This window comes from Apibacter sp. wkB309, assembly GCF_002964915.1.
Classification (GTDB): Bacteria; Bacteroidota; Bacteroidia; order Flavobacteriales; family Weeksellaceae; genus Apibacter.
On the sequence record NZ_PSZL01000005.1, the window covers coordinates 1 to 57,671 of the forward strand.

54 protein-coding genes (1 of these 54 running past the window's edge) are annotated in these 57,671 nt (G+C 30.1%); 17 read left to right on the forward strand and 37 right to left on the reverse strand.

The window, feature by feature from the left end; all coding sequences use genetic code 11:
* Positions 1 to 1,814: T9SS type B sorting domain-containing protein (locus C4S75_RS04285; RefSeq protein ID WP_146105559.1), on the forward strand; the 1,814-nt coding region annotated here is incomplete at its 5' end.
* 108 nt (positions 1,815 to 1,922) lie between these two features.
* Here C4S75_RS04285 and C4S75_RS04290 read toward each other — a convergent pair.
* The 14 genes from C4S75_RS04290 to mraZ are packed head-to-tail and all read right to left on the reverse strand — an operon-like array spanning position 1,923 to position 17,658.
* On the reverse strand, positions 1,923 to 2,369 hold the full coding sequence (locus tag C4S75_RS04290) for a GatB/YqeY domain-containing protein (protein WP_105297092.1): 447 nt from the start codon (positions 2,367 to 2,369) through the stop codon (positions 1,923 to 1,925).
* A 22-nt stretch (positions 2,370 to 2,391) separates the two neighbouring features.
* On the reverse strand, positions 2,392 to 4,218 hold the full coding sequence (ftsZ, locus tag C4S75_RS04295; RefSeq protein WP_105297093.1) for a cell division protein FtsZ: 1,827 nt from the start codon (positions 4,216 to 4,218) through the stop codon (positions 2,392 to 2,394).
* A 14-nt stretch (positions 4,219 to 4,232) separates the two neighbouring features.
* The gene (gene ftsA / locus C4S75_RS04300) at positions 4,233 to 5,612 is read right to left on the reverse strand and encodes a cell division protein FtsA (protein WP_105297094.1); all 1,380 of its coding nucleotides are present in this window, start codon (positions 5,610 to 5,612) and stop codon (positions 4,233 to 4,235) included.
* Positions 5,613 to 5,614: 2 nt separating this feature from the next.
* The gene (locus C4S75_RS04305; RefSeq protein ID WP_146105560.1) at positions 5,615 to 6,283 is read right to left on the reverse strand and encodes a cell division protein FtsQ/DivIB; all 669 of its coding nucleotides are present in this window, start codon (positions 6,281 to 6,283) and stop codon (positions 5,615 to 5,617) included.
* A gap of 43 nt (positions 6,284 to 6,326) precedes the next feature.
* Entirely contained in the window at positions 6,327 to 7,688 is a 1,362-nt protein-coding gene (gene murC, locus C4S75_RS04310; protein ID WP_105297096.1) for a UDP-N-acetylmuramate--L-alanine ligase, read from the reverse strand.
* A gap of 3 nt (positions 7,689 to 7,691) precedes the next feature.
* Positions 7,692 to 8,792 (reverse strand): undecaprenyldiphospho-muramoylpentapeptide beta-N-acetylglucosaminyltransferase, encoded by a 1,101-nt coding sequence (murG, locus tag C4S75_RS04315; RefSeq protein ID WP_105297097.1) that lies wholly within the window; start codon positions 8,790 to 8,792, stop codon positions 7,692 to 7,694.
* Entirely contained in the window at positions 8,779 to 9,969 is a 1,191-nt protein-coding gene (locus C4S75_RS04320) for an FtsW/RodA/SpoVE family cell cycle protein (RefSeq protein ID WP_105297098.1), read from the reverse strand. Before C4S75_RS04320 ends, murG begins: the two co-directional genes overlap by 14 nt.
* A 3-nt stretch (positions 9,970 to 9,972) precedes the next feature.
* Positions 9,973 to 11,307 (reverse strand): UDP-N-acetylmuramoyl-L-alanine--D-glutamate ligase, encoded by a 1,335-nt coding sequence (gene murD / locus C4S75_RS04325; RefSeq protein WP_105297099.1) that lies wholly within the window; start codon positions 11,305 to 11,307, stop codon positions 9,973 to 9,975.
* A 6-nt stretch (positions 11,308 to 11,313) separates the two neighbouring features.
* Complete coding sequence (mraY, locus tag C4S75_RS04330; protein WP_105297100.1) at positions 11,314 to 12,537, reverse strand: phospho-N-acetylmuramoyl-pentapeptide-transferase; 1,224 nt, start codon at positions 12,535 to 12,537, stop codon at positions 11,314 to 11,316.
* Between the two features lie 4 nt (positions 12,538 to 12,541).
* Positions 12,542 to 13,999, reverse strand: a complete 1,458-nt coding sequence (locus C4S75_RS04335; protein ID WP_105297101.1) for a UDP-N-acetylmuramoyl-L-alanyl-D-glutamate--2,6-diaminopimelate ligase — start codon at positions 13,997 to 13,999, stop codon at positions 12,542 to 12,544.
* Positions 13,996 to 15,960, reverse strand: a complete 1,965-nt coding sequence (locus C4S75_RS04340; protein WP_105297102.1) for a penicillin-binding protein — start codon at positions 15,958 to 15,960, stop codon at positions 13,996 to 13,998. Before C4S75_RS04340 ends, C4S75_RS04335 begins: the two co-directional genes overlap by 4 nt.
* A complete protein-coding gene (locus tag C4S75_RS04345) occupies positions 15,953 to 16,303 on the reverse strand; it encodes an FtsL-like putative cell division protein (protein WP_105297103.1) in 351 nt (116 codons plus the stop codon). Before C4S75_RS04345 ends, C4S75_RS04340 begins: the two co-directional genes overlap by 8 nt.
* Complete coding sequence (rsmH, locus tag C4S75_RS04350) at positions 16,296 to 17,204, reverse strand: 16S rRNA (cytosine(1402)-N(4))-methyltransferase RsmH (protein WP_105297104.1); 909 nt, start codon at positions 17,202 to 17,204, stop codon at positions 16,296 to 16,298. The genes C4S75_RS04345 and rsmH overlap by 8 nt, the downstream gene beginning before the upstream one ends.
* Positions 17,191 to 17,658, reverse strand: coding sequence for a division/cell wall cluster transcriptional repressor MraZ (mraZ, locus tag C4S75_RS04355; protein WP_105297105.1), 468 nt, complete (start codon positions 17,656 to 17,658; stop codon positions 17,191 to 17,193). The genes rsmH and mraZ overlap by 14 nt, the downstream gene beginning before the upstream one ends.
* A gap of 196 nt (positions 17,659 to 17,854) precedes the next feature.
* On the opposite strand from mraZ, the gene C4S75_RS04360 reads away from it, so the two are divergent.
* From C4S75_RS04360 to C4S75_RS04375, 4 genes are all read left to right on the forward strand, one after another.
* Positions 17,855 to 18,619 carry an alpha/beta fold hydrolase gene (locus tag C4S75_RS04360; RefSeq protein WP_105297106.1) on the forward strand — a complete coding sequence of 255 codons (765 nt, stop codon included), beginning with the start codon at positions 17,855 to 17,857 and terminating at the stop codon, positions 18,617 to 18,619.
* An 11-nt stretch (positions 18,620 to 18,630) separates the two neighbouring features.
* A complete protein-coding gene (gene yihA, locus C4S75_RS04365; RefSeq protein ID WP_105297189.1) occupies positions 18,631 to 19,254 on the forward strand; it encodes a ribosome biogenesis GTP-binding protein YihA/YsxC in 624 nt (207 codons plus the stop codon).
* Positions 19,255 to 19,317: 63 nt separating this feature from the next.
* A complete protein-coding gene (gene rlmB / locus C4S75_RS04370) occupies positions 19,318 to 20,061 on the forward strand; it encodes a 23S rRNA (guanosine(2251)-2'-O)-methyltransferase RlmB (protein WP_105297107.1) in 744 nt (247 codons plus the stop codon).
* A gap of 37 nt (positions 20,062 to 20,098) precedes the next feature.
* A complete protein-coding gene (locus tag C4S75_RS04375; RefSeq protein WP_105297108.1) occupies positions 20,099 to 20,380 on the forward strand; it encodes a hypothetical protein in 282 nt (93 codons plus the stop codon).
* On the opposite strand, the gene C4S75_RS04380 is transcribed toward C4S75_RS04375, so the two are convergent.
* The 7 genes from C4S75_RS04380 to C4S75_RS04410 all read right to left on the reverse strand — a co-directional run bounded on the left by C4S75_RS04380 (position 20,367) and on the right by C4S75_RS04410 (position 27,328).
* Complete coding sequence (locus tag C4S75_RS04380) at positions 20,367 to 20,810, reverse strand: exosortase F system-associated protein (RefSeq protein WP_146105561.1); 444 nt, start codon at positions 20,808 to 20,810, stop codon at positions 20,367 to 20,369. The two genes, C4S75_RS04375 and C4S75_RS04380, sit on opposite strands and share 14 nt — an antisense overlap.
* Before the next feature lie 4 nt (positions 20,811 to 20,814).
* On the reverse strand, positions 20,815 to 21,345 hold the full coding sequence (xrtF, locus tag C4S75_RS04385; RefSeq protein WP_105297110.1) for an exosortase family protein XrtF: 531 nt from the start codon (positions 21,343 to 21,345) through the stop codon (positions 20,815 to 20,817).
* Positions 21,346 to 21,653: 308 nt separating this feature from the next.
* A complete protein-coding gene (pnp, locus tag C4S75_RS04390) occupies positions 21,654 to 23,801 on the reverse strand; it encodes a polyribonucleotide nucleotidyltransferase (RefSeq protein ID WP_105297111.1) in 2,148 nt (715 codons plus the stop codon).
* 264 nt (positions 23,802 to 24,065) lie between these two features.
* Positions 24,066 to 24,335 carry a 30S ribosomal protein S15 gene (gene rpsO, locus C4S75_RS04395; protein ID WP_105297112.1) on the reverse strand — a complete coding sequence of 90 codons (270 nt, stop codon included), beginning with the start codon at positions 24,333 to 24,335 and terminating at the stop codon, positions 24,066 to 24,068.
* 136 nt (positions 24,336 to 24,471) lie between these two features.
* Positions 24,472 to 24,930, reverse strand: coding sequence for an META domain-containing protein (locus tag C4S75_RS04400; protein ID WP_105297113.1), 459 nt, complete (start codon positions 24,928 to 24,930; stop codon positions 24,472 to 24,474).
* A 92-nt stretch (positions 24,931 to 25,022) separates the two neighbouring features.
* Positions 25,023 to 25,307, reverse strand: coding sequence for a rhodanese-like domain-containing protein (locus C4S75_RS04405; RefSeq protein WP_105297114.1), 285 nt, complete (start codon positions 25,305 to 25,307; stop codon positions 25,023 to 25,025).
* A 2-nt stretch (positions 25,308 to 25,309) separates the two neighbouring features.
* On the reverse strand, positions 25,310 to 27,328 hold the full coding sequence (locus tag C4S75_RS04410; protein ID WP_105297115.1) for a M13 family metallopeptidase: 2,019 nt from the start codon (positions 27,326 to 27,328) through the stop codon (positions 25,310 to 25,312).
* 156 nt (positions 27,329 to 27,484) lie between these two features.
* Between C4S75_RS04410 and C4S75_RS04415 the strand changes: the two genes are divergently transcribed.
* Both C4S75_RS04415 and C4S75_RS04420 read left to right on the forward strand, forming a co-directional pair.
* Positions 27,485 to 28,177, forward strand: a complete 693-nt coding sequence (locus C4S75_RS04415) for a cell division ATP-binding protein FtsE (RefSeq protein WP_105297116.1) — start codon at positions 27,485 to 27,487, stop codon at positions 28,175 to 28,177.
* A 35-nt stretch (positions 28,178 to 28,212) separates the two neighbouring features.
* Complete coding sequence (locus tag C4S75_RS04420; protein WP_105297117.1) at positions 28,213 to 29,109, forward strand: glycosyltransferase; 897 nt, start codon at positions 28,213 to 28,215, stop codon at positions 29,107 to 29,109.
* Here the strand turns inward: C4S75_RS04420 and C4S75_RS04425 are convergent.
* Positions 29,094 to 30,221: a glycosyltransferase gene (locus C4S75_RS04425; protein ID WP_105297118.1), complete on the reverse strand. Its 1,128-nt coding sequence runs from the start codon at positions 30,219 to 30,221 to the stop codon at positions 29,094 to 29,096. The two genes, C4S75_RS04420 and C4S75_RS04425, sit on opposite strands and share 16 nt — an antisense overlap.
* A 72-nt stretch (positions 30,222 to 30,293) precedes the next feature.
* On the opposite strand from C4S75_RS04425, the gene C4S75_RS04430 reads away from it, so the two are divergent.
* On the forward strand, positions 30,294 to 31,439 hold the full coding sequence (locus tag C4S75_RS04430; protein ID WP_105297119.1) for a glycosyltransferase: 1,146 nt from the start codon (positions 30,294 to 30,296) through the stop codon (positions 31,437 to 31,439).
* A 9-nt stretch (positions 31,440 to 31,448) separates the two neighbouring features.
* A complete protein-coding gene (locus C4S75_RS04435) occupies positions 31,449 to 32,693 on the forward strand; it encodes an oligosaccharide flippase family protein (protein ID WP_105297120.1) in 1,245 nt (414 codons plus the stop codon).
* Here the strand turns inward: C4S75_RS04435 and C4S75_RS04440 are convergent.
* The 5 genes from C4S75_RS04440 to C4S75_RS04460 all read right to left on the reverse strand — a co-directional run bounded on the left by C4S75_RS04440 (position 32,690) and on the right by C4S75_RS04460 (position 36,730).
* Positions 32,690 to 33,379 carry an RluA family pseudouridine synthase gene (locus tag C4S75_RS04440; RefSeq protein WP_105297121.1) on the reverse strand — a complete coding sequence of 230 codons (690 nt, stop codon included), beginning with the start codon at positions 33,377 to 33,379 and terminating at the stop codon, positions 32,690 to 32,692. The genes C4S75_RS04435 and C4S75_RS04440 overlap by 4 nt on opposite strands.
* Before the next feature lie 67 nt (positions 33,380 to 33,446).
* Entirely contained in the window at positions 33,447 to 34,262 is an 816-nt protein-coding gene (gene panB / locus C4S75_RS04445) for a 3-methyl-2-oxobutanoate hydroxymethyltransferase (protein WP_105297122.1), read from the reverse strand.
* A 428-nt stretch (positions 34,263 to 34,690) separates the two neighbouring features.
* A complete protein-coding gene (locus C4S75_RS04450; protein WP_105297123.1) occupies positions 34,691 to 35,512 on the reverse strand; it encodes an undecaprenyl-diphosphate phosphatase in 822 nt (273 codons plus the stop codon).
* The gene (locus tag C4S75_RS04455; protein WP_105297124.1) at positions 35,509 to 35,802 is read right to left on the reverse strand and encodes a DUF3098 domain-containing protein; all 294 of its coding nucleotides are present in this window, start codon (positions 35,800 to 35,802) and stop codon (positions 35,509 to 35,511) included. The genes C4S75_RS04450 and C4S75_RS04455 overlap by 4 nt, the downstream gene beginning before the upstream one ends.
* A gap of 28 nt (positions 35,803 to 35,830) precedes the next feature.
* Positions 35,831 to 36,730 carry an ABC transporter permease gene (locus tag C4S75_RS04460; RefSeq protein WP_105297125.1) on the reverse strand — a complete coding sequence of 300 codons (900 nt, stop codon included), beginning with the start codon at positions 36,728 to 36,730 and terminating at the stop codon, positions 35,831 to 35,833.
* Between the two features lie 88 nt (positions 36,731 to 36,818).
* Between C4S75_RS04460 and rsmA the strand changes: the two genes are divergently transcribed.
* Entirely contained in the window at positions 36,819 to 37,583 is a 765-nt protein-coding gene (gene rsmA / locus C4S75_RS04465) for a 16S rRNA (adenine(1518)-N(6)/adenine(1519)-N(6))-dimethyltransferase RsmA (protein ID WP_105297126.1), read from the forward strand.
* A gap of 75 nt (positions 37,584 to 37,658) precedes the next feature.
* Positions 37,659 to 37,889, forward strand: coding sequence for a YHS domain-containing protein (locus C4S75_RS04470; RefSeq protein WP_185116735.1), 231 nt, complete (start codon positions 37,659 to 37,661; stop codon positions 37,887 to 37,889).
* 92 nt (positions 37,890 to 37,981) lie between these two features.
* On the opposite strand, the gene C4S75_RS04475 is transcribed toward C4S75_RS04470, so the two are convergent.
* Both C4S75_RS04475 and vsr read right to left on the reverse strand, forming a co-directional pair.
* Complete coding sequence (locus C4S75_RS04475) at positions 37,982 to 39,061, reverse strand: HpaII family restriction endonuclease (RefSeq protein WP_105297128.1); 1,080 nt, start codon at positions 39,059 to 39,061, stop codon at positions 37,982 to 37,984.
* Positions 39,055 to 40,737, reverse strand: coding sequence for a DNA mismatch endonuclease Vsr (gene vsr, locus C4S75_RS04480; RefSeq protein ID WP_105297129.1), 1,683 nt, complete (start codon positions 40,735 to 40,737; stop codon positions 39,055 to 39,057). Before vsr ends, C4S75_RS04475 begins: the two co-directional genes overlap by 7 nt.
* 393 nt (positions 40,738 to 41,130) lie before the next feature.
* On the opposite strand from vsr, the gene C4S75_RS04485 reads away from it, so the two are divergent.
* The 3 genes from C4S75_RS04485 (at position 41,131) to C4S75_RS04495 (ending at position 46,640) form a co-directional block, all read left to right on the forward strand.
* Entirely contained in the window at positions 41,131 to 42,468 is a 1,338-nt protein-coding gene (locus C4S75_RS04485; protein WP_105297130.1) for a cytochrome ubiquinol oxidase subunit I, read from the forward strand.
* A 3-nt stretch (positions 42,469 to 42,471) separates the two neighbouring features.
* Positions 42,472 to 43,476 carry a cytochrome d ubiquinol oxidase subunit II gene (locus C4S75_RS04490; RefSeq protein ID WP_105297131.1) on the forward strand — a complete coding sequence of 335 codons (1,005 nt, stop codon included), beginning with the start codon at positions 42,472 to 42,474 and terminating at the stop codon, positions 43,474 to 43,476.
* Positions 43,477 to 43,559: 83 nt separating this feature from the next.
* Positions 43,560 to 46,640 carry an exodeoxyribonuclease V subunit beta gene (locus C4S75_RS04495; protein WP_105297132.1) on the forward strand — a complete coding sequence of 1,027 codons (3,081 nt, stop codon included), beginning with the start codon at positions 43,560 to 43,562 and terminating at the stop codon, positions 46,638 to 46,640.
* 704 nt (positions 46,641 to 47,344) lie between these two features.
* Here C4S75_RS04495 and C4S75_RS04500 read toward each other — a convergent pair.
* Together C4S75_RS04500 and C4S75_RS04510 are read right to left on the reverse strand one after the other, a co-directional pair.
* Complete coding sequence (locus tag C4S75_RS04500; RefSeq protein ID WP_105297133.1) at positions 47,345 to 48,133, reverse strand: M48 family metallopeptidase; 789 nt, start codon at positions 48,131 to 48,133, stop codon at positions 47,345 to 47,347.
* A gap of 1,158 nt (positions 48,134 to 49,291) precedes the next feature.
* Positions 49,292 to 50,110, reverse strand: coding sequence for a hypothetical protein (locus tag C4S75_RS04510; RefSeq protein WP_105297135.1), 819 nt, complete (start codon positions 50,108 to 50,110; stop codon positions 49,292 to 49,294).
* Positions 50,111 to 50,148: 38 nt separating this feature from the next.
* Here C4S75_RS04510 and C4S75_RS04515 point away from each other — a divergent pair, with 38 nt between their 5' ends.
* On the forward strand, positions 50,149 to 50,511 hold the full coding sequence (locus C4S75_RS04515; protein WP_105297136.1) for a YraN family protein: 363 nt from the start codon (positions 50,149 to 50,151) through the stop codon (positions 50,509 to 50,511).
* Here the strand turns inward: C4S75_RS04515 and C4S75_RS04520 are convergent.
* The 6 genes from C4S75_RS04520 to C4S75_RS04545 all read right to left on the reverse strand — a co-directional run bounded on the left by C4S75_RS04520 (position 50,506) and on the right by C4S75_RS04545 (position 56,460).
* Complete coding sequence (locus tag C4S75_RS04520; RefSeq protein ID WP_158254207.1) at positions 50,506 to 51,201, reverse strand: tRNA1(Val) (adenine(37)-N6)-methyltransferase; 696 nt, start codon at positions 51,199 to 51,201, stop codon at positions 50,506 to 50,508. The genes C4S75_RS04515 and C4S75_RS04520 overlap by 6 nt on opposite strands.
* Positions 51,194 to 52,630: a HAMP domain-containing sensor histidine kinase gene (locus tag C4S75_RS04525; protein ID WP_105297138.1), complete on the reverse strand. Its 1,437-nt coding sequence runs from the start codon at positions 52,628 to 52,630 to the stop codon at positions 51,194 to 51,196. The genes C4S75_RS04520 and C4S75_RS04525 overlap by 8 nt, the downstream gene beginning before the upstream one ends.
* Before the next feature lie 28 nt (positions 52,631 to 52,658).
* Positions 52,659 to 54,041 carry a hypothetical protein gene (locus C4S75_RS04530; RefSeq protein ID WP_105297139.1) on the reverse strand — a complete coding sequence of 461 codons (1,383 nt, stop codon included), beginning with the start codon at positions 54,039 to 54,041 and terminating at the stop codon, positions 52,659 to 52,661.
* Between the two features lie 21 nt (positions 54,042 to 54,062).
* Complete coding sequence (locus tag C4S75_RS04535) at positions 54,063 to 55,214, reverse strand: ATP-binding cassette domain-containing protein (RefSeq protein ID WP_105297140.1); 1,152 nt, start codon at positions 55,212 to 55,214, stop codon at positions 54,063 to 54,065.
* A gap of 342 nt (positions 55,215 to 55,556) precedes the next feature.
* Complete coding sequence (locus tag C4S75_RS04540) at positions 55,557 to 55,976, reverse strand: SH3 domain-containing protein (protein ID WP_105297141.1); 420 nt, start codon at positions 55,974 to 55,976, stop codon at positions 55,557 to 55,559.
* Positions 55,977 to 55,980: 4 nt separating this feature from the next.
* The gene (locus C4S75_RS04545) at positions 55,981 to 56,460 is read right to left on the reverse strand and encodes a BON domain-containing protein (protein WP_105297142.1); all 480 of its coding nucleotides are present in this window, start codon (positions 56,458 to 56,460) and stop codon (positions 55,981 to 55,983) included.
* Positions 56,461 to 56,678: 218 nt separating this feature from the next.
* On the opposite strand from C4S75_RS04545, the gene C4S75_RS04550 reads away from it, so the two are divergent.
* Positions 56,679 to 57,578, forward strand: a complete 900-nt coding sequence (locus C4S75_RS04550) for a LysR family transcriptional regulator (protein ID WP_105297143.1) — start codon at positions 56,679 to 56,681, stop codon at positions 57,576 to 57,578.
* 53 nt (positions 57,579 to 57,631) lie between these two features.
* Positions 57,632 to 57,671: the 5' portion of a YeiH family protein gene (locus C4S75_RS04555; RefSeq protein WP_105297144.1), read on the forward strand. It continues 947 nt past the right edge of the window; the window shows 40 of its 987 coding nt (coding positions 1-40); the start codon lies at positions 57,632 to 57,634; the stop codon falls past the right edge of the window.

Genomic DNA, 57,671 nt, shown 5'->3' on the forward strand with positions numbered 1-57,671 from the left:
ATCTGACCGAACCTGAAATAAGTAACTATACCAATAGAGAACTATATAAAGAAGGATTATACCTAGTAGATGAAATCTATGTAAGAGTAAAAGACGAAGAAGGCAACTATTGTGATGAAGTATCGAAAGTAAAACTCTACGTATATCCATATTTAAAAGTAGCAAAAGACGAACCGATCATCTGTGAATACGAACCGCAAGGCAGTAAAACCCGAGTAGATTTATGGAGTTCGATTTATCCAATGTTATCATCCAATGGAGAAGAAGCAAGAATAAAAAGCTTCTTACAAGATATGCGAGTAATTTTCCAAGACAGCAAAGGAGTAGAGATTGGCAGAGTAGAAGACACATCGGGGCCAATACCTAATACTTTAACCGATTACGACCCCCCTGTAGGAGAAAACAAAGTAGAAGTAAAAGTTAAATTCGAAAACAAAGAGAACGGCTGTGGAAATGAAGGAACAATAACAATTACCCAAAAAGAAACGCCACGTCCACAACTGATACCTCAATTTGTGTGTGATGGAGACAATAATGGAAAATATGATGACCTGTTACTCAAAGACCTCGATCCTAAAATTAAAGATAAATCAGGACATAATTATTTAGATCAACGCGTATATGAAATTACCTATCATGAAGGATATAAAAAAGCATTGAACGGAACAGGGGTATTAGATAAAAACAAATATTTTGCTTTATCCGATTCAATTTATTGTAGAATTAAAAATATTCAAACCGAATGTATCGGCATTACAAAAATAGAATTTGAAACCAATGATCCTGTAGAACTTAATGATGCTACCCTATACGCTTGTGATGGAGATCAAGACGGATACGCGTATTTTCAACTTCCGTTAGTTGAACATTTATTTAAAAATCAACCCAATTCAACAATTCGTTTTTATAGAACCGAAAAGGATGCAAATAATGCCTTGAAAGATGAAGCAATGGGTAAACCTTCAAAACAAATACAAGAACCCGAATTATCTAACTATAAAAGTAAAAACGGATATGTATATGTTCGTGTGGATAATATAGATGATGATTTTTGTCCATCCGTAGCAAAAGTAGAGTTGATTCCTTATGTTTCTCCAACGCCTCCTAATGAAATAGTTTATATCTGTCCAAGATATGCTACAACACTAGACGCAGGAGATGATGGATACGATCAAATCCGATGGTATTTTAAAGGAAAATTAGTTGGGACCGGTCAATATCTTGAAAATGTTAGAGACATAGGTATTTATACGGTTGAACATACTAAAATTTTAAATTATAATATCAGCTGTACTACTACGCATCAAATAGAAGTTAAATTATTGGAAGAACCGATTATTGTTGAATTACAGCAAGGAAAAGATTATATAACCGTAATAGCAAATGGACCGGCTCCGTTGGAATATTCCATCGATAAGATAAATTGGCAAAGAAGTAACACATTTACTAATTTAAAACAAGGAATTTATACATTCTATGTACGTTCCGTTGCCAATTCATGTGATGCTATAACTTCCAAAGGAATAATTTTCGGAATTAATAATGTGATAACTCCCAACGGTGATAATTATAACGATGCATGGAGAGTATGCGGATTAGATTTGTTTAAAGGCGAAAATTCTCAAGTTAAAATCTTTGACCGATACGGTAAACAAGTTTATGAAGAAACCTCTAATACATGTTTTGTATGGGACGGAAAACACTTAGGAAGAAATTTGCCGACCTCTTCCTATTGGTACATAATTACTATTGCCGACGGAAGAGAATTTACCGGTTGGATTATGTTAAGGAATTACAATGAAGCAGATCGATAAACAGTTTGCTTTATAAACAATATAAAATAGAAAAGACATTCATTTACGAATGTCTTTTTTTTAATTAAAAAAAGCCGATTGATCATCGGCTTACATACAAAAGATAAATTAGGACAACAACTTCCTAACAGTTTCTGATATTGTTTTTCCTTCGGATTTTCCTTGTAATTTTTTTGAAGCAACACCCATAACCTTTCCCAGATCTTTTATGTCTTGAGCACCGGTTTCAGCTATAATTTCTCGAAGTTCTTTTTCTAATTCTTCAGGGGTAAGTTGTGCCGGAAGGAATTGCTCAATGACTTTTGCTTGTGCTAATTCATTTTCAGCCAATTCATTCCTGTTGTTAGCTAAAAATTGTTCATAAGCCTCTTTCCTTTGCTTAACCAATCTTTGTAATAAAGCAATTTCCTGGTCCGGAGAAATATCTTCCGTTTTACCATCCGTTTTAAGTAATAATAATTGAGATTTAATAGCTCGTAATGATTCCAATGCTACTTTATCTTTATCTTTCATGGCGATTTTCATCGCATCCATTATTTTAGTTTCTAAGCTCATAATTATTTGTTTTAGTTAGGGACTAATCAACATTATCATGGAAAAAATTATTTGGTCGGATTTGAACTTCATTAGAATTTTTGTTAAAGTACATATCCGAACTTTTATTAGAATCTATATTTTCATCTAAATTAATGCCTTGTCTTTTATAAGCCGGAACTTTTTCTACTTCATCAACATTTTGTTTAGATAATCCTTGAAATTTGCTGTTCAGTTTTTTCAACCGTTCTCTTCTTTCTTGGATTTTTTTCTCCATAAGCTCATTCAAAGATTCTGAAGAATAATTTTTATCTTCAGAAACGGTTTGATCTTCTGTGAAAATTTCCTTTTTTTCCTCAGGAAGCTGAAACTTGTTATTATAAGAACTCAATTCTTCGGTTTCTGTTTGAAAATTTACTTTTTGAGTAAAATCCTCAGCTTCATCTAAAGTGAATATAGTCGATTGGTTTACAGGAGGCTCGGGAAGTTTATCTTCTTTGGTTTCCTGAAATGTATTTTCTTTATTAGAAAATAAAGTTGTTTCATTATTTTGGGGAGGATATACATCCTTTTTAATAATATTTATTTCCTCATCAATAGGAAAAGAGGGAACAATCGGATCTTTTCTGTTAGAGATTCCAAAAGTGGTTACCTCTTCTTCATCTTCTAGAGTTATTATTTTTTGAATCGTTTTTTCTTCGTTTTTTTCCTGAACATAATTTCCTTTATTAACTGAAGAAATTATTTGTGGTTCATCAGATCTATTATCTTTTTGACTATTGAAATTTGCAGCTTTTGTATTTCCCAAATTCAAGGGATTGGAAGTTGGAAAATCATCTGTTAACGTGTGTACGATCTTCTCTTTTTCTTTACCGCTGTTTCTTTCATCGTCCACAGGAAAACCGGTTGCAATGACAGTTACTCTGATACTATCTCCTAAACTTTCATCTTCACCGATACCCATAATAATATTTGTACTGTTACCTGCCTCGGATTGAATATAATCGTTAATGATACCTATTTCGTCTACTGTTATCTCATCATCGCCGGATACGATTAACAATAATACATTCTTAGCTCCGGTAATTTTATTATCATTAAGCAAAGGAGAATCCAAGGCAGCCATGATAGCATCCTGGGCTTTGTTAGGTCCGGAAGAAACAGCAGATCCCATGATGGCAGTTCCGCTATCTGCCAGAACGGTTTTAGCATCACGTAAATCTATATTGATGGAGTAATTTTTGGTAATAACTTCAGCAATTCCTTTAGCAGCTGTGCTAAGCACCTCATTGGATTTTGAAAATCCGGATTTATAACCCAAGTTTCCATACAATTCTCTCAACTTATCGTTTTTTACGACAATTAAAGAGTCAACGTTTTTCCTGATTTTTTCAAGACCTTTTTCTGCTTGTTCCAATCGCGATTTACCTTCAAAAGAAAAAGGAATAGTGACAATACCAACAGTTAGAATACCCATTTCTTTTGCAATACCCGAAATAATAGGCGCTGCTCCTGTACCGGTTCCTCCTCCCATTCCTGCGGTAATGAAAACCATTTTAGTTTGATCACCTAAAGCATTTTTAATATCATCTATACTCTCTAGAGCAGCCTGTTCTCCGATTTCAGGATTGGCTCCGGCTCCTAAACCTTCCGTAATGGTATTTCCCAACTGAATTTTATTTGGGATAGGATTATTGATTAATGCCTGTGCATCCGTATTGCAAATTATAAAATCTACACCGGTAATGCCTTGATCATACATATAACCAACAGCATTATTTCCTCCACCTCCGACACCAATTACCTTGATGGCTGAAGTTTTATTTTTGGGCAGCTCAAAAAATAGCTTATTGTTCTCTGTATTATCCATTGTATTCTATCTGTTTATTCTGTATCGTTAATATATTTAATAAATTTTTCTTGAAAAGAAGCGAATATAGATTTTTTCTTTTCTTTATTTTTCTTCTTTTCTTCTTTCAAAGTTTTTTGCTCAATATTTAGGGTTGTTGTACTAGAATTTTCAGTCGGAATATCTGAAGAAACTTCAGGTTTCTTTATATTTTTAGTTTCCTGTTGAATTTTATTTTTCTTTAGTTCAAGATTATTGAGCCCTGTCATTAATAATCCTATGGCAGTAGCATATTCAGGACTGGCTAATTCTTCAGGCTGTCCTCCGGCTAAATGTTCATTACAATAACCAATGCGAACATCCATACCTGTGGTATATTCTGTTAATTGCCTTAAATGCTTTAACTTAGAGCCTCCTCCCGTCATTACGATTCCTGCAATCAACTTTTTCTTTTGCTCCTCACATCCGTAATTTTTTAATTCTAAATAAGCTAAGGAAATAATTTCTTCAACCCTTGCATGTATAATTTGAGATAATTTCTTAACGGTAATTTCTTTAGGTTCTCTTCCGTGCAATCCGGGTATACTGATGACTTCAATCTCTTTATTTTCAGATGGCCAGGCAGAACCATATTTAACTTTTAAAATCTCTGCTTGCCTTTCAATAATTGAACAACCTGATTTGATATCATCAGTAATCACATTTCCACCGAAAGGTATTACCGCAGTATGACGGATAATATTATCTTTAAAAACGGCAATATCCGTTGTACCTCCACCTACATCGATCAAAGCAACTCCGGCTTCTTTTTCTTCCTGACTCAAAACCGCATCCGAAGAGGCAAGGGGTTCCAATGTTATACCTACTAAATTTAACCCTGCTTCTTTAACACATCTGGCAATATTTCTAATTAAAGAAATTTGACCAACTACTACATGAAAATTAGCTTCCAATCTGCTACCGTGGAAACCTCTCGGTTCAATAATTTCAGATTGAGAATCAACCTTGTATTCTTGAGGAAGAACATGTATAATTTCTTCTCCCGGAAGCATGACTAGTTTATGTACTTGTTCTTTTAACTTTTCAATATCCGTATCGTCAATAACATCTTCAAAGTTAGGTCTGGAAATATAATCGCTGTGTTGAAGACTTCTAATATGTTGTCCTGCAATTCCAACAGTAACATCGGTAATTTTGTAATTTGCTGCTTTTTCAGCCTCAGAAATTGCTTTTTTTATTGAATCAATAGTCTGAGTAATATTATTTACTACACCCCGATGAACGCCTAAACTTTTAGCTCTTCCCATTCCCAGAATAACCAATTTTCCATGTTCATTCCTTTGCCCAACTATAGCAACAATCTTTGTTGTGCCTATATCCAAACCTACTGCAATATTGTTGTTGTTGTTGTCCATATTTATCTCTTTGTTGCAACTATTTGATTGTCATATTTTAAACTTATTTTCTTATAAACGCCAAAACCTACATAATCTAGATATTGTTTGTAAAATTCTTTTAGATTTGTAAGTTTCTGATGATTGTTTTTAAGATCACCATATTCTATATATACTCCGGCTACATTTAAAAGCAAATTATAACTATTTTTTTTGTCTTTATCAATGCTTATAATGTGATTTTTTAATATCTTATCTTCACTTATTAATTGAGATAATTTTACTAATTTTTTATATTCCTCTGCTTTAATATCACCACTTACAAGTAAACAAGGCAATGAAAAGTTTTGGGACAAAGGAAATTTCGTACCGTTTTGATCCAAATAAAATTCATCATTAGGAGTCTTAATTCGAACAATTGGAATTTTTTGACTCACATGTATATTTAGGGAACCATTTAAGTCTATATAAACATTACTGTTTGAAATAAACGGTATGGTATCCAAATTTTCTTCGGTTTTTGAAATATCAATATCTTTTATTTTACTTGCTTTCTTTTCATTTTTTGATGATCGATTGACAATGTCATAAACCATGGCATTGGTAATAAAATGTATATAATCAGCATTATCAATTAGAATACTGACGTTATCTATACTTTTATCGTTATGTCTTCGGACTGCAAAGTTCATCAAAAATCCTAGTACTATTAGTAATAAAAAAATTTTAATAAATCTATATTTTAATTTCATTAAGCCAATTTATAATGGGATCATATAAGGTATCAATATTACCGGCTCCTATGGTTAAGAGCACATCAAAATCTTTTGTCTTAATACTTTTTAAAACATTATCAATCGAGCATATTTCCTTGTCATCAAGTTGTATTTTATCCGCCAACCATTCCGAAGTTATTCCTTCGATGGGAGTTTCTCTGGCCGGGTAGATGTCCAATAAAATAAGCGTATCTGTTTTGCTGAGACTTTTAGCAAAATCCTCTGCAAAGTCAGCGGTTCTGGAATATAAGTGAGGCTGAAATACTGTCAGCAATTTTTTGGTAGGATATAAATTTCTAATTGTATCGATTACAGCATTGATTTCAGTTGGATGATGGGCATAATCATCGATATAAATTTTATTATTTTCAAATACATGTTTATTAAATCTTCGTAAAACCCCTTTAAAATCAACTAAAGCCTTACGTAGTATATCGGCTTCAATACCCAGTTGTAAGCTGATTGCTAAAGCGGCTATTGCATTTTCAACATTGTGTTTTCCGGGTATGGGTACAATAAAATCTTTTATAATTTGATGAGGCGTTACTAAATCAAAATGGAATTGCCCATTGATTATCTGTATATTTTCAGCATAATAATCTGCCTTTTCATTAGCTGAATAAGTAAGGTGCTTTGCATTGATGGGTAAACCTTTTTTTACTATTAAAAATCCGTTTTCGGGAATTAAGTCCGCAAATTGATTAAAAGATTCAATTATATTTTCATGATTTCCATAAATATCCAAGTGATCAGAATCTGTAGATGTTATAGCTGCCATGTTTGGAGAAAGGGACAAGAAGGACCGATCAAATTCATCAGCTTCAACAATAGAAATCTTGGACCCATTGTAAATGAAGTTAGAATTATAATTGGCAGAAATACCTCCTAAAAAAGCAGTAGCAGGTAAATTTGCATACTTACAAATATGTCCTAATAAAGTTGAAGTTGTCGTCTTTCCATGAGTTCCTGCAATAGCTAAACACAGAGTACTTTTGGTGATTTCACCTAAAACTTGGGATCGTTTGAAAAGTGTAAATCCATTTTCAATAAAATAGTGTTTAATTTTTAAATTTTCAGGTATAGCAGGTGTATAGATCACTACCGTATCCTCTTTGGAAATATTTTTCGGAAGTAATGAAATCGTATCCTCATAAATAATGGATATATTTTCCTTTTCCAGGTTATGAGTCAGTTTAGTAGGAGTCTTATCATATCCATACACGGTTGCATTGGAAAATTTGAAATAACGAGCCAAAGCACTCATTCCTATTCCTCCAATTCCTATAAAGTAATAATTTTTATATGTATGAATATCTTTCATAGACTAGTAAATTTTCAATTCATTTAATATATGAGTTACAATTTCTTCAGTTGCATTTGGTTTAGCCAACTTAACAATATTTTCAGATAAAAGTTCTCTTTCTTTTTTATCGTTACAAAGATTTTGTATCTCGCTTAATAATTTTTGAGAAACCTTCGAATCCTTTACCATTTTTGCAGCGTTTGCGTTAACTAATTGCAGGGCATTTTTAGTTTGGTGATCTTCTGCGGCAAAGGGGAAAGGTATAAGTATTGTTGGCTTTCCGGCTAAGGTTAATTCCGAAATGGCTATTGCTCCGGCTCTAGATATAATGATATCAGCAGCAGCGTAAGCAACGGACATATCTTTTATAAACTCAAAAATAAATATATTGTTGTGTTTTAAGTTGTTATTAACTTTAATATCAGAATAATCCAATTTTCCGGTTTGCCATATAATTTGAATATTGGTATCAGCAATTACCTTGGAATTTTCTTTCCAAAAATTATTGATAGTTCTCGAACCCAAAGACCCTCCTATAGATAAAATTGCCAATTTTGATGGATCGAGTCCTAATTCTTTTTTGGCTTGTTCTTGAGTTATAGTTCCAAATAAAGATTTTCTAACAGGATTTCCCGTGACATATAAGTTATCTTTTGGGAAATATTTTTCCATGCCTTCATAAGCAACAAAAATTCCTTTGGCTTTATTTCCAAGTTTTCTATTGGTAATACCGGGAAACGAATTTTGTTCCTGTATAAAAGTGGGAATGTTTGCTTGAGCAGCAACATATAAAGCAGGCCCGGATGCATATCCGCCGGTACCTATTGCCGCATTCGGTTGAAATGATTTAATAATTTTTCGTGATTTTATTAGGCTCGAAATAACCTTAAAAGGAAATTTAAAGTTAGACAGCATGGACGATCGTGAAATTCCTGAGATCCATAATCCTTCAATAGCATAACCGGCTTGAGGTACTTTTTCCATTTCCATTTTATTTTCTGAACCTATAAACAGAAATTCTGCATTAGGAATACGATGTTTTATTTCATCTGCAATGGCAATTGCAGGAAAAATATGTCCACCGGTTCCCCCACCGCTTATTATAAATCTAGGCGATCTCATAATTTATATCTCCTTTATTATTTTCTTTAACTGTGTTTTCATTTGAAACAATATCACGACTTACACTAATAATAATCCCTAAAGCCATATAAGTTACCCACATGGAAGTTCCTCCGTAACTTAATATGGGTAGAGGCTGTCCGGTAACCGGAATTAAATTAACGGCTACAGCCATATTGGAAAATGCCTGAAATATAACCGGTAAACCTATACCCACCACTAATAAAGTACCGAATATATTTTCCACCTTAGTGGCTATAACAATGATTCTCCAGAGTATAAGTAAATAAAGGAAAAAACATAAAAACACACCTGCATAACCGTATTCCTCTACTATAATAGCAAATATAAAATCCGAAGAAGATTGAGGTAAAGATTGCTTAAAAGCGCTTTTTCCCGGTCCTCTGGGTATAATACCGCCCTGAACTATAGCTGCTTTAGCTTGCTGTACCTGGTAACTTTCTTCTCCATCTTCTCCTGCAAAGTTTTCAATTCTGCTCTTCCAAGTATGAACCCTGTGGCCGGGAAACATATCCGGATATTCCAAAACGATTGTTATAAAAAGAATAGCCACAATTATACCAACCCCTATAATTGAAAGTAATATTTTGATAGGATATCCACCGATAAACAATAAAGCTAAAACCATCAAAAAAATTAAAATTCCCGTTGATCCGTTTGCAGGAAAAATGAGTCCGACTACCATAAAAATAGGTAGTAAAACAGGCACAAAACTATTATTGAATGTTATTTCTTTATCTTTATTTCTATCAAGATATCTGGCAACATATATATTTAATACTAATGCAGCAAAAACAGAGGTTTGAAAGGCAAACGGAACCCCCGGAAGTTTCAGCCAACGAGAAGCATTTGCTCCATCAATACTTTTTCCTTGCATTAAAGTAAGTATCAATAAAAAAATAACTACCGGTAATAATAATTTGGAAAATCCGCCAAAATATTTATAATCAATTTTTTGAAAAATAAAAACAATACCTATTCCGACTATAATAAACCCGGCATGTTTGGCAAAATGTCCCAAAACGGATCCTTGTCCGACTACATATTGCAAATTCGAACTGGCAGAATATACGGGTAAGAAGGAAGCTAACGAAATCAGTAATATCGCTGCCCAAAGAGTTATGTCTCCCTTAAAGTATTGTTTTAATTTTCTCATTTATTAAAGTTTTCTAACTTCCTCCTTAAACTGATTTCCTCGATCTTCATAATTTTTAAATAAATCGAAACTTGCACATGCAGGTGAAAGAAGTACAGAATCTCCTTTTGAGCCTAAACTATAGGCTGCATTTACGGCATCTTTCATACATTTAGTTTCAACAATGTTAGAAACTATGTTCTGAAAAGTATCAATTATCTTTTTATTATCAACACCTAAGCAAACTATGGCTTTGACTTTTCTTTGAACAAATGGGATCAGTTCACTGTAGTCATTTCCTTTGTCAGTTCCTCCCACAATCCAGATCACCGGAGTTTTCATACTTTCTAAAGCATAATAAACAGAATTTACATTGGTCGCCTTACTGTCGTTAATAAAATTAATTCCATTAATTTTTAAAACAAATTCCAAACGGTGTTCTACCGCTTCAAAATCCATTAAACTTTGTTTTATGAAATCATTTTTAATTTTAGATAGTTTTCCGGCAATTCCTGCTGCCATGGAATTGGCAATATTGTGTTTTCCTGTAAGTGCTAATTCGTTGATTTTCATTTTAAAAGTGTCTGAGTTAATGTGGAAGTTTATATTTTCATGATCGCTGAAAGCTCCGTTTTCTATTTTCTTATGTAAAGAAAAAGGAAGCTTTTGCGCTTTAGTATTGTGATTTTGAAACCAATTAGTAGTCATTGGATCATCCTCATTATATATAAAATAATCCTTAATATCTTGATTTTTAGTTATTGTAAATTTTGCATCGATATACTTTTGATAGGTGTATTCATATCGATCGAGATGGTCAGGACTTAAATTCAAGACCATAGCTATATGAGGTTTGAAGTTTTGAATGTCATCTAACTGAAAACTACTAATTTCAAGTATATAATAATCAAAATTTTCTTCAGCTACCTGCCAAGCAAAACTTTTACCGATATTTCCTGCCAATCCAACCGAATAACCTGCTTTTTTAAACATATGGTAGGTTAATGAGGTAGTGGTTGTTTTACCATTTGAACCGGTAATTGCAATAAGTGTAGCATCGGTATGTTGCGAGGCAAATTCAATTTCTGATGAAATAAGAATTTGTCTTTCACTAATTTGTTGAATTATGGGTGATTTTTTAGGGATCCCCGGGCTTTTTATGATCCAATCAGCATTGAGTATTAATGCCTCTGTATGTTGTTTTTCTTCAAATGGAATTTCCTTTTCAGATAAAATCGCTTTATACTCATCCTTTATAGAACCCATATCGGAAAGAAAAACGTCAAATCCAACTTTTTTTCCTAATATGGCTGCACCTACGCCACTTTCTCCACCTCCTAATATAACTAGCCTTTTCATTTCTTTTTATCTTACTTTTAGGGTTATGATACAGAATATGGCCAGCATAATTCCAATAATCCAAAAACGGGTTACTATTTTACTTTCGTGATATCCTAATTTTTGAAAATGGTGATGAAGGGGGGACATTAAAAATATTCTTTTTCCTTCTCCGTATTTTTTCTTAGTATATTTAAAATAAATTACCTGAAGTATTACAGAAAGATTTTCAATTAAAAATATTCCGCACAATACAGGAATTAATAGTTCTTTTCTTAAAACTATAGCTAAAACCGCGATAACGCCTCCGATCGTAAGACTTCCCGTATCTCCCATAAATATTTGAGCCGGATACGTGTTATACCATAAAAAGCCGATCAAAGCACCGGCAAAGGCTGCCGAAAATATTACTATTTCGCCCGAATTAGGGATATACATCAAATTTAAGTAATCAGCCATCATTATATTTCCGGATACATAAGCAAATAAAGCTAGAGTGGTAACAATAATTGCTGAGCTTCCTGCTGCTAGTCCGTCAATCCCGTCGGTGAGGTTGGCTCCGTTAGAAACTGCAGTAACAATAGTTATAACCACCGGAATTAAAATGATCCATACCAAATCTTCTGATTCTTTTTCATCCATCCCTATCCATTTTAGAACTTTTCCGTAATCAAATTGATTGTTTTTAAAAAATGGAATGGTTGTTTTAAATGTTTTTTCTCTGGGATAGAAATCTTTTGCGAATTCTATATTATGTGAGCCTTCAATTTTTTCTTTGATTACTATATCTTTATTAGTATACAAAACTACTCCTACAAAAATACCGAGACTTATCTGACCTAAAACTTTGAATTTACCTTTTAATCCGACTTTATTTTTTTTATGAATTTTTAAAAAGTCGTCTAAAAAGCCAATAATTCCCATCCAAATGGTTGATATGACCAATATAATAATATAGATGTTGTTTAATTTACAAAATAAAAGTACCGGAATCAACGTTGCCAAGATGATAATAATTCCCCCCATAGTCGGAGTACCTTCTTTTTCTTTTTGTCCGCTAAGTCCCAGTTCTCTTACTGTTTCACCTAATTGTTTTCTACGAAGGAAATTGATAATTTTTTTACCAATAATTAAAGAGATAAATAGAGATGTAAATACCGCTGCTAAGGCTCGGAATGTAATATATCTATATAAACCGCTTCCGGGTATATAATAATTTACATTTAAATAATCAAATAAGTGGTAAAGCATCCTTTTATGTGTTTTTTAATAATTCTTTAGCTATTTTCATATCATCAAATGGAAAATGCTTTCCATTAATTTCTTGATAATTTTCATGTCCTTTTCCTGCAATCAGGATTATATCTTTAGGTGCTGCCATTTTAATGGCTGTTCGTATGGCTTGTTTTCTATCAGTTATGGATAAATATTTATTGGTATTTTGAGGTTCAATTCCTGTTTCAATTTCTTGTATTATTTCATCCGGATTTTCATCTCTGGGATTATCGGATGTTATAATTGCTAAATCGGATAATCGAGTGGCAATATTCCCCATTTTGGGTCTTTTCTCTTTATCTCTATGTCCTCCACAACCAAAAACAGTAATTAATTTTTCATTTCTGGTACGGGATTGATTGATGGCTTCCAAAATGTTTTGTAATGCATCGGGAGTATGGGCATAATCCACAATGATGTATTTTTTGTCATCACTCACATAGGTTTCAAATCGTCCTTTCACTCGTTGTAATTTACTTAATGCTGTTACTATATCTAAAGAATCAAATCCTAATTCAGAAGCAATAGTATAAGCTAAAAGTTCATTATATGCATTGAATTTCCCTGCTAAAACTGTCCAAAATTCTTGATTATTAAATTGTAATAACATTCCGTCTAATCTATTCTCAATAATTTTTCCCTTATATTCTGAATTTGATTTTAAAGAGTAGGTGACTTTTTTAGCGTTCGTATTTTGAAGCATTATAAGGCCATTTTTATCATCCATATTGGTGATCGCAATGGCGGTCTTTGGTAATTCATCAAAAAATTTCTTTTTAGCAGCAATATAATTGGAAAACGTTTGGTGATAATCTAAATGGTCATGCGTTATATTTGTAAAAGCTCCAATTTTAAAAGTTAATCCTGCTAACCTATTTTGATGAATTCCGTGGGAACTGACTTCCATGAATGCATATTGACAACCTTCATCTACTGCTTGAGCTAGTAATTGGTTTATGGTAATAGGATCAGGAGTCGTATGATTTGAATTTAAAACTTTATCTGAAATTCTGTTTTCTATTGTTGAAAGTAAAGCACAACGAAAACCTAATTGTGTAAATAAATTATAAAGTAAAGTTGTCGTAGTGGTCTTACCATTAGTTCCTGTAATCCCTGCAAGTGTCAATTTCTCGGAAGGATTGTCATAAAAGTTTGAAGCGACTATACCTAAAGCTATGCTTGAATTTTTAACCTGAACATAAGTTACGTAATCTGATAACTCTTCAGGAAGTTCCTCGCATACGACAACAGTTGCCCCTTGGGTTATAGCTTGGGGTATATATTTATGACCGTCTAAATCGTATCCTTTTATGGCAAAGAAAATATATCCCGATTCAATTTTCCTTGAATCAAAAGAAATATTTTTAATTGAAGAACCAACATTACCAATTAGTTTTTCAATGGATACTTTATATAATAGGTCTGAAAGCTTTTTCATGCGCTTAATTTTAAATATACAGTCATACCTTTTTTTATAGGATAGCCAATTATGGATTGCTCAATGACTTTTCCATTTCCTGAATAAACTACTTTTAATCCCAGGTTTTCCAAAGCGGGGATAGCATCTTTTCCATAGTAGCCAATTACGTTTGGTACCAAGGCAGTAGAAGGGTTAATAGTTAGCTTTTGGTTTTTAGTTAATAATACATTTATATTTTGTGACTCTTTAGATTTATCTTCTTTGGGAAGATTTAAAGGTTTTTTAAGATATACTTTACCTGCTATTTCTTTAAATACAGGAGCCGCAACCTGAGATCCATAAAATCCTTTTTTTGGTTTGTTAATGACTACTATACATGAATATTCAGGATGATCTGCGGGAAAAAATCCGCAGAAAGAAGCTTGATATAATCTGCCTTTTCCTTTATTCCAGTATTCCACCTGAGCAGTTCCTGTTTTACCGGCCATTGATAAATTCGGTGTATAAATACTTTTTGACGTTCCTGTTTCCACGGCATAGGTTAACATTTTCTTTAAATCGTTAATCGCTTTTTGGGAAGCCATTTTTTGATTTATAACTATAGGCGTAAATTTTTCGGTAACGATGCCTTTAGATTCAATTTTATACAGAAGTTGAGGTTTCATTAATTTGCCGTTATTAGCTACTCCATTGTAAAAAGTAAGAATTTGCAGCGGAGTAAGTTTTACGCCATAACCGAATGACATCCAAGCAAGGGTAACCGGACTCCATTTTTTACCGTATTTAGGTATGTAAGGAGCGCTTTCTCCGGGTATATCAATGTCTGTTTTTTTGTTAATTCCCCATGAATTTATTTTATTTAAAAAATCTTGCGGATTTTTAGAAAAATATTTATCTACCGTTTTAGATATTCCCACATTGCTCGATTGAGAAAGAACCTGTGATAGAGTGATAATACCGCTTCCGTGATCATCTCGTATGGTATGTTTGTAATATTTCCAATATCCGGGGCCAATATCAACCGTGGTATTCGGTTCTACATATCCGTCATCCAGAAGGGCCAACATAGATATTGATTTAAATGTTGATCCCGGTTCTGCAGCCTCCCATACAGCAAAATTTCGTAAATCGTCATATCCTCCGTCTTTTGTTCGTTGAAGATTGGTAAGGGCAACGATCTTACCGGTGGCAACTTCCATAACTATAGCACAACCATGATCTGCTTCAGATTTTTCAAGTTGTTCTTGCAAAGCAGAATAAGCAATGTCTTGAATCCTCATGTCTATAGTTGTATACACATCATTTCCATCTTGAGGTTCTAACTCTATATTAATGGGTTTCCACTGTTTTTGATTAATTCTTTGTTGGATTTCTCTCCCGTTTTTACCTTTTAAATAACAAGAAAATGCACCTTCTAACCCTGATTTTCCTCTTTCATCATCAAATCCTAAGGTTCTGATTCCAAATCCTGAAATGGTTTTTATTCTCTCGGTTCTTCTTTCAACTATAAAGCCTCCTTTGTTTTTTCCTTTGTTTAAGATTGGAAAATTTTTAAGTCTGGCAAATTGTTCGTAATCAAGACCTTTGGCTAGTTTTAAGTATTGATTTTCTTTTTTTCTTGCTTCGTTTAATTTAGAATAAAAATAAAAGCTTGGCTTTTTAAACATTTTTTGCAGAGAATCGCATAATGCTCCAATATTATTTTGATACAATTCATTACGGATAGTTTTCATATCCATATATATATCATACTTAGTAATCGTGGTGGCAAGTAAGATACCGTCCGACGCATATAAATTACCTCTTGCGGCTACAACTTCTACATTTCGGAAATTGGTGGTTTGAGCAAGATTTTTATATTTTTCGGTATCATGAGTTTGAATATAAATAAGGCGAGCAAACACGGATACCGCAAATAATAAAATAAGTGCGGCAACCAAGTAGGTACGTGCTAATATTTTTTTTCGCTCATTATTCATCTTTAACTTTAGGTACCAAAATTTTATAAGGTTGTTTATCTAATGCATGAAGTGAATCAGAGATGACCATGTCCTCCAATTCTGACTCTACTTTCAATTTCATTAGTTTATTATGTATTAAAGCATATCGGGCTTTATATTCTTCTGATTTTTCTTTTAACTCTGAAATTTCAACTACTTTTTCGTCAACTATATGAGAAGAAGAAATTGAAATTAAAGACAAAATCATCATAAATAAAATAAACTTCCAGACGGAAAAAGCATCTCCCTCTACTAAAAATTTTCCTTTTAGTATATCTAAAATAGTTCTAGCTTTTTTATTTTTAGCTCTTCTTTTAGCCATTGTACCGTTTTGTTGCTATTCGCATTTTTGCACTACGTGCTCTTGTGTTATCTAAAATTTCTTCTTGATTCGGGATTATAGCTTTTGAATAAGGAATATCAAAAGGTTTTTCCCAATTCCCGTAAATATCTCTTTCCGGCTCTCCTTTAAATAATCCTGTTTTTAAAAATTTTTTAACCAATCGATCTTCAAGCGAATGGTAGGAGATAAACACCAATGTTCCTCCCGGCTTAAGCATTTCATAGCTTTGAGTTAATAGTTCTTTCAAAGCATTTAATTCGTCATTTACTTCAATTCTAAGTGCTTGAAATAATTGAGCGAAAAATTTATTTTGTTTAAAAGAGGGAATGCTCTTTTCAAATATTACTTTAAGATCTGAGGTTGTTTCTATATGTTTTTCATTTCTTGCTTCTATAATTTCTCTTGAAATTTTTCTGGATTGTTTTAATTCTCCATATAAATAAAAAATTTCAGCTAATTGATCTTCTGTATAGTTGTTAATAATATCTTTTGCACTTAGGGGTTGTTTATTATTCATCCTCATGTCTAATGGGCCGTCAAATCGGGTGGAAAAACCTCTTAAAGGCATATCAAATTGATGGGATGAAACCCCTAAATCGGCAAGTATACCATCAACAGCGTCTACTTTATAAAATCGCAACGAATTTTTTAAATAACGAAAATTCTGTTGAATGAAGGTAAAGCGACTATCTTGAATAAGGTTAGCAATTGCATCATAATCTTGATCAAAAGCAAACAGTTTTCCTTCAGAAGATAATTTTTCCAAAATTAAACGGGAGTGTCCTCCGCCGCCAAAAGTGCAGTCTACGTAAATACCTTTGGGGTTTGTAATTAAAGCATCTACGCTTGGATGTAATAATACAGGCTTATGATAATTCATCTTCAGATATATTACCCATTACTTCCTCTGCTAAATTGGCAAAGTCTAAATCATTTACATTAACAGAATCTTCATAAAGGTTCTTGTCCCATATTTCAATAACATTAATAGCTGCTGCTACTACAATATTTTTTTCAAGCTTAGCAAATTGTATCAAATCTTTACTTATCTGTAAACGTCCGCTGGTGTCTATTTCCACATTTTTTAAACCGGCTGTAAATTGGCGAATAAAATCATTATTTTTTTTTACAAAACGGTTTAATTTATTTATTTTGCCCATTACCTGATTCCATTCAGACATGGGGTGAAGCTCTAAACAGGGTTGAAATACGGATCTTTTTAGGACAAAACCTTCTTGCAAAAGGGTATCCATTTGCTTCTTCAAACCTGAAGGGAGCAACATTCTTCCTTTTGAATCAAGGGTACATTCATATGTTCCAATAAGATTTACCATATTAGTCTTCAAAATTAGAAATTATTTTCCACTTTGCTCCACTTTTACCCACTTTTGTTAATAACTTTTGTGGGCTAAATAATTCGGTAAAAAAAGGATATTTAAATACATAAAGAAGGAAAGTTATTAGTAAATAATGTTTTTATTTAGTAATAAATGATGTATTTTTGCATCTGCACAGCAATAAGATTGACTAATGATTTTTAATCTTCGTAAAGAAAAAAAATTTGCATATACGGTAGAGGGAGAAGGCAAACCAATAGTATTATTGCATGGTTTAATGGGTAGTTTAAGCAATTTTTCGGATCAGGTTAATTTTTTTTCCAAAAATGGCTACAAGGTGTATTCTATTGAACTTCCTTTATATTCTCTTCCTACTTTGAGGACTAACGTAATGGGATTAACTAATTATGTGATTAGCTTTCTACAAAAGGTTGTTGATGAGCCATCCATTATTTTGGGGAATTCTTTAGGCGGACATTTAGGATTAATGATTTCTTTGAAAAAACCTCAATATGTTGATTCTTTGGTTTTAACCGGTAGTTCTGGATTGTATGAGAGAAGTTTTGGAGAGTCCTATCCTAAAAGAGGCAGCTATGATTATATAAAAAAGAAATCGGAAGAGGTTTTTTATGATCCTAAGATAGCCACAAAAGAATTAGTTGAAGAAGTATACGAAACATTGTCCGACAGGAGCAAAGTTTTAAAAACAATTCACATTGCAAGAAGTGCCATCAAGCATAATTTATCTAAAGAGTTAAAAAATATTCATCAACCGACTTGTCTGATTTGGGGAAAACAAGACAATGTAACTCCACCGGAAGTAGCAGAAGAATTTCATGAAGGAATTCCAAATTCTCAATTATTTTGGGTAGATCAATGTGGCCACTCGCCGATGATGGAAAAACCGATTGAATTTAATGAAATTCTTTTTAATTGGCTGAAAGAGATGAAATTGTAGAAAAACAAACCATGAATATATATTCAGCAGAATTTATAAAAAGCAGTAAATTAATTGAAGATTGTCCGGAAGGCAATAAGCCTGAATATGCTTTTATAGGCAGATCTAACGTAGGTAAATCATCTTTAATTAATATGCTTACCAATAAAAAAGGGTTAGCCAAAACTTCATCCACTCCAGGAAAGACTCAATTGATTAATCATTTTTTAATTAATGACAACTGGTATTTAACAGATTTGCCGGGATATGGTTACGCGAAAGCTTCTAAAACGAATAGGGCTGCATTTTCTAAGATGATTGAAAAATATGTGTTGTCTAGAAAAAATTTAGTAAACCTTTTTGTATTAATAGACGCCCGTCATTTACCTCTTAAAATTGATATAGATTTTATCAACTGGTTGGGAGAATCAGGTATCCCTTTTTCATTAATTTTTACCAAGTTGGATAAAGTCACTCAAAAAGAGTTTTCTTTTAATTTTAAAAAGTATTCTCAAGAATTACGTAAAACTTGGGATGATCTTCCTGAAATGTTTAAATCTTCATCAGAAAAGAAGATTGGAAAAGAAGAAATACTTTCTTTTATTGAAGATACCAATAAATATTTGGCAAGAAATAAAATTTATTTTGGAGATTAATAATCTACCAAATAATTAGTAGAAGCTTGACTAAATATTTATAAATCACCCTCATTTAAATATATGGAAAAAGATTTTATATTCGGAATACGGCCTGTTATGGAGGCTTTAGAGGCAGGAAAAACTTTTGATAAGGTATTTATTCAAAATGGTTTATTAGGAGATAATATTAAAGTCTTGAAGATGAAATTTTCACAAGCGGGAATTCGTGTTAAGTATGTTCCGATTGAAAAATTGAATCGATTGACCCGTAAAAATCATCAAGGTGTATGTGCTTTTCTTTCACCGGTACAATTTTTTGCAATTGAGGATATCATACCTCAATTGTTTGAAGACGGGAAAATGCCATTGGTCCTTATTTTAGATCATTTAACTGACGTTAGAAATTTTGGAGCAATTTGCAGAACTGCAGAAATTGTTGGTGTTGATGTCATAGTTATTCCTGATGAAGGTTCTGCTCCAATCAATTCGGATTCTATTAAAACATCTGCGGGAGCTATTTACAATTTAAAAATTTGCAAGGAGAAGAATTTATTAAAAGTATTGGAGTTTTTAAAGCTAAGTGGTATAAAAGTTGTTAGTGCTACTGAGAAAACAGATACATATATATATGATGAAGTGTTGGAACTTCCGTTAGCTGTTATTGTAGGAAATGAAGAAAAAGGAATTTCAAGGGATCTGCTTAAAAATTCTGATGCAAAATTAAAGCTGCCTATTTACGGTAAAACGGATTCTTTAAATGTATCTGTAGCTTGTGGCGCCTTTTTATACGAAGTGGTAAGGCAGAATTTAAACTCAAATAAATAAATTTTCATAAATTTATTATCTAAAATATATTATAATAATGAAAAGTTCAATAATTATTGGTATTCTATTTTTAATCCTGGGAATAGCCTTAGGGTACATCCAATGTAATGGATCAAAAGAACCCTTTTTAACAATTACATTAGTTATTGGTTTATTGGCGGGTTCCGGAATAGGTCTCATATTAGGTGCTATTGGCGGTTATAGCAGTAAAACGCAAAGCATAAAGAGAAAAGCTAGAGAAGCCGAAAGAGAAGTTATGAGAAATAAGCTACAAAATCAAGAAACCTCAACCAATAACGATACTCCTAACGGGAATTAGTGGGTAAATTCTTATAATAATATATTGCGGGTATAAGCAACAGTAAAAATATAGGCTGAATTAAAACTCTTCTTATATAAAATGTTGGCATGTAACCCAAACTAAAATTGGTTAGTAAGGAAAATAAATAAAGGGATATAAAAATAAGGAATCCAATACTTAAAATATAGAAACATACTTTCGTTATTTTTTTATCATTATACCATAAATATATAATCACAAGTGTTATAATAGAATTTAATCCGTATCGAAAGATAAGAGACGTCATAAGTTTTATGAGATTAAATTCAGGAGGAATTTGTTGATTAAAATCTTTTTGTTTAAAAAATAAAAGTAGAGGATCATAAAACAAAGAGGTTTCAAATTTTCGTACCAAAATTAACGCAAGTATGCTTAGTAGAATTCCAATTATTTTACCTGTTTTTTTCATATTTTTATTTCTTTTTAAATATGAAATATTTAATCCATACAACCCATAAAATAATTATTAATCCGTATATAATTGATGGAAATAAATAGTCATGGCTGAACTTTCCATATTGCGGATAATAATAAAATATATAATTAATAAAGCTTATCCTTACAATGTTTACTAAGTATATAAATAAGATAGTGATAAACAGATAAATACAGGTTTTTTTGAAAGAATTAGCAAAAGCTATTATAAACGATACGTAAAGAATAATTACCGACAAAGCATTGCAACCTTCATTAACAATGCTAACAAATTTATTATTGATATAAAAACGCATGAAATTTTCATGATCTACATGGATCGCCTGACTGGTAATGCCAATCCATTGGAGTAAACAAGACGATTGTTTAGCAACGTTAAAAGTATAAATATCACAGGTCGCCAGGTCATTTTGAAAATAAGTAAGATACCAATAATAGAGTGCTGTTAAAATTAAATAAACAGAGAAAAATTTAAGTAAACTTATAAATATGGGCCTATATTCTTTCATGTAGAAGAAACTAAAATATAAAAATATAAATTATTATAATTATAAGTATTGAAAATTCTAAATAACTTATACTTTAATTATAAGTTTTAAGATATATAGTTAAGATGAGAACTGGTCGGATTATTTCAATTTTTTGGTAATACTATATTAAATATTTTATTGAAATAATAAGTAATTTAAAATAAGCGCTTTACTAATATGCGTAAAAAGTAGGTAAAATCTGATTTTTATAAAATATATTTCATTCAATGAACTAACTAAATAAAAAAAGGTTGAAATTAATTTCAACCTTTTTTTATTATAAAGTATTATTTTTTACTTTCAGAATCCTTTTTTTCAGGTTTAGGTAATAAGACTTTTCTTGAAAGTTTAATCTTTTTCTTATCGTCTACACCTAAATATTTCACTTCGATGATATCTCCAAGCTTAACGGAATCTTCAACTTTTTCCAAACGTCTCCATTCTAACTCGGAAATATGTACCAATCCTTCAACACCTTTAGAAATTTCAACAAATGCTCCAAAAGGTTTTATTGAAACCACTTTAGCTTTATAAGTAGCTCCAACTTCAGGAACGAAAGCTATTTGTTTAATTTTTTCAATTGCTTCATCAATTTTGGCTTGATCAACTCCTGATATTTCAACTTTTCCTACATCATTACTTTCTTCAATCGTAATTACAGTGTCTGTATCTTTTTGAAGTTGTTGAATGATTTTTCCTCCGGGTCCGATAACAGCGCCAATAAAGTCTTTAGGAATTTCCAAAGATACCAATTTAGGTGCATTGGGTTTCAAATGATCATTAGGAGCAGAGATGGTTTCCAATATTTTACCTAAGATATGTAAACGTCCTTCCTTCGCTTGATTCAAAGCTTTTTCCATAATTTCAAAAGATAACCCTTGAATTTTAATATCCATTTGGCAAGCGGTAATACCGTCGGCAGTACCGGTTACTTTAAAGTCCATATCTCCTAAATGGTCTTCATCTCCAAGTATATCAGAGAGAACGCTCCATTTGCCTGATTCCTTATCAGTGATTAATCCCATGGCTATACCGGATACAGGTTTCTTTATTTTAATACCCGCATCCATTAATGCTAATGTTCCTGCGCAAACAGTTGCCATTGAAGAAGAACCGTTAGATTCTAAAATGTCGGAAACAACACGTATAGTATACGGAGAATCTTTTGGAATAACATATTTTAAAGCTCTTTGAGCTAAATTACCATGACCTATTTCTCTACGAGAAACTCCTCTTACCGGTCTAACTTCACCGGTTGAAAATGGCGGGAAATTATAATGTAAATAGAATTTTTCTTCGTGTTGAGATATTACATTGTCCACTCGATTAGCATCCAATGAAGAACCTAGGGTAACAGTAGTCAATGATTGAGTTTCACCGCGTGTAAAAATGGCTGATCCGTGAGACCCCGGAAGGTAATTAACTTCACACCAAATAGGTCGGATAGTTTTTGTGTCTCTACCGTCTAAACGAATGCCTTCATTTAATATAAGTTGTCTAACCGCATCTTTTTGTACATCATGAAAATAAGTAGCGGCTAAAGATTTTTTTTCTTCTAACTCTTCTTCAGTATATCTTGATAAAAATTCTTCTAAGACTGCATCAAATTTTTCGCTTCTTTCATGTTTTTCAGAAGGTGTTTTGGCTATATCATAAATTTTTTGATAGGAAAATTCTGTAATAGCACTTCTTAATTCTTCATCATGAGTCTCATGGCAATATTCCCTTTTAGGTTGAGATTTTCCAACCTTAGCGGCTAATCTTTCTTCAGCATCAATTTGTTTTTTAATGGCTTCATGAGCTACTGAAATTGCATCGATCATATCTTTTTCAGAAATTTCGCTCATTTCTCCTTCAATCATAACGATTGAATCTTTGGAAGCACCCACCATTATATCAAGATCAAATCCTTCATCCATTTGAGCAAGGCTCGGATTAATGATGTATTTACCGTTATGGCGAATAATTCGAACTTCAGAAATTGGTCCGTTAAACGGAATATCAGTGATGCTTATAGCTGCTGAAGCCGCTAGTCCTGCTAATGAATCGGGAAGTATGGAGCCATCGTACGAAATAAGTTGAATCATTACCTGTATTTCGGCATGAAAGTCGTCGGGAAATAAAGGGCGTAAAACACGGTCTACCAATCGCATGGTTAGTATTTCTTCATCCGTTGGTCTTCCCTCTCTTTTCATAAATCCACCCGGAATACGTCCTCCGGCTGAGAATTTATCTCTGTAATCCACTGTAAGAGGTAGAAAATCTACTCCGGGATTAGCCTCTTTTGCAGCTACTACTGTTGCTAATAACATGGTTCCACCACAGGTAACTACCACAGAGCCATCTGCTTGTTTAGCAAGTTTTCCGGTTTCTAAGATGATTTCTCTTCCATCATCCAAGACAATTTTTTCTGTAATTGCTTTTGGAATCTCCATAAAAAATAAAAAATTTGTTAATAAATATATAATAAAGCAAAAAGAAAAGGTAATATTGATAAAATATTTAGTTACTTATCTTAAATAGGAAAACACCAGAGAACACTCAAGTCCATTAAAATAACAAAGATTAATGGAATTCAGTGCTCAGTGTGTTAAAATATATAAAATGAATAACTTATAAAATTAAACTTTTTTCTTTTTGTGCTTTTTTCTAAAGATAATAAAAGAGGCAATTGATCAATTGCCTCTCCATAATTTCTTTTACTTACGAATACCTAATTCTGCAATAATTGCTCTATATCTGTTGATATCTTTTTTCTTTAGATAATCAAGTAATTTTTTTCTTTTTCCCACTAATGCCACTAAAGCTCTTTCAGTGTTGAAATCTTTATGATTTCTTTTAAGATGCTGTGTTAAATGGTTAATTCTAAAGGTAAACAAAGCTACCTGTCCTTCGGCGCTACCGGTATTTTTTTCATCTTTACCGTGTTTAGCGAAAATTTCTTTTTTTACATCTGATGTTAGATACATGCCAATATTATTTTAATGATTATTATGTATTGAGCAGCAAATATATAACTTTTTTTTAGATGTAAAGAAAATAAGAGTGCTTTTGTGAAAAATACACTCTTATTTATATAGTTTGCTGTATCTTACTATTATTTACTTATTTTGTTAACGGAGCAAATTCAAGTACTACTTTACCATCTTGAACAAATTGTAAAGTGTAGTTGGTAAATACTAAGGTACTTCTTTTACCCATTAATTCTAAAAATCTAGGCTCTTGGTTGTATTCAGGACAAGCCATAAGAGTTGAAACCATTGGACTAGGATTATATACATTACCAATTAGAGCAAATGAACCGTTATATTGATTGCATCCTGCATTACCATTGGTTCTGTTTTTATCAAAGTCAAAATTTAAAGTAGGAATTTCTCCTTTAAATGAATTTGTTGCTAACGTACCGTCTATAGAAGTTAGATACCATGTACCTCTTAGTTTAATTTGTAATTCTTTATCATCCACTTTTTGTGCAACATTTTTGGTAGAATTACAACTTTGAAATGTAGTACCTAAAAATAATAAGAATAAACTGGTAATACTAATTTTAATTAAATTTTTCATATATTATATTAAATTTTTAAGCTTTTATAAGCCTTTTTTAACTTTTAAAGCGTTATCTCAAATATTTTGCCAAAGTATAAATTCAGGATAAATTAGGAATTTAACAATTGATTAATTTCTTTAAATCCACCCCCATTATATATGTCATTAAATCCTTCTTTTTTGAGGTAGTTAACTATTTTTTCGGATCGTATTCCTGATCTGCAAAAAACTATAAGTGGGGTAGAAAAGTTGCGAATTTCTTCAATTTTTGATGGTATCTCATTCATGGGAATTAAAATAGCTCCTTCTACTTCTCCTTCTTTAATTAGTTCTTCTTTTTCTCTTACATCCAGAAGGGTTGCCGTGCTTTTTTTCAAAAGTTCTTTTAAATCCATAATTACCAAATAATAATTCTTTCTTTTTTAGGTTTAAACATTTTATCTCCTTTTTGTACATTAAATGCTTTATAAAAGCCTTCAACATTTTCCAGAGGGGCAATAGCTCTATAATAACCCGGAGCATGTGGATCAGTTTTAATTTGGTTAACTAGAGCTTCTTCCTTGGATTTTGTTCTCCATATGGTTGCCCAAGATATAAAATATCTTTGTTGCGGTGTAAAATTATCAATTTTACCGGGATTACCTTTTTCTTTTAAATAAATTTCTAAGGCATCATAAGCAATGGCAACTCCGCCTAAATCTGCTATATTTTCACCTAATGTCAATTTTCCGTTTATATGTAAACCCGGAATGGGTTCATAGGAATTATATTGTTTTTCAAGTGCTTGAGTAGCTTTCTCAAATTTTTCTTTATCTTCGGGTGTCCACCAATCTTTTAAATTTCCATCTCCATCAAATTGAGAACCGCTATCATCAAATCCGTGAGATATTTCATGGCCGATTACGGCTCCGATTCCACCAAAATTTATTGCGGCATCTGCTTTATAATCATAAAATGGAGGCTGTAAAATGGCTGCAGGAAATACAATTTCATTATATGAAGGATTATAATAGGCATTTACTGTTTGAGGAGACATCAGCCATTCGGTTTTATCTACCGGTTTACCTATTTTGTCTTTATCTCTCTCATAATTAAATACAATAGCATTTAATTTATTTTGAAAATAAGATCCACCTTCTTTTACGGATTTTATTTCTAACTTAGAATAGTCTTTCCATTTATCCGGATATCCGATCTTAACCGTAAACTTGTTTAGCTTATCTAATGCTTTTTGTTTGGTAGGGTGAGACATCCAAGTTAAATTATTAATATGGATGGCAAACGATTTTTTTAAATACTCAATCAATTCATTAGCGTTTCTCTTAGCTTCTTCCGGAAATACTTCAGCTACGTAAAGTTTACCAAATGCTTCTCCTACTAAAGAATTGATACTTGTAAGAGCGCGTTTTTCCATTGATCTTTGCTCTGATTGCCCTCCCAATGTTTTATTGTAAAAATCAAAGTTTATATCATCCAATTCTTTGGTTAGGCTATTGGCAGCAGATCTAACAATATTTATTTTTATATAATCTTTTACTAATGAAAGGTTTTGTGGAGTAATATTATTATCTAGGTTTTCAAAATATTTTTTTTCGGGAATAATAACTGTATCTACACGTACTCCCAGTTTTGTCAAATAATCCGTTAAATTTATATTTTTGGACAATTCGGATAAACTTGTAAATGAATAAGGATTATTTTGAAGTTGTGCGTTTCTAATTTGCTCTACTGTTAAGAGATTAGAAGCTAATTGTTTTTCGAAAGCAACAATAGCGGAAGCGGTTTTATCCGGTTGTTTATGTCCGATTACCTTTAATAATTTTGATAAATAGATTGTATAATCCTGTAATGTTTTTAAGGATTTTTCATCATTTTTTTGATAATAATCTCTTCCCAAACCTAAACTTACATCTCCTAAATATACCGCATTTTTATTGCTGTTATTTAAATCGGATTGAACGCCGTATTCATAAAAAGGATTCATTTCTAACGGAGTGAATTCGATAAGTAAATTTTGTAAGTCCGTGAGGTTTTTCACTCGGTCCACTTTTTTTAAATAAGGTTGAATAGGAGCTATGCCTTGTTTGTTTCTAGCATCCATATCCATGAATGAACTAAACAAATCTTTAATTTTTTGTCCTTCAGAACCTTTAGGATAATTTTTATTATTTGATTTTTTTAGAATCGTAAGTGATACAGAATCTGTAAATTCACGTAATTGGTCAAAGCTTCCCCATCTGGAACGGTCAGGAGGAATTTGAGTAGTTTTCATCCAATTTCCGTTAACATAGTTATAAAAATCGTCTTGCGGTCTTACTTTCTTATCCATGTATTCTTCATTAATTGCATGTTTTTGTGCAAATACTCCGGTAAAAGGCAGCAGCGCAGTTGCAATAAATAATATTAAATTTTTCATTATTAAAAATTAATTCTCAATCAAAAATAGTTAAAAATAGTCATATAAGCTATTTTTAACAAAACTTTAAAATGAAGTAAAATAAGCAATATATTTTAAATTGTTATTTTTGTGAAAATTAATTCTCTTTTATAAATACTTATACAACTTTTACTAATGAGTGAGCCTATTTTGTACTTAAGAAATGCTAATATTTATCAAAAAAACTTTTTAGTTCTAAGTCATGTTAACATGAGCTTAGAAAAGGGTGAATTTTATTATCTTATTGGTAAAACAGGTAGTGGAAAAAGCTCATTGTTAAAAATTTTATATGGAGACATTCCTTTGCTTGAGGGACAGGGGAAAGTAGTTGATATTGATTTGGTTTCCTTGAAAGATAGTGAAATTCCTACATTAAGAAGGAAGTTAGGTATTGTATTTCAAGATTTTCAATTATTAACGGATAGGAGTGTAGAAAAGAATTTATTGTTTGTTTTAAAAGCGACCGGATGGAAAGACGCGTATGCCATCAATGAAAGGATTGAGGAGGTTTTACAAAGTGTTGGAATGGCAACAAAAAAACATAAAATGCCGCATGAACTTTCCGGAGGTGAACAGCAACGGGTAGCTATCGCAAGAGCTTTATTAAATCATCCGTCCTTAATTTTGGCAGATGAGCCGACCGGAAACTTGGACCCTGAAACATCTAATGAGATTATGCTGTTACTTAAAGGCATTGCCCAACAAAATAATTGCACCATATTAATGGCTACACATGATTATTCGATGATTAAGAACTTTCCTGCAAAAACTATTAAATGTGAAAATGGAAAGATTTATCATGGTGATTCCAATGATCTTTTTATTTAAATTATATTAATTGAAATTATAATATTTAAACTTCTATGATTTCAATTCTTGTTCCGCTTTATAATTATTCCATTATAAATTTAGGTAAAGAATTGGTAAAACAAGGAGCAGAATTAAATGTACCCTATGAGGTACTTTTTCTTGATGATGCCTCTATCAATCATGAAATCACTAAAAATAATCAATTATTTTGTGCAAAAAACAATCTTACTTATATCATTTCCGAAGAAAATTTAGGAAGAGCTAAAGCCCGTAATTTTTTAGCACAAAAAGCTAACTATGAATGGTTAGTATTCATGGATTCCGATGTTATACCGGCTACTTCATCGTATCTTAAAACTTTTGTTTCATCCATTCATTGTGAAAGTCAGGTTTTAAGCGGGACTATATTATATAGGAGGAATTTGGAACAAACTATTCAGAGGTCTTTACGTTGGAAATACGGAGTTACTTATGAAGAAACTTCTCTAAAAAAAAATTCTGGTAACTCAAATTATCTTTATCTAAAAACAGCTAATGTAATGATTAGAAAAAGAATTTTTCATTCCATTCCTTTTCCTGTTTTAGAATGCAATTATGGATATGAAGATACAATGTTTGGGTTAACTTTAGAAGCAAATACTATTAAACTTGAATTAATAGAAAATCCTGTTTATCATGAGGGAATTGAATCGAACCATATATTTTTAAACAAAACGGAAGAAGCTATTAAAAATTTATCAAGTTTAATACAACATGATGAAATACTATGTAAAAAAATCAGACTTGCAAAAGTATATTTTCAAATAAAAAAAGTGAACGGCGTTAAATTCGTAACCTACTTATTTAAAAAAAATCGTGGTTTAATGAAAAAGAATTTATTGTCCGAAAATGCAGATTTAAAAATTTTTCAATTATACAAAATTGGGTATTTGTGTTATTTACTCGCCTGATTGAAAATATTTAACAAGGTTGATTCCTGTGCTTCCCAATTGTATTTTATTGAAGTTTTTTCCAAGTTATTTTCATAATGTTTTTTTCCTCTAGAAAGTAATAATTTTATTTTTTCTGAAATTTCATTCGCTGAATGATTAGTAATTACTTCGCCAATTTGATTTTCATTTATCATGTTTTTTATTTCCGGAAGATAGGTTCCTAGAACAGGTATTTTAGCATGAACATAATCAAATATTTTATTAGGAAGAGCATAACGATAACTTAGACCCCCGTCTTCTTCCAGACTTATACCTAACTCAGCTTTAGGAGTTATTAATTTTAGTTGTTCAGGAGAAATTTCTCCTAAGAAATAAATTTTATGATCTAAACATAATTCTTTACTTAAATTTTCGAATGTGTTTTTTAATGGGCCATTACCAATAATCCATAATTGTGCATTTTCAATATATTTCATGGCTTCTATCATTTTATCAATCCCTCTGCAGTAATTAATGGCTCCTTGGTATACTATAATTTTCTTATTACATGGAGTTTCAGGTAATTTAGTATGAATATTTTTATTCTTATCGGATATAGTAGGGATGATTGGAACATTTTTAATTATAATAGGGCGGTTGCTGTATCTTTCTTCAAAAAAATCTGCATATCCTTCACTAACGGTATAAAAATATTCAATTTTGGGTATAAGATATTTTTCCAGTTTTCTCCAAAATTTTTGTGCATATCTTCCCTGTATGGACGGCAATTCAGAGTATATTTCATGACTATCAAAGACTAAAGGAATTTTTTTAAATTTTGAAACTAAATAATTAGGCAAAAGAGAATCCAGATCGTTAGCTAATAATATGGTGTGTTTATCGGATTGAAATAATAGTTTCCAGAATAATTTAAAATTAAATTCCGCAAATAATAAAAATTTTCTTTGAAAGGAAAGATGGAATCGGTGAAAAGAATAGGGTCTATTTAATGGGGGCTTTCCATATAAATTAGTACCGATAATTGAAATTTCGTAACCATTTTTATATAAGGAATTGCAAACCTTTTCTACTCTTTGATCCGTAGCTATATTATTGATTACAGAAACTAATACTTTTTTTCGTTGAGTCATTTTAACTAACAAAAATAATAAATTAATTATCTGGATAAAAATAATATATTTGTAGTTTGTTCTCTTTTACTGATGCGACAAAAATTACATATTCTTTTTTTACCTTATTGGTTTCCTTCCAAAAAAAATCCTAAAAATGGTAATTTCATCTTACGACATGCTCAAGCGGTTGCAACAATACATAAGGTAAGTATTCTTTATGTTGAAAGAGATGAACGGTTAAAAAATGAATTTGAAATTAATACGGATAAAGAACAAAATTTATTTATTTTAAAAATTTATTATAAAGGAAGTTCTTATAAAATTATTAACTACGTAAAAAAATGTCAAGCCTATATAAAAGGTTTACGGATAATAGAAAAAGTAGATTTACTTCATATTCATGTCTTACATTATTATGCTATTCTTGCTTATTATTTTAAGATGAAGAAGAACATAAATTATGTCGTTACAGAACACTGGTCGCGTTGGCTCACAAACAATTCTTGTCTGTCTCTCAAACTTTATTATCTACTAATGAAACTAATTTGTTCTAAAGCAAGTTGTCTGATACCTGTAACTAAAGATTTGGAGTTAAACATGAAAAATAAAGGAATTAAAGGGAAATTTAGTATTGTTCCAAATGTGGTAAATACGGAAATTTTTAAACCAATAGAGAAAAAAACGAAAAAAAATGAATTTCTTCATATTTCGAATTTAAACAATGAATACAAGAATATTACAGGTATTTTAAATGTAACTAAAAGATTAGCTGATTCAGGATATAGATTTACACTTCAAATAGGGGGGGATGGAGATAATACTCATATAAAAGAATTTATAAAAAATAATAATCTGGAAGAATACATTTTTACTTTTGGTTCTTTATCTGAATTTGAGGTTTCGGATAAAATGAAGAATGCGGATCTATTAGTCATGTTCAGTAATACTGAAAGCCAACCGTGTGTAATTAATGAAGCGTTTTCGTGTGGTTTACCTGTAATTTCGACTAATGTAGGAGGAATTTCTGAGTTGTTTCCTGAAAATTTTGGGATTCTTATAGAAAAAGGTAATGAAGATCAATTGTATGAAGCAATGGAAAAATGTATTACGGGTAAAGTAGAATTTGCTGAAGCTGACATTATGCATCAATTTTCTGAAAAGTATTTTAGTATAAAAAGTATAGCCAAAAAAATAGATCAAATATATATGAATGTTATCTTTAAATACACTAAATAGATACTACTAATGATAAAAAGTCTATCATCTTTTTTACTTGAATTCAAAAAAAATAAAGGAGGGTATATTGCTATATCTCAAATAGTAAGTAAATTGGCTATGGTAAGTAATTCGTTTTTTATAGTTAGAATTCTTACCAAAGAGGAATTTGGATCGGTTACATTAGCCTTGTCCATTTTATCATTTCTTATGCCTTTTATAAATATGGGAAGTCAAAATGCATTACTTCGCTATGGCTCATTAGTCTCCGACAATAAGGAAAAGGATATATTAAGTATTTATAATTTTAAAGTAGGTAATAAGCTCAATATTGTCACCATATTTTTATTTCTTATTATTTGCTTGTTGTATGCTACAAAATATAAATATTTAACAATAATTTCTTTACTATTAAGCTTACGTTTTGTCAGTCTTTCCTTTTTTTATCAAATACGCATAGATTTTCAAATACGTGATAATAATTATGGTTATGCTATGACGGATATGGTCTTTAATGTTAGCACATTAGTAATTTCTTTATTGTTCAGTTTTATATTTGGAGTTTATGGATATGTAATTTCATTATCCATTTCATTTATTTTTTTTTATTTCTTCCTTAAGAAATATAGTAAGTCTAAAGAAAATGCGAAACTTCCCGTATCTAAAAAAGAATTTTGGAAGTATTCAATAGGTAGTTCATTAGCTAATTTTTTACATACATCTATTTCATCGATAGATACTTTTATGGTAGGATATTTTCTTTCGGCAGTTAATATTGCAGAATATAGAATTTCATCTATCATTCCTTTTAATTTATTCTTTATTGCTCAAATGTTTATAGTAACAGATTATCCTAAATTTGTAAAGAATTTTAACAACAAAAAGTATTTTCAAACTTATATGAAAAATTATTTTATAATTTTTTTTGGTTTGGGAAGTGTGTTTATATCGATATTTTTTTTATTTGGAGATTTTATAATTAATTTATTATTTGGAAGTAATTATCAGGCAAATACGGCCTTTTATATTCTTATGATTGCTTCGGTTTTTTCTTTACTCGTATTGATTCCTTTTGGAAATATTTCAGCAGCATTAGGGTTACTAAGAAAGAATATTTATGCTTCCGTAGGAGCTATTATTATTCAGCTAATTGTAGGATTATTATTGATTCCTCACTATGGAATAACAGGAGCAGCAATAGCAACCGGTTTAGCGTATATATTTTCCGGATTTTACAATATGAGTACTGTATATTTATATTTCAAAAAACTTTAATTTTCAAAGCTTTTCCATAAATTATCATTTTCCGGAACCGGAGCTTCCAGTACAATTTTTTCCTTCTTAATGGGATGAATAAATTCGATTTTTCTGGCTAATAGATGAATGCTGCCATCAGAGTTGGAACGATCAGCACCGTATTTTAGATCTCCTTTGATTGGACATTTAATTGCACTGAGTTGCGCTCGTATTTGATGATGTCTTCCTGTTTCCAAATCGATTTCCAATAATAGGTAATGGTCAGATTTTTTTATTATTTTATAAGTTAAAATGGCCTCTTTGGAACCGCTTTGAGCACTCGATGAATTAAAAATAATTGCCTTATTATTTTTTTCATTCTTCTTTAAATAGTGAACTAACCTTTGTGTTTCAGGAATTTCATTTTTTTTTACTACCGCCCAGTATGTTTTTTTAATTTCTCTTTTCTTGATCATTTCCGTCAATCGAGTAAGGGCTTTACTGGTTTTAGCAAATATAACAATGCCGGAAGTAGGACGATCAATGCGATGAACAAGTCCGGCAAAAACATTTCCGGGTTTGGAATACTTTTGCTTAATATAAGATTTTACCTCATCTAATAATGAAATATCACCGGTCTTGTCTCCTTGAACGAGCTGACCGGCTTTTTTGTTTATAATGATGATATGATTATCTTCAAAAAGTATTTGATTTTCAGTAAGCATATTTTTTAAAAAATAAATCCAATAATTTAAGAAACTAAAATTTTATATCCATAAATAGGTGAAAAATTTAAAAGCTTTCTTCTTTACTTGGAAATTCTTGGCTTTTTACATCTTGAACATAATTTGAAACGGCTTCAACAATTTGTTCATGAAGATGTAAATATTTTCTGGCAAATTTCGGTTTGAAATTTTTATTTAAGCCTAGTAAATCATGAATAACTAAAACTTGGCCATCTGTAACATTTCCTGCACCGATACCAATGGTAATAATATCTAATTCATTGGTTACCTTTTCTGCTAATTGAGCCGGTATTTTTTCTAATACCAGTGAAAAACACCCTATTTCCTCTAATAATTTAGCATCGGAAATTAGTTTATCCGCTTCGGCATCTTCTTTCGCTCTTAACTTGAAAGACCCAAATTGATGAATGGATTGAGGAGTTAAACCTAAATGTCCCATAACGGGAATTCCGGCTTTAACAATGGCTTCTATAGAATCTTTTATTTCAATTCCACCCTCCATTTTTATTGCGGAAGCACCGGTTTCTTTCATAATTCGAACGGCAGAATGATAAGCTTGTAAAGGATCGGATTGGTAGGTACCGAAAGGTAAATCTACAACTAATAAAGCTCTTTTAATTCCTCTTGATACACATTGGGCATGATAAATCATTTGATCCAACGTTATAGGTAACGTAGTTTCATATCCTGCCACTACATTAGCTGCAGAATCTCCAACTAAAATAGCATCTATTCCGGCTTCCTCAGCAAGACTTGCCATAGTGTAATCATAAGCAGTTAACATAGATATTTTTTCTCCCGACACTTTCATTTTTTTGAAAGTTTCAGTAGTTATCTTTTTAAATTCCGAGTGTATTGACATTATTATTAGTTTTTGGTAAATTTATGATAATATTAATTAAAAAGTATTTTTTGAGCTTTATCTTGTTTATTATATTAGATAATTATAAACTCTAAAAATATCTAAGCTATTAAATTTATGAATGCAAATTACATTCCTTAACTGAAAAATAAATAATAATAAAGTGTTATTATTGAGAATATCGAACGTCTGGTAATTTTTGAAGATTATATATACTATGATTATTAATAAGGTATAATTTTAAACTAAAATAAGCAATTGTATTTATCCCACACAAGATATTTAATTTACTATTAAAATATAGAAAAATAAAAACAGTTAAATATTAATGCGTTATAGTAGAACTCTATAGTATTAAAGTAAACATAAAATCTTAAATTCAACTTTTTAAATTGTAAGTAAATATTCAATAAATAAAACTCAAAATTTTAAGCTTTTTGGAAGTAAATAAAATATATCAATAATAAAGAACCTATAATAATTCTGTACCAGCCCCAAATTTTAAATCCGTATTTTTTAATTACACCAACAAAAAATTTAATAGCAAAAATTGCTACTACAAAGGCAACAAGGTTTCCTAAAATAAAAATCCACATTTGATTACTATTTGAAGCCAATAGTTCATACCCTTTCATGCTGATTCCATTTTCTTCCCATGTTTTCAATGTAAGAGAATATACAGTGACCGCCAGCATTGTAGGAACTGCCAGAAAAAAAGAAAATTCAGCGGCAACCTCCCTGCTTAATTTTTGTTGCATTCCGCCAATAATTGAGGCTGCAGATCGGCTGGTACCCGGCATCATTGCTAAACATTGCCAAAAACCTATAATTACAGCTTGTTTAATTGAAATATCCTCCTCTTTAAGTATAGTAGGATTTTTGAAAAAACGATCTACAAACAGAAGTATAAATCCCCCAACAACTAAAACGATGGCAATAGGAATAGGTTTTTCTAAAATAGCATCAATTTTTTCATTAAATAATTTACCTAAAATTAAGGCAGGAATTACAGCAAATATTAATTTCAAATAAAAATTTAATCTTTTAAAATCGAAAAATTTTTTCCAGTATAAAACAACAACTGCTAAGATTGCGCCCAGTTGAATACAATATTCAAACATTTTTACAAAGTTATTTTCTTGTATTCCTAAAATGGAACTGGTAAAAATCATATGGGCAGTGGAGGAAACAGGTAAATATTCTGTAAGACCCTCAACAATAGCAATAATGATCGCTTCTAACGTATTCATTTAGAGTTCTTTTTTGGATTAGAATAAGTCATGATGGAATAAATTTCGACTAAAAATCCAAGAACAATAAGAATTGGTGCAAGTCGAATTCTTCTGAAACTAAAAATATCTTCGTTCCAGTTATTTTTATCATAAACTCCATTTACAGTATTTGCATCCGGTCCTGTCATCAAAATAAGACCTAGAGCAATTAAACCCAAACCGATAAACATAAATGTATAATTTCTTTTTCCAAATAAAAAAGGTTTATCAGATTCAGAATATATATTTTTTGATGGTTGATCTTTCATAAAATTAAATTTTCAGCCAATTTAAGAATTATGAATAATATAGATCGTCTATTTTAAGTTTTAAATATCTCCAGGTAGCAAACCAAGTACTAACCGTTGTTATCAAAATTCCAATAAGCAAAATAAACAAAGACAAGATAATGTGGTTAGAATAATCTACAATTGGCGGAAGAATATTATAACGGATAAGCATATAATTTACGGCAAATAAAAGAACTAAGGCTATTGCAGATCCTATGGCTCCTAAAATTACCGATTGAATTAAAAAAGGTTTCATAATGAATAAACGCTTTGCACCCACTAATTGCATGGTTTTGATTATAAATCTTTTAGCGTAAATTTTCAATCGAATGGAATTATTAATTAATGAAATGGCAATTAATAAGATAATACCGGCAAGTATGGAAATACCTAACGTAATTTTTCGAACTCCTTTATTCATCTGAGTTAATAAATTACTGTCGGATTTTACCTCATCTACTAAAACATTTTTTTGAATTTGCTTTTTTATAGTTTCAATATGTACGGAATCAGTATATTCCGGTTTTAAAGCGATAGTAATGGAAGCCGGAAATATATCTTCTTCGAAAAGAGATTGAGAATCAACTCCTAAATCTTTTTTTGCGGTGTAAGTTGCTTGTTCTTTAGATATATACTTAGCCTTTTTTACGTAGGGATTTACTTGAATACTGTCAAGATAATTTAGTTGGGCTTTTTCGTTTTTTATTAGATTATTTTTGTTTCTGTCGTTTTTAAAGAAAACTTCAATCACCATTTGTTCTTTCAAATAATCAATATAAGAATTGGCATTAATTACAATCATGCCAATGATTCCAATTAAAAATAAGACTAAAGAAATACTGATGACTACAGTAATGTTAGAAGAACGCAATCTTCCCTTATTTAGCTTGTCTGTTTTATTGGCCATATTTTTATTAAATATTCGCTAAAATATAAAAACTTCATTTATTTTAGTGTAATTTTGGATATAAATTATTGTTAAAATAAAGATACAATTGAAAGTTAAACCTAAAAAGCATTTAGGGCAACATTTTCTAAATGATCAGAATATCGCCTCAAAAATAGTAGATTCATTAAGCTATCATCCGTATGACTTAGTTTTGGAAGTTGGTCCGGGTATGGGAGTTCTGACTCAGTTTTTACTTCAAAAGCAGGTAAAAGTATATGTTGCTGAAATAGATAAGGAATCTGTAGATTATTTAAAAATAAATTATCCTCAACTGGAAAACAACATTGTAGGTGATTTTCTTAAGTTAGAATTTGAGGAATTATTTTCAGATAATTTTGCTGTAATCGGTAATTTTCCCTACAACATTTCTTCACAAATTGTTTTTAAGATTTTAGAAAATAAACATACAATACCTGAAATGGTTGGAATGTTTCAAAAAGAAGTAGCAGAAAGAATTGCCGCTCAAAAAGGAAATAAAATTTATGGTATACTATCCGTTCTAACCCAAGCATATTATAACGTAGACTACCTATTTACTGTTCATGAAAACGTGTTTACACCACCTCCCAAAGTTAAATCGGCAGTTATACGCTTAAAACGATATAGAGATAAAATAGAGGGTATAGATGATGAATTCTTTTTTAAATTAGTAAAGGCAGGATTTAATCAAAGACGAAAAACACTGAGAAATGCATTAAAAGTTTTAAACATTCCTCAACATCTTGAATCCCATGAATTTTTAAATCTACGCGCCGAACAATTATCTGTAGAAGATTTCATACATTTAGCTCGATTATGGAGTTCAAATTAAAACTTCATATTTTAAAATTAAAATTCATAACTAATGAAAAAAAATATAAAATTTATCGCACTCAATATAATTGTAATGATGTGGATGACTTCTTGTGAGCTTAAGAATAATAAGGATACTAGCAAAGAAGAAATACTCACCAATGTAAAAGTTGTGAATGAAGTAGATCCAGTATGTAGGATGGCTACCCATGAAAATTTAAAAGATACCTTAAATTATCAAGGTAAATTATATGGTTTTTGCAGTTCACATTGTAAGGAAGAATTCAAAAAAAATCCGGGAAACTATTTGTCTAAAAATGAGTAAATTATTTTTTCTAAATTTTTATTAATACAATTGATATTAAATTTTTAAAAGGTTAATTTATATAGGTAGCGAAATAAATATAATAAGGTAAATTATTTTAAAAATCTAATTTGTAAATTTAAATTAAATAATAGATCTTTATCATGTTTATAAATAAATCCAAAGCCATGTCTTGAACTACTTGCTGTTTCTAATTTAGTATTATTTAATAAATAATCTTCGAATTCATTTCTATTATATATATGATAACATAAAATGTCTCCATTATCTTTTACAATTAAGTAGCCTCCGGTAGCATCAAAAGTTCCTGTCCAAACTTTAGAAGGCACCATACCTAATGCAATATCATTAAGAAAACGTTTAATTTTATAAGAGTAATAAGGATGTTTTGATAAAATATCAAATTTTAATGGATTAAGTTTTGAAATTTTATCAACTAATTCTTTTACATTGTTAATTTTTGTAGTATAATATAAAAGTAACATATCACTTAACAAAGTAGGTAAAGAAGTATCAATTAATTTTAAATTGTTGTCAAATGTGCGATTTTCAGGATGTTGAAATTCTAAAATTCCATTTTTCTTTATAATAGCGTTTATTCTATCCATAATTTTACTTCTGGAAGAAATTGAATTGATAACTTTTATATCATTATCAGAAAGAGAGGTATTTGTTATTTTATAAATAAAATTTGTCGTTTTTCCTGCATTTAACAAAGTAGACGCACCACCAAGTTGAGACTTAATGCTAAATCCTAATACAGGCTGAGTTCCGGTATTCATATCATGAATAATGATTTGTATGTCACTTTTAACGGAAGAGCTGGCTTTAATTGAACGACATTTAAAATTATTAATAAATTCCTCTGTTTCTTCATGAGAAAATGAAGAACCGGCAGCATTTTTTAAATATGATAATAAACTAGATGCTTTTTTATGAAATTCAATAATTGGAATTTTAAATTCTTCCAATCCGTATTTTATTAAAACTAGTGTGTCTTTATATGAAAATTCATAAGTTCCATTAGTTTCAGTACGTAAGACTTTAACTATTGGAAATATAAGTCGCTCAATTCTATTTAAATTTTTATCTCCTGCATAAAGTTTTCCATCACCAATAATTTTGAGAAGTGTATATATTTCACTCCATTCTCCTTTATTACCTGTTAGCATTTTATCTTCAATTTTAATAAAATTTCACGTGCAGTTGCTTGAATTGCAGGTATAGCAACAGAATTACCGAATTGTTTATAAGCGGAAGCATCTGCCACCGGAATAAGATAGTTGTCAGGAAACCCCTGTAGTCTTGCCCACTCTCTGGGGGTCATTTTTCGGATGCCTTCGCGATTAACTTCTCCCTTTATCTTAGTAGTCGGAGTAAAATCGGTTATTCTATCATCAATAACTAAATTACGTTCTCTGCCCATCCCCCCCACGACAATTGCATTTGCAATACCATCATCCGGAATAATTTCATAACCAAAACCGTTACCTTTGCCTTTATGTCTTGCTTTATGGTCTTTCAATGTTTGCAAGTATTGAGTAGACAAATAAAATTTTGTGGGAACGACGTTCTCTTCTTTTACATCTGCAAATGTTTTAGTTTCATCAGTTGTAGCAGGGTACGTAAAATTATTTATTTTTAAGTCCGGATGGAAACCAACAATATAAATACGTTCTCTATTTTGAGGAACTCCAAAATTTTTAGCATTTACAATTTGTGGTTCAGGTACATAATAACCTAAATCCTCACGTAAAACGTTAAGTATTGTCTTTAAAGTCTTTCCCTTATCGTGGTTGCGAAGCCCTTTAACATTTTCAAGAAAGAAAGCTTTTGGTTGTTTTGTTTTGATTATTTCAGCAACATCAAAGAAAAGTGTACCTCTTGTATCTTCAAACCCACCTCTTTTTCCTGCTATTGAAAAAGCTTGACATGGAAAACCGGCACACAGAATGTCAAATTTATCCGGAATATATGCTTTAATTTCTGCTTTTGTTATATCTCCAAATGGAACTTCTCCAAAGTTAGCTTTGTATGTTCGTTGAGCGGATTTATCCCATTCGCTTGTAAATACACATTTTCCTCCCAAATTTTGGAGTGCTAGTCTAAAACCACCGATTCCGGCAAATAAATCTATAAATTTGAATTTTGGCTTGTTGATCGGTAAAAATGGTACATTTAAAGTATTAAATATACCATACTGTAATGCTTTTTCAGCTACTTTGTTTGTGATCGTTTCTTCAGGATATTTTACTTGCAGAATATTTTTAGTAGTCTCAATAGCTTCTTTCTTGTATAATTTAGAGATATTATTAGTACTATTATGAATATAATGTGTTAATATCGCCTCTCGATTAGATTCCGGTTCAAATAAGCAAATTTTTACATTTTTTCCGTTAATTTCTTCCAACGATATTTTTTTTTGAAAATTCATTTTTGAATAATTTACGACGTTCTCTATTTCAGAGACACAAAATAACAAATTTTTATTAATTTGATCTCCCCAAAAACGAAGAACTTTCCAGCCTTGTTTTTTTAATTCTTTATTAACTTCTTTATCCCTCTCTATGTTTCTTTCAATTTTTTTATGCCAAAACTCTTGATTAGATTTGTGATCATGTTTGTGTTTATCCCAATCCTTTCCGTGCCAAAATTCACTATCTACAAATATGGCTATTTTATATTTTTTAAATGTTAGATCCGGTTTTCCAAACACGGATTTATCATTTTTACGATAACGATAACCACGAGCAAATAAAGCTTTTGCCAGGCTATTCTCAATTTTTGAGCCTGTTGATTTTACAGCTTGCATATTTCTTCGTCTTTGCTCTTTAGTTAATTTGTCCATAGTTACAAAATTACTAATTTAATTTTCTATGTTTAATTAATGGTATAATAATGTACTGTCTTGCTTAAATACGACTTAAATTTTAATTATAACAAGGGGTCTTTCATATAATTATATTATGGTTGATTGAGAAAATTTTTAAAATTAATTTTCGGCATAATTTTTTAATAAAAAATAATGATTTGTTTAACAATAATAAATATGTGTTGTTTTTTATAATAAGTGAAAGCAACTATAATAATTATGCTAAAAAAATATAATTATATAAATATCTTAATTAAATTATTGTTATATAATGATAAAATAAATCATGACTTATAGTAAAACTTTTTATTAAATGATTTTAAAAGTTAAGAATTATTATAAATTTGCACCCTTTAATTTGTTTTTTCGATGAATGATTTTATTGCTGCTCGATCGCAGATGGCAGTTTCATTAGGATTCCATATCATATTTTCATGTATAGGTATGGTTATGCCTTTCTTTATGGCAATTTCACATTATAAATATTTAAAGACCGGAGATGAAGTATACAAAGGCCTAACAAAGGCTTGGAGTAAAGGAATCGCAATATTATTTGCAACCGGTGCGGTTTCAGGTACCATGCTTTCATTTGAATTAGGATTGCTATGGCCTGAATTCATGAAGCATGCAGGGCCAATTTTTGGAATGCCTTTTTCTTTAGAAGGTACTGCCTTTTTCGTAGAAGCTATAGCTATAGGATTCTTTCTTTACGGTTGGAATAAATTCAATCCTTGGTTTCACTGGTTAACAGGATTATTAGTTGGAATTAGCGGATTGTCATCAGGTATACTGGTTTTAGCAGCTAATGCATGGATGAATAGTCCTGCAGGGTTCGACTATGTCAACGGAAACTATATAAACATAGACCCTGTAAAGGCAATGTTTAATGACGCTTGGTTTTCACAGGCATTACATATGATAATAGCCGCATTTGTGGCTACAGGATTTGCTGTAGCCGGTATGCATGCTTTCATGATCTTAAAGAAAAAGAATATCGAATTTCATAGTAAAGCATTTAAAATTGCTGCCGCTTGTGCATGTATTGCAGCTTTGATTCAACCTTTAAGTGGAGATATCTCTGCGAAAGATGTAAGCAGAAGACAACCGGAAAAGTTGGCGGCCATGGAAGCACACTTCCATACAGAAGCCCCGGCCTCATTTATTTTAGGAGGTATTGTAAATGAAAAGGAAGAAAGAGTTGATTATGCTATAAAAATACCCGGTTTATTAAGTTTTTTAGCTTATGGAAATGTAAAAGATCCGGTTAAAGGAATCACTGATTTTCCCAAAAACGATAGACCGCCCGTTGCAATAACGCATTATTCCTTTCAAATCATGATTATATTAGGTGTGGCATTAATGATATTGGCGGTTATATATTTATTGGCAAGATTCAAAACTAAAAATTGGCTTACAAAAAAATGGCTTTATAAATTATTTGTAATAGCTACCCCCTTGGGATATATAGCGCTGGAGGCAGGATGGACCGTAACGGAAGTTGGACGTCAACCGTGGATAATTTATAAAGTAATGAGGACGGCTGATGCCGTAACACCTATGCCCGGAATAGCATATTCATTCTATTTATTCACAGCTATTTTTATTTCATTATCAGCCATTGTAATTTTCCTTTTATATAGGCAAATGAAAATGGTTCCTATATTATATGACGCAACGGATAAGAATTATAAACCTAATAAGAAGTAGAGTATGTTTTATTTATATGTAGTAATTTTTTTCCTCTGGACAGCGATCGCTTTGTATTTATTATTAGGAGGTGCAGATTTTGGAGTTGGAATTTTAGAATTATTCAGCAAACAAAAAAATGAAAAAAGAATTGAAAAAATTATGTATGAAGAAATGGGACCCGTATGGGAAGCTAATCATATGTGGTTGATCATTGTAATTGTAATTCTTTTTGTAGGGTTTCCTGATATTTATTCGGTGCTATCAACCTATTTACATATACCTTTACTATTAATGCTTATAGGTATAATTGCTAGAGGAACTGCCTTTTCTTTTCGAAATTACGATGCGGTTAAAGATCATTGGCAATTTGTTTATAATAAAATATTTAGATATTCCAGTGTAATCACACCTTTTTTCTTAGGTATAATAGCAGCAGCTACGGTTTCCGGAACTATTGATGTAGAACCTACCGATTTTATGAATGCTTATATTTGGAGTTGGCTTACTCCGTTTGGATGTGCGCTGGGTGTTTTCACTTGCAGTATTTGCGGATATTTGGCTGTTTCCTATTCATTGTCTCAAGTTAAAAATTTTGATGATCGTGAATATTTATCTAAAAAACTTACTATATTTTTATTTGTAGTGGTGGTTACCGGAGGTTTAGTATTTGTATGTGCTTATTTTTCACATGTTCCTTTAATTCAATGGATATTTGGAGAAATAGCCGGATGGATTGCGGTAATTTTAGCAACCGTTTCTGTTTTTGGAACTCTATATGCATTGAAAGAAAAAAAATATTCTTGGATAAGAGTATTAGCAGGGTTTCAGGTATTGACTATATTGTTTGCGGTAACCTACCGGCATTATCCTAATTTAGTTATATTAAAACATGGTAGTCTATCTTTAATTGAAGACCAATATATACATAAAACTATTGCAATGCTAGCATGGGCACTAATGTTAGGAAGTATTTTTATACTTCCGGGAGTATTCCATTTAATTTATTCTTTTCAAAAAAGAAGATAGAGAAAAGCTTTATTAAGTTATAAAATTCCATACTATTAAGGATTTAACTAATTTTGTTAAATCCTTTTTTAATTTTCATCTGAATGAGTTCAAGCTATACGATATACAATGCATCTGCAGGTGCCGGGAAAACATTTACTTTGGTGAAAAATTTCCTTTGTATCTTGTTGCAAAATGATTCCGTAGAGTCTGTGCGTTCCATAGTAGCAGTAACTTTTACCAATAAAGCAGCTAATGAAATGAAAACGCGCATACTTACATGGTTAAAGGATTTTTCAGATGAAAAAAATTATCAATCGAATTTAGTTTTACAGCAAATATCTCAAGAACTGAATATAGATATATCTCTTTTACATCAGCGATCGTATAGGGCCTTATCCTACATATTACATCATTATTCATTATTTTCCATCAGCACCATTGATAAATTTAATTTACGATTGATGAAGGCATTTACCAAAGAATTGGGGTTGTCATATTCGTTTGCGGTGGAACTGGATTCTTCGGAATATCTCAGGCAGTCAATTGATGAATTAGTAGATGAATTAGGAACTGATAATCCTTTTGCTGAGGTAATTTTAAATTATATATTTTGGAAATTCGAGAACGAATCATCTACAGATATAAGAAAGGAATTATTGACTTCCTCACAAAATTTTTTAAAAGAAAAGAATCTGGAACAGATTAATTCTTTGACTTCTAAAGAGATCGAAGATTTTAAAAAATTGAATCAGTTAATAGGCAGGCGAGTACAAGAAAATTATACCTTAATACAAAAAACAGCCGATGAAATTATAGCGTTATTTGAATCTAGCGGTTTAGAAGTAGGAGATTTTTATCAAGGAGCGAGAGGTATGGCCGGATTTTTTTATAAAATGCAGGACTCGAGCAAAATACTTAATATAAACTTATCTTCTTCTTATTATAAAGCTTTTTGTGAAGAAGAAAAATATGCAAAATCAAAATCGAGTCATGAAGAAGATATAAAAGGTATTGCACCGCAAATTATTGAGGCATTTTATAAAATAAAACAAGCAATCATTAGAATTAAAGTAGATGAATCTGTTCGTAAAAATCTAATTACGATTGAATTACAATCTGAAATTAATCGATTTTTACACAGACGAAAAACAGAAAATGATGTAGTATTTCTATCAGATGTAAATCCTATTATAGGAACTCATTTAAAAGAAGAACCGGTAGCCTTTATATATGAAAAATTAGGAGGGAGATACAATCACTACTTTATAGATGAATTTCAAGATACCTCACAACTTCAATGGAATAATATAATTCCTTTGTTAGATAATGCAAAAGTCTCAGATGGAAATACAATTACTTTGGTTGGTGATCCCAAGCAAGCCATTTACAGATTTCGTTCGGGAAATCCTGAAATATTAATCGATCTTATAGCAAATGCAAAAGACAAAGGCATTCATGTAAAAACTTTGCAGAATAATTTCAGAAGTTTGCCCAATATTGTTGATTTTAATAATACCTATTATCAATTTTTATCTACTTATTTAGTAAATAATCCCGAATATTCTTCATTGTTTGGAGTCCATGCACAGCAAATCTCCCACTTACCCAAAGGGGGAAGGGTACAGGTATCATTTATATTTCCAAAAGAAGAAAATCTTTTAGAAGAAAGAATTGTTGAAATAATTGAAGAGTCTTTACAGAATGGTTTTGATTTTAAAGATATAACTATTTTAGTCAGAAATAAAAAGCATAGTGTTTCCATTGTAGATAAAATTGCAGAAAAAGGATATCCTATTCTGACAGAAGAAGCATTATTAGTTGTATCGTCTCCTGAAATCCAAGCTCTTATTTATGCTTTACAATGGATTTCCAATCCTGAAGACAAAGAAAACTTGGTGAGAATGCTCCATCTTCTTTTTACCATAGGTAGAGCGGAATTTGAAGATTTTACAGAAGAAATTTGTAAAATAAAAGATTTGGATTTTGACGATATTATTAATTGGTTTAAAGAAAAAATGAATATTTCTTTGCCTTATCAACAAATATATAATTTGAGCTTTTATGATTATGTAGAAGAATTTATTAATTCTTTAGGATTTGGAGAGAAAGAAGATTTATATATTTCTGCCTTATTGGATATGATAGTTCAGTTGGAAAAGAACGGAGTTATAAGTTTACAAGAATTTTTAGAATATTGGGAATTAAAAAGCCCGGGATTATCCATACGATTTCCCGATAATCGAAATGCCATCCAGATCATGACTATACATAAATCTAAAGGATTGGAATTTCCAATTGTAATTTATCCTATGATCGATAGCAATTCTAGAAAAGAGGAATATTGGTTTCCACTTGATAAAGACTTATATAATGGGTTTGATAAATTTTACACATCTTCAAAATCAGGCTTAGATGATACCGGTGATAGTATAAAAGAGGTGGTAACTACCCGAGAATTTGAAAATAAGATAGATGAATTATGTATACAATATGTTGCAACCACACGGGCGTCACAACAATTATTTTTATTGGAAGAAAGAAAAGATAAATTAAGTTCGTTGGGTGAATTTTTAATTCAGCAAGGGAAATCTGCAGAAGGAATAGTTGAGCTTTATCCTGCTCCCGATTTTAATAAAAATAATGAAAAAGGCGCAAAAAATATTGTTCAAGAAGAAAAAATACAATGGACTTCTGAAAGATGGAATTCTAAAATAAAAGTAAGTTCCGAGGCTCATAAATTTTATAGTGAGGAGAACGAAGACATTCAATACGGTAATAGTATACATGCTATTTTAGCAGAAATTAATACGCCGGAAGATCTGCCGCTGGTAATTAAAAAATTAACTTTGACGGGATTGATTCCAATCGGTCAGGAAGAAGAAATTGAAAAGATAATACATAAAGTTATATCCAATCCTCAAATAAAAGATTATTTTTCAAAAGGGATAACTGTACATCAAGAACGTGAAATTATATATGAAGGAAAAATTTACCGTCCCGATCGAATCATAGAACAGCAAGATTCATTAACACTTATTGATTTCAAAACGGGTGAAAAATTAACCGGTCATAAAAAACAAATTTCGCTATATGAAAAAGCCTTAGTTGGAATGAATAAAAAAGTTGTGAGTAAATTATTGGTTTATATTTCTTCAGATGATGTGGAAGTGATGTATGTTTGATCTTAAAAAATAGTTTATTTCATATTACATTAATTGAAATAATTTTTTAAAAAAACTAATACAACTTTTTTATGAATTCTACTATGAAAAACTTATTATAATTATATTTTAGTAGCTATCCCATATTTCATCGAATTCCGTAGTAAGATGATATATCTTTTAGCCATTAATGTTTTTAGATTGTAATAAAAAAAACATTGAGGCTTATTTTGAATATTTTTAAAAATAATAATTTTATATATTATGTTTTCGAGTAATTTACTAGTTTACATAGTGAAATCTTAGTTTCTGAATTTCAAGGAAATTTTACGATCTCATCTTTTAATAAGTCTATATTTATTTAATACAATTTATTATTAGTTTATAAAAATTTTATCCTATTATAATTAATTTAGAATATATACTATTTAATACTTTTAAAGTTCATAGTTAACATCTTTTTTTTACAGTTTATTATGATAAGAAATTTATTAAATAAAAACCGCTTATATTTAATAAGCTTTAAGATATTTTATAGTAAAGAATTGGTATGCAAATCCTGTTTTATACTTCATCTTAATTAGTGATACTTTAAATTTTAAAAGCTTACGAGCTCTATTAAGAATTTTTAACTTTAAGTATATAGTATGAATTATAAAACAAAATGGAATTTGTATCTATTTAAATTTAGATTTTAGGTATCCGTCTAATAATGTACTTCATTCCTAAAATATATCCGAGTCGTAATTTTTTGGATTTATATGAGTAATATAGTTTTGTTCAGCATCTAGTTTCATTCCTTTAATGTAATTATCGCTCACCTTGTAATAATGTTTCCATAAATAAGTTATTTCGTCTAATTTTTTTTTATCATTTAAAAGATAATATAGTTTAAATAAAATTTTATCGTCCTTACGAAAAAAATCTTCTTTTATTTCAACAGACATAAAATTAATGGTTTGTTTTTTATGATTTATTACTTTAATGGCTTGTTTATATTGGTGAGAATAAATATAGGATTTGTACAAAGGATTCCATAGTGCATACAACCACATAAAAGATGTGCGGCACTTTTTTTTTTTTGTATATTCAAATTTTTTATAGGAGAATACGAACTCACATTGTTTAATTGTTTCTTGATAATCTTTATATTTATAAAAATATAGGCTTATTAATTGAATTCTAGAGTCGAAATGATCGTAATCAATATCTAACGCTTTTAAATACATTTGTTCGGCTTCATTAAGCTTACCTTGATCTTCATAAAAGACACCTTTTATTAAGAACCATGATTTTTTATGTTTAGGTTGTGTATGTAATGCCTCATTTATAAATTTTAATGTTAAATCCGGGTTTTTATTTTTGTAATACACTTGGGCTAAATAATAAAAATAACTAACCTTAGGGTATTGATTAGTTAAATGATGTAAAATTGTCAAACAATCTGTAAATTTTCCATATTCCTCATAGTGTTTGCATTGTTCTATTATTTTTTTTAAATTTTTTTTGTTCATAATATTTTTGTAGTTTTTTTATTTTACAATAACTTATAATTAGACAAAATATTTGTTATTTTGAAAATACTTTAAAAAAAAATAAAATTATTGGCATTTTTAATATATATTATATTTAAATAAACTTCCCTTTTATAAATACAATATAAAATAGATGTTTTGAAATCAATCTTTAAAGATTAGATTTACAGTTATATAATTGCAAAAAAATAAAGTTTAAGATAAAATATTTTTTTTGGAATAAATTGGTATGTGTAAGGTCTATTCTTTAATAAGGTATGAATAGTAAATCCAAATTATTTCTTTTTATTTCATTTCCAAATATTGAAATATTATTATTTAAGTTTTTAGAGAATAAATCTACTAATTTAAATAACGGAATGATGCTCAATATTTTGTGGTTAAAAAAAGCAAAATAATCATACAATTGAATTATATTCATACTTAAAATAGCATATATAAATTGATTTCTATTAATTTGCGAAACGCATAATTTATAAAATTTAATAATCAATGGATAGGTTTGTTTTTTGAATTTGGAAAGTTGTGAAAAAAACAAGTATTTATAGAAGTTTAATAAATTATATTTGAGAGTATAATAACATTTAGATAATAATCTGCTAATATTAGTTTTTAATTTTTTTACATTCTGAAAAATTCTATAATTAATAAAAAAAGAAGGAGCTTTAAACATAGCGAAATCATTATAAATTGGTATCAACATTTTTTTTTTATCGAATAAATTCATAAGATTATATTTTTCAATAATAAGTTAATTTAATAATAAATAATCGTATATTTTATCTAATTTAAGTGGCAAATATAATTAATTTATTCTTTATTGGGTAAGAAAAATAAATAGTGATAAAAATATGATTCAATATTTAAGCTATTATATGTTTTAATAATCTAATAATTGAAGCAATGTATTCGGATATTTATATGTTTTACTGTAATTGAGATTAGTTAATAAGGTAGATATAAAATGCAAAAAGCTACATTATAAATGTAGCTCATAGGTAATTATATAATCATTTTTAGTGTTAGTTAATGCAAAAAATTTGAGAATAATAATTTATTGTTTATTACTTTCAATAATAAATTTTAATTATATTAAGATTTAAAAGTTTGTGTATTTTTTAAAGGGTAAAATTTGATTTATTTAGCAACTATATAATTGATAATTATTTCTTCTGTGTTGTTAAGAATAATTTTTGTAGGATAATCAGGATGTAAGTCTTTATTATATTCATAATTATAAACAGTTCCCTTATTATCACCGGTAATATTATTAACCAGATTATAAGTGAAAGGAAAATTTCCTTCGAATGCTGCGAATAACCAATGAGGGGTTTTTACGTTGTTCATCAAGCCTTTTAAGATATCATAGGTATAAATAGTAGTATCAAATTGAATTAAATTTCCGTATTTGTCGTATTTGAAAAGATGGGTTTGTGCGTCTTTTGGGTCTTCTATTTTTAGTAATTTATCGCCCGAAACAGCTAAGGTTCTTGTATAAGGTTCAATTTCAGGATATCCGGGAGGAGGATTTGTTTTAAAACTTCTATGCTCAAGTATAATTCCGGGTTCAGTATATTCATAAGAATACAAATAGGTCCCTTGGGCATTTTCAGTAGTAACGGTATAAACTTTACCATTACTTTCATTATAAGTGATCATATGAACATTAGTTATCGAATCAGAAATAGACGATTTAATATTTATTAATCTATTCAAATTATCGTATTGCATAGAAGTAGTTACTGTTACTTTGTTCCCCGTATTTTTATCTATTTCAGTTTTTATATATTCTGAAGGTAATAAGCCTTTATGGTTATCAAATTCATGGTTAGGATAGGGTTCAAAATTTTCATCTCCACAGGAGAAAAAAATGAAGAAACTAAAAAAACTAAAAAATAATAGGGTCGTATTCCTCATACAGGATTTTTTTTCAAATATAGTATATTTGTATTTCATATAAATATAATTTTAATTAATAAACTAAAAAATATAGTGTGGCTTATCATAATGAATTTGGAAAAGAAGCAGAAATGAAAGCATTTTATTATCTTTTAGATATAGGATATGAAATATTAGATAGAAATTGGAAATATGATAAGGCAGAAATTGATATTATTGCTAAAAATGGTTCAGAGTTGGTAATAGTTGAAGTTAAGGCTAGAAACTATACAACTATAATTGATCCCATAGAGGCGGTAACCAGATTAAAAAGAAATTTATTGATTAAAGCAGCAAATGAATATGTGCTTTGTAAAGAAATGGATGTCAATGTAAGGTTTGATATTATTTCCATCATAAAAAAAGATTACATATGGCAAATTGAACATATAAAAGACGCCTTTTCTATGATATTATAAATAGAACTCTGATGTTAATTTTTTATATTCTTCCGACCAAATACGGCTTTTTTCTTCTATAACAAAGTTTTCAATTATAGGATTTTTATCTTCTCTGCTAAGTTCAAGAAAAATTCTTTTAATTTTTCCGTTTCTTATTCCTGAAATATATATAATGCGATTGGGAAATAAATTATATCTATTTGATAGTTCAAGAATTTCTTGCTCATTTTCAATAGGAAAAATGTATCCAATTTTTCCATTTTGAGATAGTAATGATGCCGATTTTTTAATAAGAAGATGATAATTAAGTTTTATTTGCTGCCTGGCGACAGGATGTTTACGATGTAATACTTCGGAAATTTTAAAATAAGGAGGGTTACAAATAATATAATCAAATAATATATCACTAAAGAAACGGTCTAAATCGCAATGGATACCTCTGATCCTTTGAGAAAAAGAAGAATTTTTAAAATTTTCCAAGGCCAAAGAATACGCATTGTATTCAGAATCCATGGCTGTAATATGAGAAATGGGATTTCTTTGCGCGCACATTAACGAAAGTATCCCTGTACCGGTACCAATATCAAGAATGTGGGAGGCATTATGTATATCAGCAAAACAACCCAATAATACACTATCTGTACCTATTTTAAATACGGAATTATTTTGAAGTATATTAAATTTTTTAAACTTAAAAATTTTATTCACCTTTAGGAATTTCAAATTTGAAAATAGTTCCTTTCCCTTCTTCAGACACAAAGGTTATAGACCCATTATATTCTTCAATTAGCTTTTTTATGATAGCTAAACCTAAACCACTTCCACTGGTTTTAGTTGAAAATTGAGGAGTAAAAATTTTGCCTTTTATTTCTTCCGGAATTCCATTTCCGTTATCAATAACAGAAAAATAAACCATTCGTATGTCTTGTCTGATTTTTACAATAATATGGGGAGTTCTTCCTTCCGGTATTGATTGAAAAGCGTTTTTAATTAAATTGGTTAATATGCGGTTCAATAAATTAGGATCAATATTTAAAATGACCAATTCATCAAGTGTATCAAGTGAAATTTGTTGAGATGGAAATATTTCTAAGGAAATTTTAGCAACTTCAATTACGTTTAACTTTTCATCCTTTTTTACAGGCATTTTTGCAAAATCTGAAAATGCGCCGGCAATCGAGGCAATAGTATCTATTTGTTGTATTAATGAACGGGTTAATGAATCTAACTTTTCATGAATTTGTGGATCTTCAGGATTAAATCTTAATTGAAAACTTTGAATTTCGAGCCGCATAGGGGTAAGCGGATTTTTGATTTCGTGAGCCACCTGTCTCGCCATTTCCTGCCAAGCATTATCTTTTTCTTTTTTAACCAGTGCATCAGTTTGCTCTCTAAATTTATTCAGCATAATATTGTAAGCTTTAACCAATGGACTCACTTCGTCAATATAATTATATAAAAGGGGTCTATTATGAGTAAGTGCGCCGGTATCCCTAAGCCGATAAGCAATATCTTTAATTTTTCTGGTTAAAGTAAGTGAAAAGAACCATGAAAAAATACCACTTACAATTAATACGATAAGCATGATAACTAAATATCTGTATAATAAGGAATAAAAATCTTTTTTTAGAAATGCTTCATCATGTAAAAAAGGGAAATTTATGATTGTAATAGGTTGATAATCATTGTTGTAAATATATCTGTATACGGACGTAAAACTTTCTTCAGAATTGGGAAGCTTGTTTATAACCTCTATACGATCGTTATTTACATTCAAATTTTTTAAGATTTCTTTAGGGACAAATTCAGTCTTAGGATTGGGTAATTTATTTCCTAAAATATATTTTCCATCCAAAGAATAAAAATTTATATCGATATTATTAATATCTGAAATTTCATATATTTTATTACCAATTTTATTTTTAACCTCTTCCGGTTTTGTATTCCGATTGGAAATGAGATAATCGAAAGTCTCTATAATTAATTGTTCCTTTCTTTCTAGCCTTTTATTGTTATATTCCTCTGCAATTCTTATATATTGATAAAAAGTTATCAATCCCATAGCAAATATAGTGCTGACCTCAACAAGGATCATCACTAAAAAAATTCGCAAGGATAATGGGAATCTTTTGTACATTTAAAATAAAAAATAGGGTTAATTTTATCTATTCTTCAGGCAAAGCTTTCCAGCTTTTTATTATTTTAGCTATAATGAATAAAATGATAACTACAAATATAAGATTAATCCAAAAAAAGGCGATAGAATGATTAAAAAAGTAAAGGTATATAGTACTAATATAATGATTCAGATATTCACTACAAGAGGTTTCATTCATTATTATCATAAACGTTGTAAAATAAAGTATGGGCATATAGGGTAATATCCATAAAATTAAATTTATCAGTACAGTTGATTTATTCTTTGCGCTTTTTTTATAGAGTTTAAGTACAATGTAAATGCTCATAAATAAGAGTATCAATGTCCAATAAATAGTTATTAAATAAGTGATATTATACTCATTAATTTCAAAAGAAAATAGACGGAATAAAACAGAAATAATTCCGTTAATAAAAATAAGTAATCCAAATGTTATAAATGCGATTAACCAGGCTTTTCCACTTGTTGTACGAAAGGATAATATTGCAATAGATAAACTTAAAGCAATATATAAAATGATTAAAATAAACTCATTGGAAAAATTCCCATTATTATATGCGTCAAACATTTTTTGATAAGCAAAATCGAGTTTTTTAAATTCCACATAATTTTTTATGTTATCATCATTTTGATTTTTTGCATTGCTAATATAATTTGATTCAGTAACAATATAATTGGGTGGATTATAAACTATTTTCATCCAGCTGTTTACAGTAAGATTGGTAGAAAGATTATGTTTTTTTTGAAGATCTAAATATTCCCGAATTAAATTTCTTATGCTATCTTTTTGTTCGTTAATTAACCAATTTTTAACCTGTTCAATCTCCTTATTATATGGATAAAAATTAAGAAGAGATAAGTGCATGGGAGTTGAATCAGGATCTTTTTCTAAAGAATCAATAGTTTTCTCGATAGGATTGAATTGATAATAATTATACGAATCAGGTATTACTACTTGAATTTGATTCAATATTTTTTTAGCTTCATAGATTTGTTGTTTTGAAGCAAAGGCTCTTTCTTTATATGTAATACCCTGATAATAACTGTAAGGATATAATTGATTGCCGATGAGTAAGATAAAAGTCAACACCCATTCCACATATAGAGCATTGGATTGTTTGGGGTAAAAGGACTTAAAGCCATTATTCTTTAAATAAAATACTAACCATATAATGAGAATTAATAAACTAGCTAAAACTGAAATAAGATAGATGACAGTGGTGCTATTTAAATCATAATCCGTTTCATAAAAATTAATAGCTCCGGAAAAATAACCCGTAATAAAGAAAAAAATATTAATAAATAGAACTGTTATACCCATCGGAACAAATTTTGTGTTCCATAAAATAGGGTAATTTTCTAGCAAACGTTTTTGTGTTTTTGTAAACATGATCACGGATTTTTAAAAGAATTAAATAAAAAATCTACGAGTTGAATCAGATATATTTCTAAAATACTTAATGGGTATCTGATCCTCAATACAAAGAGTTAAAAAATTATTCACCGACGTAGTATCAGGAAAATGCGCAATATAAGAACCTCCATTATATTGTAATTTTAGTAAAGAGATTTTAGATAAAGAAGCATAAAGTTTTTCCTGAGGCCATTCCGATTCAAACTCAATAATCAATTCAGGCAATTCTTTTTTATCAGAACTCTCATTTTTTATATTTTTTTGTTCCCCATGTTTTAAGAATAGCACTTGATCGGAATTTTTTTCCACTTCATACAATTGCTGAGAGCTTACAACGATACCCAAAGGTCTGAATGGAGATTTTGCTATTGCTTTAAAATCTTCCAATACCGTTTGTTGAGAAAGAATATCTAAATTAGCTAAAGGCTCATCAATCAGTAAAAGTTTAGGTTTTCTAAGTAACATTCGGGCTAATTCAAATCTCATTTTATATCCTGAAGAAAGATTAGCCCAATTCATTTTCCGATAGTTTCGCAATCCCATTCTGGAGGTAATCAAATCAACCATTAATTCGTTTTCTTCTCCCTTAATATTATAAGAAGATGCAGTAAATTGAAGATTATCTAATATAGAACCGTACCATATATTCGGCCTTTGAGGAATATAAATCAACTTAGTTCTTAACTCATATCGATCTTTAAAATCCAGCGTATAAGATATTTTCCCTTCAGTCACTTCCAATTCTCCACATAAAAGTCTAAGCAAAGAAGTTTTACCATTTCCATTTTCTCCCACTAAACCAATAATTTCTCCTTCGGAAATTTTTAAGCTTATAGGGCCTAAAGAAAAAGCAGATTTACTGTATGATTTTTTAACTTTTTCGGCTTCAAGAAGTTTTTTCGGTTCATGAATTTCTTTTTTAGAAAGAAATTGATAAAGTTCATTTAAGATGACAGAATATTTTTCCTTTTTTCCTTTTTCATTGGATTCATTATAATCAACCCATTGAAGTAAATCACTTGTTTTCTTATAAAAAGATACCTCTTCCGTATCTAACGTTAAGTCAATAATTCTCTTTAAAACTAAAGAATAATCATCAAACTGCAAATAATGTATAATATCTTGAAATTGCTTTTCGAATAAATTCATTTAATATATCGGTATTAAAATAATACTAGTTCTCCGTTGATCAAAATTCAAAGGCAATAGTAAATAAAAAATAAAATTATACACAAAAAAATAAAAACAGTTTAAATAAAAATATTAGATAAGATACTAGCAAAAATCAATCCTAAGAATCTATAATTCTATCTAAATTTTTGTAGATGCAACAATAAACAAAAAATTTAAATGTTTTTTAAAAAGTCATAGTATAAACAGGTAAAGCAATCTTAAAAAAAATATCAATGTGATTCCGGTATATTTAATTAGATAAAAAAAGGGCAAGAAAATTAATTCAAGCCCCTCAAAAAATATTTAAGTATAATAATTTTATATAGCTGTTAAATATTCAGTATTACAATATCCTTCGGTTCCATCTTCAGATCGTATTAAATACCAATCGTCATTATATTTGCTCAGAAAAGTTACCGTAGATTGATGTGCAGCTTTTCCTAAAATAGGTTGATCCGTACCCGGTCCTTTTCTAATGTTTAAATTAGAACTTTGAGTGGTTACTTTATATTTAGAAGAAGGAGCATTAGGTGATACATTAATATTTAAAATTAAATCAGCGGATCTGAAATCAGGATCAATTTTATTATAAGCAGCCCACAATTGATCTTTAGACTCTCCATTCGGAACCTCTCCATCAATATAAAGAACATTATTTTGTTCTTTAACAGAAAGATTGGTTGTTCCCAGACTTTTCGCCTTATTTATTAAATCTGCGTATTTATCTTGTAAAGCCATACTTCTATTTTAGTAATAATTTTTGTTCAATTTTTTTAGGTTGCAGCGTATTAATTGCTTGCATAAGTCGAGGCAATTCGCTTCTATTTAATTCACCATTAAGAGTTACCACACCATCATTTATATCTGCTGTAACTCCGGTATACCCTTTTAAAATATCATTTACTTTAGATTTTAATACGGAATCCACAGAAACCACTACATCACCTGATTCTGATTTAACCGTTGCATTATCTTCAACAGATTTGATACCCGGTATTGCTTTAACAGCATTTTCAGTTGATTGTTTAGCGTCATTATCGTTATACTCTCCGGTAAGTGTAGCCACCCCTTTTTTAACATCAATAGTAACTCCTTCAGGAATAACGGATTTTGCCTTGGTAACTAAATCTGAATCTTTAGGCTCATTTTTGCATGATGTCAAAGAAAAGCTCAGCGTACCCATTAATGCAAAAGCCCATAAAATTTTTTTTAATTGTTTCATAATTTGGTTTTTTAGGTCTATTTAAAATTAACATTGTTTAATACCCATCCAAAACAAAAATTATTCCATATATATACATTTACATTTGTGTTGAAAAACAGGATCGAAGGATAAAAGTTAATTTGAATAGGTTCATATTTTTTTCAATAAATCAATAATTGTATGATTTAATAAAATATTTATAGTAATTTACTTAGCAAGAAATAATAAAAATTATAATGTCTGATTTTCGATTGAAAATATTTTATGTTGTAGCTAAAAATTTAAGTTTTACCAAAGCTGCCGAGGAATTATATATTTCACAACCTGCAGTGACTAAAAATATAAAGGAGTTGGAAACCGAATATGATTTAACCCTATTTCTTCGAAAAGGAAATAAAATAGAGCTTACCGATGCCGGTAAAATATTATTGATCCATTCAGAAAAAATCATGAATATCTATAAACAAATACGATATGATTTTGATTTACTAAAAGATAATTTTTCAGGAACTTTTCAACTAGGAGCAAGTACTACTTTAGGCCAATATTTACTTCCGGCCTTGATGTCTCAATTTCATTCCAAACATCCGAAAATTAAAATGTCTCTTATAACCGCAAATACAGAAGAAATTGAAAAATATCTGATTGAGAAAAAAATTGAGTTAGGAATGGTTGAAGGCAAACCCAAAAACATGCAACTTAAATACCTTCCTTTTTTAAAAGATGAAATTGTTGCCATTGCACACACCTCACAGGAAATTTCAAAAAAAGAAATTTTGACTTTAGATGAATTGAAAAAAGTACCCCTAGTTTTGAGAGAATTAGGCTCAGGAAGTTTGGATATTATACGAGATGCTTTTCAAGCCGTCAATATACAGCTTAAAGATCTGAACATTGCTATGCATTTAGGAAGTACAGAAGGCATCAAATCCTACCTTACCCATACCAACAGTATAGGTTTTATATCCATAGCAGCAGTAGCTAAAGATATAAAAAAAGGAGAATTTCAAATAATTGATATAGAAGGAATAAATATAAAACGCTGGTTTTATTTTGTTTATAAGCAAGGAGTTCCCGAAGGAAATTCAGATGTTTTTATAAAATTTGCTACTTCACATTATAACCCTTCGTTATAAGGAATAACATTTTTTCATTGGCAGATTTGTATTCATTAAAGGATATTTGTACAATGAATCAAGCAACAACCAAGAAAAAATTAGTCGCCAATG

What these genes read in the sequence shown, in the direction of transcription:
- C4S75_RS04290 (WP_105297092.1), bottom strand. Translation starts at nt 2,369, where the DNA reads ATGAGCTTAGAAACTAAAATAATGGATGCGATGAAAATCGCCATGAAA.
- ftsZ (WP_105297093.1), bottom strand. Translation starts at nt 4,218, where the DNA reads ATGGATAATACAGAGAACAATAAGCTATTTTTTGAGCTGCCCAAAAAT.
- ftsA (WP_105297094.1), bottom strand. Translation starts at nt 5,612, where the DNA reads ATGGACAACAACAACAACAATATTGCAGTAGGTTTGGATATAGGCACA.
- C4S75_RS04305 (WP_146105560.1), bottom strand. Translation starts at nt 6,283, where the DNA reads ATGAACTTTGCAGTCCGAAGACATAACGATAAAAGTATAGATAACGTC.
- murC (WP_105297096.1), bottom strand. Translation starts at nt 7,688, where the DNA reads ATGAAAGATATTCATACATATAAAAATTATTACTTTATAGGAATTGGA.
- murG (WP_105297097.1), bottom strand. Translation starts at nt 8,792, where the DNA reads ATGAGATCGCCTAGATTTATAATAAGCGGTGGGGGAACCGGTGGACAT.
- C4S75_RS04320 (WP_105297098.1), bottom strand. Translation starts at nt 9,969, where the DNA reads ATGAGAAAATTAAAACAATACTTTAAGGGAGACATAACTCTTTGGGCA.
- murD (WP_105297099.1), bottom strand. Translation starts at nt 11,307, where the DNA reads ATGAAAAGGCTAGTTATATTAGGAGGTGGAGAAAGTGGCGTAGGTGCA.
- mraY (WP_105297100.1), bottom strand. Translation starts at nt 12,537, where the DNA reads ATGCTTTACCACTTATTTGATTATTTAAATGTAAATTATTATATACCC.
- C4S75_RS04335 (WP_105297101.1), bottom strand. Translation starts at nt 13,999, where the DNA reads ATGAAAAAGCTTTCAGACCTATTATATAAAGTATCCATTGAAAAACTA.
- C4S75_RS04340 (WP_105297102.1), bottom strand. Translation starts at nt 15,960, where the DNA reads ATGAATAATGAGCGAAAAAAAATATTAGCACGTACCTACTTGGTTGCC.
- C4S75_RS04345 (WP_105297103.1), bottom strand. Translation starts at nt 16,303, where the DNA reads ATGGCTAAAAGAAGAGCTAAAAATAAAAAAGCTAGAACTATTTTAGAT.
- rsmH (WP_105297104.1), bottom strand. Translation starts at nt 17,204, where the DNA reads ATGAATTATCATAAGCCTGTATTATTACATCCAAGCGTAGATGCTTTA.
- mraZ (WP_105297105.1), bottom strand. Translation starts at nt 17,658, where the DNA reads ATGGTAAATCTTATTGGAACATATGAATGTACCCTTGATTCAAAAGGA.
- C4S75_RS04360 (WP_105297106.1), top strand. Translation starts at nt 17,855, where the DNA reads ATGATTTTTAATCTTCGTAAAGAAAAAAAATTTGCATATACGGTAGAG.
- yihA (WP_105297189.1), top strand. Translation starts at nt 18,631, where the DNA reads ATGAATATATATTCAGCAGAATTTATAAAAAGCAGTAAATTAATTGAA.
- rlmB (WP_105297107.1), top strand. Translation starts at nt 19,318, where the DNA reads ATGGAAAAAGATTTTATATTCGGAATACGGCCTGTTATGGAGGCTTTA.
- C4S75_RS04375 (WP_105297108.1), top strand. Translation starts at nt 20,099, where the DNA reads ATGAAAAGTTCAATAATTATTGGTATTCTATTTTTAATCCTGGGAATA.
- C4S75_RS04380 (WP_146105561.1), bottom strand. Translation starts at nt 20,810, where the DNA reads ATGAAAAAAACAGGTAAAATAATTGGAATTCTACTAAGCATACTTGCG.
- xrtF (WP_105297110.1), bottom strand. Translation starts at nt 21,345, where the DNA reads ATGAAAGAATATAGGCCCATATTTATAAGTTTACTTAAATTTTTCTCT.
- pnp (WP_105297111.1), bottom strand. Translation starts at nt 23,801, where the DNA reads ATGGAGATTCCAAAAGCAATTACAGAAAAAATTGTCTTGGATGATGGA.
- rpsO (WP_105297112.1), bottom strand. Translation starts at nt 24,335, where the DNA reads ATGTATCTAACATCAGATGTAAAAAAAGAAATTTTCGCTAAACACGGT.
- C4S75_RS04400 (WP_105297113.1), bottom strand. Translation starts at nt 24,930, where the DNA reads ATGAAAAATTTAATTAAAATTAGTATTACCAGTTTATTCTTATTATTT.
- C4S75_RS04405 (WP_105297114.1), bottom strand. Translation starts at nt 25,307, where the DNA reads ATGGATTTAAAAGAACTTTTGAAAAAAAGCACGGCAACCCTTCTGGAT.
- C4S75_RS04410 (WP_105297115.1), bottom strand. Translation starts at nt 27,328, where the DNA reads ATGAAAAATTTAATATTATTTATTGCAACTGCGCTGCTGCCTTTTACC.
- C4S75_RS04415 (WP_105297116.1), top strand. Translation starts at nt 27,485, where the DNA reads ATGAGTGAGCCTATTTTGTACTTAAGAAATGCTAATATTTATCAAAAA.
- C4S75_RS04420 (WP_105297117.1), top strand. Translation starts at nt 28,213, where the DNA reads ATGATTTCAATTCTTGTTCCGCTTTATAATTATTCCATTATAAATTTA.
- C4S75_RS04425 (WP_105297118.1), bottom strand. Translation starts at nt 30,221, where the DNA reads ATGACTCAACGAAAAAAAGTATTAGTTTCTGTAATCAATAATATAGCT.
- C4S75_RS04430 (WP_105297119.1), top strand. Translation starts at nt 30,294, where the DNA reads ATGCGACAAAAATTACATATTCTTTTTTTACCTTATTGGTTTCCTTCC.
- C4S75_RS04435 (WP_105297120.1), top strand. Translation starts at nt 31,449, where the DNA reads ATGATAAAAAGTCTATCATCTTTTTTACTTGAATTCAAAAAAAATAAA.
- C4S75_RS04440 (WP_105297121.1), bottom strand. Translation starts at nt 33,379, where the DNA reads ATGCTTACTGAAAATCAAATACTTTTTGAAGATAATCATATCATCATT.
- panB (WP_105297122.1), bottom strand. Translation starts at nt 34,262, where the DNA reads ATGTCAATACACTCGGAATTTAAAAAGATAACTACTGAAACTTTCAAA.
- C4S75_RS04450 (WP_105297123.1), bottom strand. Translation starts at nt 35,512, where the DNA reads ATGAATACGTTAGAAGCGATCATTATTGCTATTGTTGAGGGTCTTACA.
- C4S75_RS04455 (WP_105297124.1), bottom strand. Translation starts at nt 35,802, where the DNA reads ATGAAAGATCAACCATCAAAAAATATATATTCTGAATCTGATAAACCT.
- C4S75_RS04460 (WP_105297125.1), bottom strand. Translation starts at nt 36,730, where the DNA reads ATGGCCAATAAAACAGACAAGCTAAATAAGGGAAGATTGCGTTCTTCT.
- C4S75_RS04470 (WP_185116735.1), top strand. Translation starts at nt 37,659, where the DNA reads ATGATGTGGATGACTTCTTGTGAGCTTAAGAATAATAAGGATACTAGC.
- C4S75_RS04475 (WP_105297128.1), bottom strand. Translation starts at nt 39,061, where the DNA reads ATGCTAACAGGTAATAAAGGAGAATGGAGTGAAATATATACACTTCTC.
- vsr (WP_105297129.1), bottom strand. Translation starts at nt 40,737, where the DNA reads ATGGACAAATTAACTAAAGAGCAAAGACGAAGAAATATGCAAGCTGTA.
- C4S75_RS04485 (WP_105297130.1), top strand. Translation starts at nt 41,131, where the DNA reads ATGAATGATTTTATTGCTGCTCGATCGCAGATGGCAGTTTCATTAGGA.
- C4S75_RS04490 (WP_105297131.1), top strand. Translation starts at nt 42,472, where the DNA reads ATGTTTTATTTATATGTAGTAATTTTTTTCCTCTGGACAGCGATCGCT.
- C4S75_RS04495 (WP_105297132.1), top strand. Translation starts at nt 43,560, where the DNA reads ATGAGTTCAAGCTATACGATATACAATGCATCTGCAGGTGCCGGGAAA.
- C4S75_RS04500 (WP_105297133.1), bottom strand. Translation starts at nt 48,133, where the DNA reads ATGAACAAAAAAAATTTAAAAAAAATAATAGAACAATGCAAACACTAT.
- C4S75_RS04510 (WP_105297135.1), bottom strand. Translation starts at nt 50,110, where the DNA reads ATGAAATACAAATATACTATATTTGAAAAAAAATCCTGTATGAGGAAT.
- C4S75_RS04525 (WP_105297138.1), bottom strand. Translation starts at nt 52,630, where the DNA reads ATGTACAAAAGATTCCCATTATCCTTGCGAATTTTTTTAGTGATGATC.
- C4S75_RS04530 (WP_105297139.1), bottom strand. Translation starts at nt 54,041, where the DNA reads ATGTTTACAAAAACACAAAAACGTTTGCTAGAAAATTACCCTATTTTA.
- C4S75_RS04535 (WP_105297140.1), bottom strand. Translation starts at nt 55,214, where the DNA reads ATGAATTTATTCGAAAAGCAATTTCAAGATATTATACATTATTTGCAG.
- C4S75_RS04540 (WP_105297141.1), bottom strand. Translation starts at nt 55,976, where the DNA reads ATGGCTTTACAAGATAAATACGCAGATTTAATAAATAAGGCGAAAAGT.
- C4S75_RS04545 (WP_105297142.1), bottom strand. Translation starts at nt 56,460, where the DNA reads ATGAAACAATTAAAAAAAATTTTATGGGCTTTTGCATTAATGGGTACG.
- C4S75_RS04550 (WP_105297143.1), top strand. Translation starts at nt 56,679, where the DNA reads ATGTCTGATTTTCGATTGAAAATATTTTATGTTGTAGCTAAAAATTTA.